We start from the raw sequence: 57671 nt of genomic DNA, 5'->3' as shown, positions 1-57671 counted from the left end.
CTCATAAAAAAGACAATCATTCCAACTGTACGGGTTGTTTGTGGGGTAACTGTACGCCTAATTGACCAAAGAGTTGTGATTCAATAACGGTAGACCAAATATTGGAGATACCGTTATGTTGAAAATGACTATGGGAAATGAAGTTAAGCTGATTATTGTCGCTATTGTGTGTGCGCTTCTGCTTATTCTCGGCCACGTACTGCTGGCAAAAGCATTCGCTGATATGGCGTGGGCGGAATACACCACTGCCGCGATCCCATTCGTTATGATGGCAATCTGCGGTCTTGCAATAAAATACGCTATCGACCAAGATGTGGATTAGCTTTTGAAATAATGAGTCTCAGATAGTGGTACGCAGAAACAGCCGTCGTCTCGTTTTATTCCGAACATAAAAAAACCTCCGCAAGTGCGGAGGTTTTTATTTGTTCTTAACTTTTAATATCGAATAGGTTTCGAATTAGAAGTTTGCAGAGCGTGGTGTACGTGGGAATGGAATCACGTCACGAACGTTGCCCATACCTGTTACGTAAGATACTAGACGCTCGAAACCAAGACCGAAACCAGCGTGTGGCACTGTGCCGTATTTACGTAGGTCGCGGTACCAGCTCATGTGCTCAGGGTCGATACCCATAGCAATCATACGCTCGTCTAGAATGTCTAGGCGCTCTTCACGTTGTGCACCACCGATGATTTCACCGATGCCTGGTGCAAGTACGTCCATTGCTGCAACTGTTTTGCCGTCGTCGTTTAAGCGCATGTAGAAAGCTTTGATGTCTTTCGGGTAGTTCTTAACGATAACAGGTGCTTTGAAGTGCTCTTCAGCTAGGTAACGCTCATGCTCAGAAGACATGTCGATGCCCCACTCAACGTCAAACTCAAATTTCTTACCAGAGTCTAGTAGGATTTGGATTGCGTCAGTGTAGTCAACTTGTGCGAAGTCAGCGTCAACGAATTGCTCTAGACGAGTAATTGCTTGCTTGTCGATGCGAGAAGCGAAGAATTCAAGGTCGTCGCGGCGCTCTTCAAGAACAGCAGCGAAAACGTACTTAAGCATGTCTTCAGCCAGTTTCGCTACATCGTTAAGGTCTGCAAACGCAACTTCAGGCTCAACCATCCAGAACTCAGCTAGGTGGCGGCTTGTGTTTGAGTTTTCAGCACGGAACGTAGGACCGAACGTGTAAACCTTACTTAGTGCACAAGCGTAAGCTTCAGCATTAAGTTGGCCAGATACTGTTAGGAACGTCTCTTTGCCGAAGAAATCTTCGTTGAAGTCTACGTCGCCTTTTTCAGTGCGTGGTAGGTTTTCCATGTCTAGCGTAGAAACACGGAACATTTCACCAGCGCCTTCTGCATCAGATGCAGTGATAAGCGGAGCAGAAGTCCAGAAGAAGCCTTGCTCGTGGTAGAAACGGTGAATCGCTTGAGATAGACAGTTACGTACACGTGCTACTGCGCCAATCACGTTTGTACGTGGACGTAGGTGAGCAACTTCACGAAGGTATTCGATAGAGTGACGCGTCTTAGCCATTGGGTAAGTGTCAGCGTCTTCAACCCAGCCTACAACTTTGACGTCAGTTGCTGCTAGTTCGAAGTCTTGACCTTTCGCAGGAGACTCAACAATCTTACCCGTTACTTCAACAGAGCAGCCAGTTGTTAGCTTTAATACTTCGTTTTCGTAATTATTAAGATTATTAGGAACCACGGCCTGAATCGGGTCGAAACAAGAGCCGTCATAAATGGCAAGGAAAGAGATTCCAGCTTTGGAATCACGACGTGAACGGATCCAGCCGCGAACAGTTACTTCACTGTCTACCGCTAGCTTGCCGCCAAGTACGTCTGTTACAGGCGCGTAAGTCATGTTGATTTCATTCTCCATTGAGGGACAAATTCAACTCAAAGTATCTGGCATTGCTGCAAATAAACATACATTTGCACAATAATTAGCCGAAACATTAAGTTGTATAAACTTTTTAAATCGATTGGACATATTACCTGTCATACCGACAGCTTCAACCTTTATTCTTGCTTGGTGAAAGAAATATTGTGTCTACTGACGATAAATAGGTTTGAGGGTGTGTTTTTTGTTCGATCTTAGCGTCAGCCTTACCTTTCACCCTATGTGAGCTGCTGAACGAGCATGGCGTAATCGAAACCTTTGTTTTCAATAATGGGAGTGTGATTGTGTTGAGACTCACTCTATATTGGCGCGGATTCAGTCATTTTGGACTTGATCACCTTCTTAATTTCCCACTAAAGTACAAGAGGAGTTTAATATCTACGTGTTAATTACGCTGCCTTAACCCCTGCATTCTCTCTACACCCGCACTTTTCGAGCGCTCGCTCATTCAAGAAAAACAGTCGATCAAATTATGTCTCAACAAGGCAGGACTGGCTGTACAAGTAAAAGAGAATTACATGCTTAATTATTTAAAAAAACACTGGTTATCAAACGTTAAAGGAGATTCATTATCTGGGATTGTGGTTGCACTCGCATTGATCCCTGAAGCCATCGCATTTTCAATTATTGCAGGCGTTGACCCTAAAGTAGGGCTCTATGCCTCGTTCTGTATTTGTGTCGTCACTGCTTTGGTTGGCAGTCGTCCGGGAATGATTTCCGGTGCAACAGGCGCTATGGCGCTACTAATGGTCACTTTAGTGAGAGAGCACGGACTAGAATATCTACTCGCCGCTTCATTTCTAGCTGGCGTCATTCAGATCGCAGCTGGTTATCTCAAGCTTGGTAACCTGATGAATTTCGTTTCCAAATCGGTGATTACTGGATTTGTTAACGCGCTCGCCATTCTAATTTTCATGGCCCAACTTCCTGAATTAATCAACGTCCCTTCAAGCGTTTACGTGTTAGTCGCTTTGGGTTTGGCGATCATTTATCTGCTTCCTTATTTCCCCAAGTTTGGTCGCGCAATACCTTCTCCACTGGTCGCGATTGTTACCCTGACAATCATTAGTTTGCTCTTCGGCTTAGATGTGAGAACGATTGGCGATATGGGCAAGCTTCCCGATTCACTGCCTGTGTTCTTGATTCCTAATATTCCATTCACGTTTGAGACGCTTGCAACCATCCTGCCATATTCGATTGCTCTGTCTCTGGTTGGCTTGTTGGAATCCTTGATGACAGCGACCATAGTCGATGACCTGACTGATACTGAAAGCAATAAAAACAATGAGTGTAAAGGGCAGGGCGTTGCGAACATCGTGGCTTCCCTTTTTGGTGGAATGGCGGGCTGCGCAATGATCGGTCAGTCGATCATTAACATCAAATCAGGTGGCTTAACCCGATTGTCCAGCATGATCGCTGGGGTGGTTTTGTTGCTAATGGTGGTGTTTGTTTCTGATTGGTTGAAGCTGATACCGATGGCCGCTTTAGTGTCTGTGATGATCATGGTTTCTATCGGCACATTCTCATGGCGTTCCATTGTTGAGCTTAAAGATCACACACTGCCAACCAATGTAACCATGCTAGCAACCGTGGCGGTGGTGGTGTTTACTCATAATTTAACAATAGGTGTTGCGGTTGGCGTGGTGCTGTCGGCTCTGTTTTATGCACATGCCAGCAAATCCATGGTGTTTATATCCGATGAAGTCGTGACAAACGAAATGCACACCATTCACCGAGTAAAAGGCCATGTCTTCTTTGCTTCGTCAGATGCGTTTGTCGACTTATTTGATTATGACAACGCGACCTCTTTAGTGACCATCGATATATCGGATGCGTCATTCTTAGATAATACCTCGGTCGAGGCGCTTGATAAGGTTGTGTTCAAGTTCCGTAAAAAAGGGGCTTACGTTGAAGTGTCAGGAATGGATAGCGTGAGTGCGAATCTGATAGTCAAACACGCGATGTATCACAAGCATAAAGACTTAACCGCGGTTTCCATTACGCACTAATCTTGGTTTAAGGTACTTTTAAAGCCTTAAAGCCTTAAAGCCTTAAAGCCTGAACTAGACATTGTTATGAAGTTAAAGCGCTCATTGTTGAGCGCTTTTTTGTTGGCGATCTATGACTTCTTCTTTGTACTCGACAAAGTAAACTGATTAATCAGTGACTCAAGGTGATCAGACAGCTCTTCTAAGTCATTGCTGATGTTGCGAGTTTCAGCCGCGGATTGCGACGTGTTGTTGGCGTGAGAGGTGATGGTTTCAACCTTTTGTTGAACATCTTGAGTCGCTTGTGTGGTGGATTGTGTTTGCTGCTGAATATTCTGTGCGTGAGCCAGCACCTGTTTCATCTCTTCGACCACACCATTCATTTCAATTGAAAGTGCGTCGATATCGGTTGAGCTTTGATGGGCTTGTTCGCAAACGCGATCGGCAGAAGTTAGCGACTCTTCACTGCCTTGCTGGAATTGATGAATGATTGACTCAATGCTGCCTGTTGCTTCTGCGGTTCGCGATGCAAGGTGGCGAACTTCATCTGCCACTACCGCAAACCCACGACCTTGTTCTCCCGCACGAGCTGCTTCAATCGCTGCATTCAAGGCCAGAAGATTGGTTTGGTCAGCAATGCCACGAATCACACTCAATATTGAAGAGACCTCTCCGGTTTGCTCATTGAGTGTCAGTATTTTGTGTTTCACTTCTTCTATGCTGCTAACGAGGTTTTTTATCTCACTGCTTGCGTCGTGTGCTTGGTTGGCACTCTTACATGCCACATCGGCGGTGTGATTAATAAGCTCTGAAGCCGTTAAAGTCGCTTGTTCTACATTGACTTGCTGTGCCTGTATTCCTTCGACATTATGTTGCACTTCGGCGGTTTCACTTTGCTGGTCACTGGCGGCTTGCTCGGTAATTTGCGCGACACTAGTCAGTTGGTTGGCAGACGCATTCAGTTTGTGCGAGGTGTTTTGTACCTTTTCTAAGCTGTCGGATACGGTTCCCATGAACGAGTTGATGGAGTTAGCCAGCGTGCCAATCTCATCCTTGCTTTGTTCCGGCAGGCGAGTGGATAGGTTTTTATCGTTGCTGACTTGGGTCATAAAGCGAGAAGTCTGTTGCAGCGGGCGCACGATAATCTTACGAATTAATCCCATCGTAAGGACAAATCCGGCAAACGAGATCACTGCCATAATGCCAATAGCAGCCATGGTTTGAGTGTTAATCAGCGAGTTAACATGGTTAAGGTTATATTCGAGACGAATCGCACCCAAGACTTCACCTTCTGGTGCCATATGACAGGCGACACAATTGGTTCCTCGGTAATCTTCACTCGACTTCATTGGCAGAGCAATAACCAAGCCTTTGCCCCAATCAGCAGAAAAAGGTTCGATAACGGTTTCGCCCGCTAGCGCTCGTTTATCAATATCGTCAACCGGTGTTTGGCTGTCATTACCTGGGCCATATAACTTGCTGACAGCGTCGGCGCGTAAAACACGAACGTCTTCAATGCCTTCTTGAGCCAGTGCTTTCTGACGAAGGGTCTCTTTTTGTGCCATGGTGCCGGTGAGCATCATCATATTGAGGCTATCGAAGTAGTTACTTGCTTTGTCGTGAAGCTGCTCACTTAACACTGAGTTTACAAGTTGCTTTTGTTGCGAATATTGGAAATAGGTCGATATTGCCAGCAAAAAGGTGAACACGATGGCGAGGGCCACTAGGATTTTAAAGGTGATTGTTGAGCGCATAAGGTGTTTGTTTTTATTAATTATAATGACGCAAATACTGTACTAGTAAGAATTCCTACCACCTATGGGGTATAACGAATTGTGTGACCACACTCCGGTTGTGGTTATGTTTCTGTGATGTAGCGAGTTTGTGTCGTGTCTGATGTTGAAATGGAACGCGCTTCAAGCTCCTCGCTGTTCTTAAAACAGACTGTTGTTTTGGGAAAGTTGAAGTGCAGCATCGAGTTTTGATTGTGCTGATAATTAGAAAAGCCTAGGTTGTTAATTAGCTCGATGTATTTGTCCGCTTGTCTTTTATCAATAAAGACTATTGTTTTAGACGACTTAGTGGTCAATTTATATCCAAATGGTTGTTTTGTTCAATTTAATAGCAAAAATTGTGGTTATAGCGTTGTGTTTCGAGGCTCATTCGATAAGATGAAAAGACCTCTATGATAGAGGTAGGGCAGCAACGGATACGCTGCTTCAAATACTATGGAATGTGACTTATTGGACACATACATGAAATTCAAGATTACATCACCGATTATTGAACCTACGGAAGGTTCACCACATCAGTTAATGCTTACTCATGCTTCTCGTTTTACCTCTTTTAAGACAAGCTCCCCTTTGAACGCCCTGTTCGACAACGTCTCTGCACGCTTCTTTACCGCTTATCGCTCCTATTGTTATTCGTTTTATAACTTTATTTCTATCTGAACTCCTTTGTCATCCGCTCGATGAACGAAGACTCACATCTATAAAAACTAAACAAATAAGTTAAAAACAATGAATATTAAAATGATGGGTAGCTCCCTAATTATCGCTGGTACCGCTCTCGGTGCTGGTATGCTTGCGATCCCAATGGTATTAGCTCAATTCGGATTGCTTTACGGCACACTGCTTATGGTACTGATCTGCTTCGGTACGACTTACGCAGCATTACTACTTCTAGAAGCGACCATCAAAGCGGGTGGCGGTCTAGGATTAAACTCTATTGCCCGAAAAACCTTGGGTAAACAAGGTCAGTTGCTTACCAACGGCTTGCTATACGCGTTGTTGATTTGCCTATTAATGGCTTACATTCTGGGCGCAGGTGACTTGCTGAGTAAGTTACTGTCTAACTTTGGCGTCGAAATTACCGCGACTACCAGCCAAACCGTGTTTACCTTGCTTGCTGGCGCAGTAGTCGCAAGTGGTACTGGTGTGATTGATAAGCTCAATCGAGCATTGTTCTTCGTGATGCTTGCTAGTTTGTTTGCAACCATGGCCTTCTTAGCGCCGAGCATGACTCAAGAAAACTTGATGCAGGTAACCAGCCATGACCACGTTGACCTAATCAAAACCAGTGCCATCCTGTTTACGAGCTTTGGCTTTATGGTGGTGATTCCAACCTTGGTTTCTTACAACCACGAAGCGACAGACAAACAGCTGCGTAACATGGTGATCATCGGTTCTCTGATCCCATTAGTGTGTTACTTGTGTTGGTTGTTTGCGGTAGTGGGTAACTTGAGTGAAGAGCAATTCCGTAGCTTTGAGAACGTATCAGATTTGATGGCGGCGTTTGAGGCTCAGTCTCCTTGGGTGGGTAACGTCTTGTCTACCTTCACTGGCTTGGCGTTGTTGACTTCTTTCTTTGGCGTAGCAATGGCGTTGTTCAACCAGAACAAAGACATGTTCAACCAAAATACAGCGGTAACGTACTGCATTAGCTTTATCTTGCCGTTGGCGGGTTCATTGCTTGCTGCAGACAAGTTCCTACAAGTGCTGAATTACGCAGGCATCATCTTGGTGTTCCTAGCGGTGTTTGTTCCTCTGGTTATGGTTCACAAGCAGCGCTTCATGAAAGTTGCTGATGACCGATACCGAGCAGAAGGTGGCAGCGCAATGATGTTGTTCTCACTGCTGTTTGGTTGTTTCCTGCTTATCTCGCAAGTGATTTAACAAAACAATTTGGTCGGTTGAATCAATCAGTCACCAAGCTTTAGCTCCAAAAGCTTCAGATACAAAAAAGGAACGCCGCGGCGTTCCTTTTTTATTATCGGTTTATTAATTCAGAATGATTAACAAACAACCTTAACAGCCAAACCACCTTGAGATGTCTCACGGTATTTAGCGTTCATGTCTTTACCTGTTTCTAGCATTGTTTCGATAACTTTATCTAGAGAAACAGTAGGAGCAGAAGAGCGACGAAGCGCCATACGAGTCGAGTTGATTGCTTTAACTGCAGCAATACCGTTACGCTCGATACATGGTACTTGTACTTGGCCAGCAACTGGGTCACATGTTAGACCTAGGTTGTGCTCCATGCCGATTTCTGCAGCCATACATACTTGCTCAGGGCTACCACCCATAAGCTCAGCAAGACCAGCAGCAGCCATAGAGCATGCCACACCAACTTCACCCTGACAGCCAACTTCAGCACCAGAGATTGAAGCGTTACGCTTGTAAAGACCACCGATCGCGCCAGAAGCTGCGAAGTAACGGATGTAATCTTTCTCTGTCACTGTTTGGATGAACTTATCGTAGTAAGCCAATACAGCAGGGATGATGCCACATGCGCCGTTTGTTGGTGCCGTTACTACACGGCCGCCAGCTGCATTTTCTTCGTTTACTGCGAAAGCAAACATGTTTACCCAGTCAACAACCGACATTGGATCATTGGTTGTTTTTTCTGAAGTCATTAGCTGTTGGCGAAGTGCTGCTGCACGGCGAGGAACACGTAGTGGACCAGGCAGGATACCTTCAGTATTCATACCGCGATCCATACACTCACGCATAGTTTTCCAGATGTTAGCGAAGTAAGTGCGAGACTCTTCGTCTGAGTGGAACGCTGCTTGGTTTTTCATAACCAGTGTACTGATAGAAAGACCGCTTTCTTTGCACTGATTAACCAGCTCTTCAGCTGTTGTGAATTCGTAAGGTGCTTTGATTGGGTTTTCTTCTTCTTTGCCGAAGTTCTCTTCGTCAACGATGAAACCGCCACCAATTGAGTAGTACGTTTTTGAGTATGCAACTTCGTCACCAACCCATGCATGAATGCTCATGCCGTTCTCGTGTAGAGAAAGGTTGCTAGTGTGGAAGTTCATACCGCCATCGCGTGGGAACGATACTGTATGACAGTGCATGCCAACAGGAAGGCGCTCAGTTTCTTCTACGCGAGCAATGAAGCCAGCAATAGAATCGATATCAACACGCTCAGGAGTATTGCCAGCAAGACCCATGATGATTGCGATATCTGTGTGGTGACCTTTCCCTGTCAGTGATAGTGATCCATATACGTCCACGGTGATTTTAGTGATGTCGCGCAATTTTCCCATTGAACGTAGGTCATCAATAAATTCTTTACCCGCTTTCATTGGTCCAACTGTGTGTGAGCTCGATGGACCAACACCGATTTTATAGATATCAAATACACTAATCATAGCGATTACCTCAAAAAGAGAGCCTCCCAAGGGGAGTAGGGAGGCTCATTTATTATCATTATATTTTTTGTCTAATCTCGTGATATAAGATGGATGCCATCTTATAAAAAGGGCTTGAGATTAAAGAGCGCCGTAGATTACAGAACTAATAGCCGCTAGACCACATAAAGCTGTAAAGATTTGTACAGGTGCTGAAGTTTTGTACTTAGCCATTGCTGGTACTTTTTGCATCGCGAATACAGGCATTAGGAACAGGATAGCTGCAATCATTGGAGCACCCATTGTTTCAATCATACCTAGGATACTTGGGTTAACTACCGCAACAATCCAAGTAGTAACAACGATGAACGCTAGAGATGCTTTTTCGATAGTGCTTACTGAAGAACCAGAGCGAGACTTGATTAGACCAACAAGACCTTCGTGAGCACCTAGGAAGTGACCGAAGTAGCTAGAAGTAATCGCTGCGAACGCTACTAGAGGACCCATGTAAGAGATAAGTGGAGACTCATGTACGTTTGCTAGGTAAGAAAGAACAGAGATGTTCTGTGCTTGTGCTGTTGCTAGTTGCTCTGGAGATAGAGAAAGCACTACAGAGAATACGAAGAACATTACAAAACCCATCAGCATCATTGCTGCGCCACCAGTGATCGCGTCAGTTTTCTTAACTGCGTCATCACCGTATACACGACGTTGCTCTTTAGAGAACTGTGAAATGATTGGGCTGTGGTTGAAAGAGAACACGATGATTGGAATAGCAAGCCAGATAATAGAAGGCATTGTTGACCATTCTGGGCTTACGTCCATCATTGAAGTGTTCCAATCAGGAACTAGGTAAAAAGATAGCGCTAGTAGGATGAATACTAGTGGGTAAACCATTGCTGAAGTTGCTTTAAGCATCAGCTCTTTACCGAATACAACACCTGCTGTCATAGCAAGGATAAGTGCACCAGAAAGAAGAGGACGAGGAATAGATTCCATACCCATTTGGTTTACTAGGAAAGAATCAACTGTGTTTGTGATACCAACACCGTAGATAAGAACGATCGGGTAGATAGCGAAGAAGTAAGCAAAAGTAATAATGTTTGCGCCAGTCTTACCGAAGTGCTCTTCAACTGTGTCTGTAATATCAGCTTCAGGGTTTTTAGCAGACAGTACGAAACGAGCTAGAGATTTGTGTGCGAACCAAGTCATTGGTGCTGCAATTAGAGCTAGGATAACTAATGGCCAAAAACCACCCGCACCAGCTTTGATTGGAAGGAATAGTACGCCAGCACCAACTGCTGTACCGAATAGTGATAAACACCAGGTAAAATCTTTATAGTTAAACTTGCTTGAATCTTTAACGGCATTTGCCGAAGAAGTTGTTGTGTTCATGTTAAATTACTCATTTTTTGGGAACAGGAAATAAGTCGGGGCTAATTCTGCAGAATTTTCTTCTGCAAAAAATAGATCTAAATCATGTAATGAAACGGCGTGTCACATGATATGCGAAAAACGAATTTTTGATCACGAAAATAGCGTGCTACATGTGATTTATGTTTATGCCTGGTATTAGTTTTATTTATGCGAAAGGCGGGGTTGTATAGATTTATACCAGGGAAACGTTTGCGTAAAATTGCATTAATAAATCTGTTCCATAGAAAGTCTGGATTTTGTTAACAGAGATTAAACAAAACGTAGTTGCTATGTGATTCGTTGCAGTACGTGTTGCTGCAGCGATTGGATAATTTGCGCCGTAACGCCCCAAATTAGGTGCTCTTGGAAAGGCATCGCAAAAACCCGATGCTTGATTTGTTTAAAGTTAACAGTGTGGCTGTGTAACTTGGCTTGGTCTAAAACATAGGTAGCGGGTACCTCAAAAATTGAGGCAACTTCGTTCTCATCAATGATGGCTTCATAGTCAGGATCGACCATGGCAATAATCGGCGTCACAGAAAATTTACTAATAGTACTCAATGCTGGTAATTGCCCAATAATTTTAACTTGATCCGATCGAATTCCCACCTCCTCATGGAGCTCTCTGAGTGCAGTGAATTGCATAGAAGGGTCAGAAAGTTCGTGTTTACCACCAGGAAAGCTGACTTGGCCGGGGTGATGCTTTAAATGAGCCGCTCTTTTAGTAAAAATGACATGTAAACCATCTTCTCTTTCAACTAAACCTACCACCACTGCCGCTTTACGTAATTGCTCGCCACTGATGTGCGAAACACGCTCTACTGACTCAGGATGATAGCCAACGGTAGGGTTAAGTTGGAATTGCTGAAGGAAGTTTTCTTTATTCATATCAAGCCAATATATTGATTATTATGATTTTAAGTATAGACATAACCGTGGGTTGATTACCAATATCGAGTTTTTCTTCATTCACTTTCCCTCTTTTAGTTATCAATTGGGCGTCATGAGAGGCTGTTTACCGATGAATCTCCTCAAAATGACGATTTTTGCTATATTCAATATGTGCATACAGGCGAGTAAGCGTTACCCATGTCATAAAATTGGGTGACGAAACGTAGATTTTTTGTTTAAGAATTTGATAACAATAACTTAGTGGACCATTCTAAAAAGAAATAGAAGAAAAGGTATGAGATGAAAGGAATCATATTCACCGAATTTTTAGAGCTTGTTGAAGACAAGTTTGGGCTAGAGCTTTTGGAAGAAGTTCTAGAAATGTCAGAAGATGAAGGGATCTATACGTCGGTCGGCAGTTACGACCACAAAGACCTTGTCAGGTTGATTATCAACTTGAGTAAGAAAACCGATATTGATGCGGCAAGCTTGCAACGCGTGTTTGGGCAGTCTGTATTTAAGAACTTACTGGCCTCATTACCGAATAAAGCGAGCCTTGCTCACAGCAATACCACCTTTCAATTTATTCAGCACGTAGAGCGTTACATTCATGTTGAAGTGAAGAAGCTCTATCCAGATGCTGAGCCACCTGAATTCAGTTTTATCACCACGAACGAAGCACAACTTGTTTTTGACTACAAAAGCGCAAGGTGTATGTCTCATGTTTGCTTAGGGCTTATTGAAGGATGTGCTGAATACCACGGTGAATCTATCGCGGTGGAGATGACGCCACAAAATGATGACCAAAGCGTGGTTAGGTTTAATCTCAAAGTAGAAAAGTAATATGGATCTGGCATCTGCCCTAGAGAAGAAGCTTAAGCGTCAAATCGCGGCAAGGAAAGCGGCTGAAGGATTGTTGGAACAGAAGAGCCTCGAACTGTTCGAGGCTAACCAACAGCTTGAGCTTGCTTTGCGTCAGTTAGAAAAGCGCTCCAACGCGAATATACGCCGCATTGAATTCCAAGAACAAATCGACAACCTGTTGATTGATTTTGGGCGCGCGTTTCTAAGAAATGATCTCGATGATGTCATGCTATCTGAACTAACGACCAACGTGACTAACAGTTACTTAATCGAAGCCAGTCGTTTGATTCTACCTCCCAAGCTCATCCCTCAGTTACAGACCTATGATTATGGCGATGAGACTGTCGAGGTGTTAGAGCAAGACATTCAAGAACCTCATTGGCAAGACAACCTACTGACCGTGCCCTTAGAGGTTGAAAAAGTCATAGTTGGTGCGTTAATCGTCAGAGTCAGGTTGTTAGACCAAGACTACGAGTTTATCCAAAGCCAACTGTTGTTGGTCACGGACCTTATCTGCAGTGCCTTAACCCATCAACTAGCAATCAACCGAAATATTGAATCACGTAAACGAGCGGAAGAGTCCGAAAGGGCAACGCGTGACTTTGTGGCCATGATTAATCATGAGTTAAGAACTCCACTTAATGGCTTACTAGGCAGTGCCGAGTTGATCAGTGATACCGAACTGAATAGCTCTCAGCGTGAGATAGTGAACAACCTGAGCCAATCTGGAGAGTTTCTCCGAACCATCATTAATGATCTATTGGATTACAGCAAAATTAACGCAGGGATGTTAGAGCTTATTCCAAAGAAATTTGCCCTGAATGACTTGCGAAACACGATTGATAGTATTTTCGTCAATCGAGCAATCGAGAAGCAGCTTGAATTTAATATCAGTGTTGCGTCAAATGTTCCCTCCCATTTCCAAGGTGATTTAGAGCGCATCACTCAGCTGTTTGTGAACTTAATCGGTAATGCGATTAAATTTACAGAAGAAGGACATGTGAATGTCGATATCGAATGGGACAAAAACCAATTTGTTTTCTCTGTAGAAGATACTGGAGTCGGAATTGCTGAATCAGCACATAAGACGCTGTTTGAACCTTTTACGCAGGCAGATAACTCAAGTAGTCGGAACTATGAGGGTACAGGACTTGGGTTAGCGATTTGTCGCAAACTGGTGGCTCTGATGAATGGTGATATTGGGGTGACCAGTGTCGTTGGTTCAGGCACGACCTTTACCATCTCGATTCCTCTTCAAGTTGTCGATGTTCCGGCAGAGAGTGATAGTGTCGCCAAGGGCTTTGAGTATGAGGCGGAATTGTCACTACTTAAAGTGCTGGTGGTTGATGATATTAAGATGAACCAGATCATCATCCAGCAAATGCTTCGTAAACATGAGATTGAACCTGCTATCGCAAGCAATGGTGTCGAAGGGTTTGAACTCGCGTCAGACAATGAATACGATATTGTATTCATGGATTGCAGAATGCCTGTTATGGACGGGTTTGAAGCAACAGAGAAGCTAAGAGAGAAGGGTTACGTTAAATCTATTGTGGCACTGACCGCCGGAACGACATTGGAAGAACGCGAACGTTGTATTCAGTGTGGGATGGATGACATTTTGAGTAAACCTTACACCGCCAACGATCTGAAAGAGATGCTTAAGAAGTGGGGTGTATCTGCGGTGAAGGTCGCTTAAACACGCGAATAAAGCGTTGTGAGTTATGTACTCTAACTTACAGACTAAAAAACCGAAGTGATCTTACGATCCTTCGGTTTCTTTTTATATCGAACTTTTGCTAGCCGTTAAGCTACGGAACTCGCAGTTAATGACACTAGGTTTAGCAATCTTCAAGTATCGGTAGAATTCGACTCAGCTTATCCAGTGTTTCTTGGTATTCAGAAGCACAATCACTATCAAATACCACACCACCGCCAGCCCAAGCATAAAGCGTGTTGTTCTCGGCGACTAATGTACGAATGGTAATACTGGTATCCATTCTGCCATTTCGGCTGATGTAGCCAATACTGCCGCAGTACGCTGAACGTCGATGCGGTTCTAACTCTTCAATGATCTGCATCGCGCGAACTTTTGGTGCGCCAGTAATCGATCCTCCAGGGAAACAGGCTCTCAGAAGGTCAGTTGCAGAGTATTGGTCATCAAGGTCCGCTCGTATCGTGCTCACTAAGTGGTGCACGGCAGGGAAGCTTTCAATATCGAAGAGCTTTGGTACATGCACTGTGCCCGGTTTTGCTACTCGGCCAATGTCATTACGAAGTAGGTCGACGATCATCAAGTTTTCCGCCTGATCTTTATCGGCGCTTGCTAGGTCTTGCGCGTTGGCATTATCAATCATCGGGTCCTCAGAACGAGGTCGTGTGCCTTTGATTGGCTTGGTTTCAATGACGTTGTCTTTGAGTTCTAAGAAACGCTCTGGCGAAACACTGATGATTGCGCAGTCGGCCAAACGGATAAAACCCGAAAAGGGCGCTGAGTTGTACTGTTCTAACTTGTCATAAGCCAGCCATTCACTACCTTGGTATTGGGCATTGAAGCGCTGAGCTAAGTTAATCTGATAGCAGTCCCCGGATAACAGGTACTCTTGAACACTATCGAACTTAGTGGCGTAGCTCTCTTCGCTCATATTGGATTGCCACGGTGTGGTTAACCCAAAGGGCGCATGTGATAGGTGTGATTGAGCCATCTGCTGCATTAGCCAATCATGATGTTCATCGATATTGCTACCGACAATACACGCCGTTTTCAATTGGTGGTCAACGATAACAGCCCATTCATACAAGCCAACTGCCATGTCAGGTGCTTCAATATCACGCTTTGCGAGTGATGGAAGTGTCTCGACTCTGCGCCCTAAATCATAGCTAAAATAGCCTAAAGCGCCGCCAACGAATGGCAACTGAGTGTGCTCTTTAGTCGCAGGCAATAATTGTTGCTGATATTGGTCGAGTAGTTCGAAAGGATCAGAGTCTGAAACCTCGCACGTCTCATTAACATTAACGGTCGTTTCTGCACCGATTGTCTCGAAGGTGGCGATGGGTTGAGCAACTAAAATATCGTATCGACTATCAACGTGGCTTTCTGAAGCGGAGCGTAATAGCATTGCCCACGGCAGGTTTTCAATATGGGAAAACAGCTGTTTAGCTAAAGTTGATTGATATTCAAGCGGCTTGATTTGGATAGAGCGAAATTCGTTGTTATTCATTTGTTTAATTTGTGACAAAGAGTTCGATCACTGCATGGCGTGTGAGAGGAAGCAAGAGTATCATAAATTGAAAATAAAATGGGTTCTTGATTAGAACGGAGTAATCCAAGTGGTTTAGTTTAAAGCTATGCAAGTGATTGCTAAAGCAACTAAATACAGCTCAACACAATAAAAAGCTAAACCACCTAATTCGATTTGGCACATATAGTCAAACTGTGAACCCACATGGAACCAGAACAATAAAGAGGCATGCAATGACGGTTATTCGTAAGCAAGATGTGATCAGCAGTGTCGCTGACGCACTTCAGTACATTTCTTATTATCACCCTTTAGACTTTGTCCAAGCCCTAGAAAAAGCGTACGAGAAAGAAGAGAGCCAAGCAGCTAAAGATGCGATCGCTCAGATTCTTATCAACTCGCGCATGTCTGCGGAAGGCCATCGTCCAATTTGTCAGGATACGGGTATTGTTACTTGTTTCGTGAACATCGGTATGGATGTTAGGTGGGAAACGGATCAAACAGTACAACAGATGGTTGATGAAGGCGTTCGTCAAGCTTACAACAACCCAGATAACCCATTGCGTGCATCTGTCCTAATGGACCCTGCAGGTAAGCGTATTAATACCAAAGACAACACACCAGCGGTTGTCCACATTAATATGATTCCAGGCAACAAAGTTGAAATTCAAATCGCGGCTAAGGGCGGCGGTTCTGAGAACAAAACCAAGATGGTTATGTTGAACCCTTCTGATGATATTGCAGAATGGGTAGAGAAGACGCTGCCAACAATGGGTGCAGGCTGGTGTCCACCGGGTATGCTAGGTATAGGCATTGGCGGTACGGCTGAGAAAGCAGCGGTACTAGCGAAAGAATCTTTGATGGAACACATCGATATTCAAGAGCTTATCGAAAAAGGCCCTGAGAACGCAGAAGAAGAGCTTCGCCTAGACATCTTCAACCGTGTAAACAAGCTAGGTATTGGTGCACAAGGTCTTGGCGGTCTAACGACTGTGGTTGACGTAAAAATCAAAACAGCACCAACACACGCAGCATCTAAGCCAGTTTGCTTAATCCCGAACTGTGCAGCAACGCGTCACGTTCACTTCACACTAGATGGCAGCGGCCCAGCAGAGCTAACGCCACCTAAGTTAGAAGAGTGGCCAGACATCACTTGGGAAGCGGGCGCAAATACACGTCGTGTTAACCTTGATGAAGTGACTAAAGAAGACGTACAAGAGTGGAAGACCGGCGAAACGGTTCTTCTGTCAGGTAAGATCTTAACCGGTCGTGATGCTGCTCATAAACGTATTCAAGGCATGCTAGAAAGCGGCGAAGGCTTACCAGCCGGCGTTGATTTCAAAGGCAAGTTCATTTACTACGTGGGTCCTGTTGATGCTGTAGGTGATGAAGCGGTAGGTCCTGCGGGCCCAACAACTTCAACACGTATGGATAAGTTCACTGACATGATGCTGAACGAAACTGGCATTATGGGCATGATCGGTAAAGCGGAACGTGGCCCTGCAACGGTTGAATCAATCAAAGAGCACAAAGCGGTTTACCTAATGGCGGTTGGTGGTGCAGCTTATTTAGTCGCAAAAGCAATTAAAAAAGCACGCGTTGTTGCGTTTGAAGATCTCGGTATGGAAGCGATTTACGAGTTTGAAGTTGAAGATATGCCTGTAACGGTAGCGGTTGACTCTAACGGCGTGAACGCACACCAGATCGGCCCTGACACGTGGAAAGTGAAGATTGCTGAAGCTGAGAAAGCGTAATTAATCGACGCCAAAAAATCGTAATTGTCGCTAACTTCAGCGTTTGAATTGCAATTTTTGACAGAAAGTTAAAGACAAAAGTGCAGCATTATCTGCACTTTTGTCTTATTATCAATGATATAGTGATAAACACATAGTTTGATATAAGAACATAGGAGAGAGGAATGCCTCGTTTTATTCAGATCCTACAGATTATCTTGGCAGTGGTGATTGGTGCTTTTGTTGGCTACGACCTGATCTTGAAAGGGATCAGTATCTTTGATAATAAATACGTGACGATTACATGTGCGCTTTGGCTAATTGCAGAGATTGCACTGTTTGTTATCTACAAGTTGATTGAAGACGATTAGACGTCGGATATCGTGCAAAAATTCTAAAGCCCCTGATTATGAATGTAGTCAGGGGCTTTTATTCATCTAGCATTAAGAATGTGTATTGCATACTCATCAACATAAGCAAAAGCATACAAACTATCCCAACGGGGAAAGAACATAGGCTTGCCTTTCTATTATCATAACCAGCTAGCCTAACTATCACGGAGTCGTTCAAATGAAACACCTAACTCAAGAAATGAGTGACTTTATAAGCAGAGGAACGGATTCTCATATTCGAGTAGCGGTCACGGGGCTCTCTCGTGCGGGTAAGACAGCATTCATTACTTCGCTGGTTAATCAGCTTCTTCATACGTCTACCCACAAAAACTTGCCACTGCTTGCATCTGCGAGAGATGGAAGAATTATTGGCGCAAAGCGCATCCCGCAACACAACATGATGATTCCACGCTTCTCTTATGATGAAGCGATGGAGTCGTTGAATGCACAGCCACCAGAATGGCCGGTACCAACGCGTGATGTCAGTGAGATTCGTTTAGCCATCAAATATAAGCCTGCGAAGGGCGCAAAAAAGCTACTGAGTAAAAACAGCACCCTTTATCTCGATATTGTCGATTATCCAGGTGAATGGTTGCTTGATTTGCCGTTACTGGATATGGACTTCGATACCTGGAGCCAATCTCAGTTTGCCGCATTGAAAGGCGACAGAGAAACTTACTCGCAACAGTGGAACGTAATGCGTGGTGATATCGATTTGCTAGCAGAAGCGGACGAAAAGAAACTGGTCGCGATTGCCGATAGCTACACCCAGTACCTTCATACTTGTAAAAGTAACGGACTGCATTGGGTACAACCGGGTCGATTCGTATTACCGGGTGAGCTTGAAGGCGCGCCTGTGTTGCAATTCTTCCCGTGTCTCGCACCTGAGGGTAAGTTCTCAAAAACAAGTAACTATGCGGTACTGAAAGCGCGTTATGAAGAGTATCAACAGAAGGTAGTGAAAGCGTTCTACAAGAATCACTTCGCGACGTTCGACAGACAAATCGTGTTGGTGGATTGCTTACAGCCACTTAATGCGGGCTATGACTCTTTCATGGATATGCGTGGCGCGTTAGAACAGTTACTTAAGAGCTTTAAGTACGGTCGAAGCAATATCTTAAGACGTTTATTTGCGCCGAAGATCGACAAGATCTTGTTTGCAGCCACCAAGGCTGACCACGTGACACCGGATCAACATCCGAACTTGGTGTCACTGTTACAACAGATGGTACATCCGGCTTGGCAGCAGGCGGCGTTTGAACACATCGACATGAGTTGTATGAGTATCGCGTCTATTCAAGCGACCAGCGCGGGTTATATCTCGTCTGGCTCAGACAATGTTCCGGCGTTGCAAGGTGTGACTTTGGATAATGTCCCTCAAACCATGTATCCGGGAGAGGTGCCGCGTAAGTTGCCCAACAAACAGTATTGGGAAACCAACCAGTTTGATTTCACGAGCTTTAGACCGATGGAGCAACATTCCGATGAGCCTTGCCAACATCTAAGAGTCGACAAGGTTTTAGAGTATCTCATTGGCGACAAGTTGAAGTAATTGAGGCAATCAAAATGAGTGAATTAAAAACAAAGCAGGTCTTTAATGAACCGTTGAAGACCTCTTTTGATGAGCAAGACAAGAGTGACGTTGGCCCGGATTTAGGTGCTCAACAACTGTTCACAGAGCAAGAGAAATTTGTCCCTGTCGCACCGCAAGTGGAAGCCGAACTTGATGGTGAAGCTGAGCAGCAATTGGAACAAGTGATTCGACCGAGCAAAAAGAAGAAGTGGTTTGGAACGGGTTTATTGGTCGCTTTTTCTGGCCTAGTTGGATGGCAAGCAATTGAATCGGTCATTACCGCAATTCAAACTGCTGATTGGCTTGCGTTAGGTTGGGCAGGCTTTATTGCTGCCATTGCTTCATTGGGTTTAGGCGCAATAGGCAAAGAGCTGTGGAAACTGCGTTCACTTAAAGATCACTTTAGTGTCCAAGAGCAGAGTGAAGAGCTACTCCAAAGTCAAAGTGTCGGCAAGGGCAAAGCGTTCTGTGAAAACATCGCCAAGCAAGGTGGCATTATCGCTGAGTCTCCTTCGTACGATAAGTGGCGAAACAGCATTAACCCAGCACACAGTGATGCAGAAGTGTTGGATATGTACGATGCGTTAGTCGTGAGTCAACAAGACAAAGTAGCGACTCAAATCGTCACTAAGTTTTCGACCGAATCGGCGGCTTTGGTTGCAGTGAGTCCATTGGCGGCGGCTGATATGTTGCTGGTGGCTTGGCGAAATTTCACCATGATCGACAAGCTTGCTGATGTGTATGGCATTGAGCTTGGCTACTGGTCTAGGATTAAGCTATTTAAATTGGTGTTAATCAACATGGCAGCAGCGGGAGCCAGTGAACTCGCAATTGATGCAAGTATGGATCTCGTCTCGATGGATCTTGCAGGCAAAGTCTCAGCTCGAGCAGGGCAGGGGCTAGGTGTTGGTATTCTTACTGCAAGACTGGGTCTAAAAGCCATGACATTGCTTCGACCTATGCCTTGGCATAACGAGAGAAAAGTAAAACTGGCAGACCTCCGCAAAGCCGTCCTTTCAGAAATAAAGCGTATCACTCTCAAATAAAGCATTTAAAGCTCAATAGTTTGAGAAGAAGAGTAAACATATGTTTACTCTTCTTCTTGACTGAACTCAGAGCTTAATCCACACTACTGTCAACTTATCCTGACACCTATAATAGGACTATTTGTGCGTCTTGAAGTATTGTGTGAAGACAGACTCGGCTTAACACGTGAGTTGCTCGATATCTTGGCCTCAAAAAGCATTGATTTAAGAGGAATCGAAATTGATGTTAAAGGTATTATTTACCTAAACTGCCCTGATATCGATTTTGATGCTTTTAGTGAACTTATGGCTGAAATTCGCCGAATTTCAGGTGTGAAGGATGTACGTAAAATCCAATTTATGCCAAGCGAAAGGCATAACACAGAGCTGATTGCTCTGCTGGCAAACCTACCTGATCCTGTTATTGCGATTGACCTTAAAGGCTCAGTCGATATGGCTAACCACGCTGCATTGAACCTTTTTAATAAGCAAGAAGACGCAGTCATCGGTGAACCGCTAGCGACGTTTGTTCCTAGCTTTAACTTTGCTCGCTGGATCGAAGGCGATGTAACGCGTCATCGTGAAGTTGTCGTGTTGGATGGTTTAGATTTCTCTATTGAGATCCTGCCGATTTACCTTGGTGGTGATGTCAACGAAGCGGTACTGGCAAGCGCAGTAATGACGATTCGTTCTTGTAATCAAGAGATGAACTCGCCAGATTCAATCCCAGAACAGAACAACCTAGGTTTCGAACACTTTGTTGGTGTCTCTAATCGCCATAAAGCCTTGATCAGCCAAGCTAAGAAATTGGCTATGCTGGATCAGCCTCTATTAATTGAAGGCGATACAGGGACAGGCAAAGAGATGTTGGCAAAAGCGTGTCATAACCGTTCAAATCGATCGTCTTTCCCATTCTTGATTCTAAGCTGTGCATCGATGCCTGATGACGTAGCGGAAACGGAATTGTTTGGTCATGCGCCGGGTTCATTCAACCATGAGCAAGGTCATAAAGGTATTTTCGAACAAGCGAATGGCGGTACCGTATTTTTAGATGAAATTGGCGAGATGAGCCCGCATCTTCAAATCAAGCTGCTGCGTTTCCTACAAGATGGTTCATTCCGTCGTGTTGGTGAAGAAGAAGAGATGCACGCGGATGTTCGTATTATTGCATCAACGCGCCACCGTCTTTCTGAATTAGCCGACTCGGGTTCGTTCCGTGAAGATTTGTTCTACCGCTTGAATGTACTGACTCTGTCTATTCCAGCATTGCGTGAACGCTCAAACGACGTAGCACCACTGTTGGAACTGTTCGTTGCAAAGTACGCGCAGCAGTTAGGTATGTTAAAACCAAAACTGACTCAAGAGTTAGTCGACCAGCTTGGTAATTACCAATGGCCGGGCAACATTCGTCAGTTAGACAACATGGTTCTACGCGCACTAACAGAGTTGGATTCAGACACGCTAACGGTTGAGCAATTCCACTTGCCACAGCTTGAAACAATGACGGCTGGAATGGCGAACCTGAGCTTAGACGGCTCGCTCGATGAGATCATGAAAGACTATGAATCTCAGATTCTAGAGAAGCTTTATCAGTCTTTCCCATCAAGCCGTAAGCTAGCAAAACGTTTGAATGTTTCTCATACCTCAATTGCGAATAAGCTTCGTGATTACGGTATCAGAAAGAACTGATCGAATAAGAACAAGATTATGGAAGATTTGAGTACACCAGAGCGCATTTATAAGCATGATGGTAATCTGATTCTACGCACGGCTGAAATCGATGATGCTGGCATGATCAGCGAGTACTTTCAGGTTAACAGAGAGCATCTGAAACCTTGGGAACCGATTCGCGAAGACGCGTTCTTTGATAGAGCGAGTTGGGCGCAGCGACTGATCAAGTTAAACGAGCTTCATAAAATGGGGCTAGGCTATTACTGTTTACTGATTAACGCTGACTCTAATGAAATGTTAGGCACCATATCGTTCAGTAATTTGTCTCGTTTCCCGTTCTACGCTTGTAATGTCGGTTACTCATTGGCGCAAAGTGCACAGGGCCACGGTTACATGCGTAGAGGTTTGAACATGGCCAAAGACTACATGTTTGATGTGCAGAACATGCACCGCTTAATGGCGGGCTACATGCCTCACAACGAACGCAGTGCTGGCGTATTAGAACATCTTGGTTTTGTCCGAGAAGGTTTTGCTAAAGACTACCTACAGATTAACGGTAAATGGGAAGACCATATACTGACAGCATTAGTTAACCCAAATTGGGAAGATAGACGCGCTGTATAGAGATCAATAGTCATTAGGCGTAAGTACCAATTAAGCGTAAATACAGATTTAGAGGCAGTGACGACATAGATAAAATGAAACCGTCACTGCATCAAAAAGAACAGATAGGCATGGTAAATCCATCAGCCTGAGAAGATATTTGAGGAATTTTGATGTCATACACAACTTTGGACGAATACCAAAGAAAATGGATTTTCACACACCAGTCAATGCCGCTGCCGGCAGAGGACTTGGAAAAGATTAAGCCAATGACACAGGCGAGAGCTTCTCAGTTCTGGAAAGAGAACGTGAGCCCTCAAAGCCCAGACGCAGAACGACTGAGCTCGCAAGACTGGCCAAGCAAAGCATCGAACTGGAATGAAGAGATCAGTTGGATGGCGCATTGGGAAGCGGATGAGCCTGAAATGCCAGAAGAGATTCTTAACTTTATTGATTGGCAAGATGACGTAACTGTTTATTTTTGTTACGAAAAGTACAATGTTCTTGAAACCAAATGGGCGATTTTCAAGAAGCATTGGAAGAACTTCTTGTTCTACGATGATGGCCCGATTCTAATCGGTCGTCGTCGTTCAGAAGCCCTTTGGTTTGCTACCAATGGCAAGGTGAAAATTGGTAACCGTGCTTAACCTCGGTGTGATTTAATCGAGCTAGTGCTGGTAATCCGAGCAACAGATAGATAAACAAAAAGCGAGCATCGAGCTCGCTTTTTTTGTGCCTAATGATCTTCGAAGATCATGGGGAAAGACCCACTATTTGAGCCCAACTAAAGGTGACCATATCCACTCATTTAAAGCGAGTGAATTACGAAATTGAGATCGCTATCTCATTGGGTTAGTTGAAGTTTCATGGGGTTGAGCTATCTTTATATTACTGCCTTAGTGGAGGTGAAGTATTATGATTTGGGATACTCTCGAACGTGTAAATAAACTTCGCAAGGAAGCAATGGAGGATCCAGAGTTTTTGGATTCAGCAAAAATGCATGAGGAATGGCTTTTAAGCGAAACTCATAATCAATCGAACAAAGGAGCAAAAGAGAATAAACCGAAAAAACTATCTGACATTTATGAAAATACGGATTTTCCTATCAACCCAACTGGAACCAAACATTAACAATGATGAACTGCAACACGGCTAAGGCTCTTAACCAAAAAGCTATAAGTCGATTACACATACCAGCCTTAAGCCACCAATAAAAAAGCCACTTTCAACGAATCGAAAGTGGCTTTTTCTTTTCTTGCTAGCTTCTTTACCATTAGCAACGAAAGCTAATCGTTTTCAAACCTAGTTATTGATTAGGCTTAATCCGCTTGGTAACGCATCACCAAACACACGCTTAGATTCACTCTCAGAAAGCTCAGTCACTTCACTCACTAGTGTTAACCATGAGTCAGGTACCTTGCTTTGCTTAAGCTTCTCAATCACTTGATTGCGATAGTCGTCAGAGATATCAAACTGACGGTCACCGGTTTTTCGACAAATCATCACCGCTGCGAAGGCGATCATCTGCTCTTTCTGCCAGTTCTGCTCAAGTAGTTTCGGCAACCACTGTTCAGCTTGTTCTCTAGGAATCACGCTGTGTTGGCTACCATACAAAGGTGTTCTTGAAGCCAATCGACCCAGAGCCCACCAGTGCGCTTGTTCAAATTGGTTATGGTTGATCGCTTTGCTTAAGAACCAACTTGCCAGCAGCACTTTGTCTTCAACCTCAAGTTGCTCAAGTGACGCCGCTAAACGGACCATGGCTTCATAACCATTATCTTGCGCATCTTTGGCTGTCTTAGGGTTCTTCATTGCACCTGGGTGAAGGTATTTAGCGATGTCAGCCAAGATACTCTCTTGCTGCTCTTGGTTTAGCCCACCAGCGACACGACGCCAGAATACCCACCAGTCTGTCCAGCCTTGGTGGTTCTTGAACTGAATGTTCTGTTGGTAAAGGCCCCAAATCTGTTCGATACGCCATGAGTCAGTCGGATCGCCAAAGCCAGGACGTAGCGAGTATCCCGCCAAACGTAGCCAGTTCTTCTCGTGTGCTTCTGAGCGGCGACGACGTTTACGACCTAATGAGAAGGTATCAAATAGATGACGAAGGGTCGTGAAGTCCCATTCATCGCGTTTACCTAGTCGCTTCTCAAGATCTTTCGATAGTGTTTTGATCTCTTTCGATTCAGCACTCTTCTTGTTGCCGCTGTACAGGCGAGAAATCAACTCCTTACACTCTTCCAATCTTGGGTGAAGCGCGGAGGTATCAGATTCATCGCCTTGCTTGTTTCTTACTTCAAACTCAAGCAACCAACGCTTAGAGTCATCTTCTATACTCACACACTCCATTTTCAATGTGCCGACTTCGGTTAACTGACAAGCGAGCAGTACTTCAACACGCTCTTTTTGGTTGGCTTGAAGTTCTGCAGTACCTGAGCCTTCCAGCGTAGAAATATACGGTGGGAGAGGGGAGAACAAGTCGGCATCCACATTGACCATCACACCGTTTTGAATGGCGGTGTCATGAGCAATTTGATCGTGTGTTGAAGTCAGAAGATTAAATCGTACTGGCTCACCTAAAGTCAGCGAGAAACGACGGCTGTTCAAGCGTATCTCTTGGCCTTCTTCGGTTCCTTTGGCAAGCAGACAAAGCGCTTTACCCATCTTGTTTTTCTCTTGCAGATGCAAGAAGTAAGAACGGGCAGCACCGCCACCGATTTTCAGCTGTGCACCGCGGCGTGCTTTACCAAAGGCAACCGCGCCAAGGGCAACAGACCAATCTGGATGAGGGTTATCAAGCACTGTGATAGGAGAACCGTTCCAGTTGCCCAGTAGCTGAGTAATTCGCTCTGTTACCAGTTCACTGTTAAACACACCACCATTGAGCAGCACGCCAACTGGAATTGCAGGTTTGGTGTCATCGAACTCAATAGAGTCTGAGTTTTCCAATGCGGCTTTAGACACTTGTTGGTGCGTTGCTAGGAATTCTGCAACGTGCTTACTCACCGCAGGGTCAGCCACGTAAGGCAGACCAAACTCAACCACAGCACTGCGGCGTTTGTCGGGTGTTTCAGTAAACTCAGAAAGCGGGAAGAAACCTTCCAATGCGATTTGATGGACTTCTTGTTTAGTTAAACCAATACTCTTAGTACCGCCAAGCAGTTTTGAACCGCTGCCCAGCATGGTGATCTTTACATCATCGGGCGCATTGGCAGAAAGCAGGCTCTCTTTTGCGGCGCGAGTCTGTTGAATCAGTTTGGTTAGGCTAGAGGCATTGAGCTTTTTGTTTTGATTGAAGCGTTGCTCAGCGAGGTGAGCAAGCGCTAAATCGAGGTTGTCACCACCGAGCATCAAGTGTTCACCAACACCAATACGGTCGAGTGCGAGCTCGTTATTACCGTCGGTGTTCGCATCGAATTTGGCTTCAATTAAGCTTAAATCGGTGGTACCACCGCCAACATCACACACTAGAATCAGCGGAATTTGTTGAAGTTCATCTGCTGCGGTTTGTTGGTGACGGGCATACCAGTCATAACAAACGGCTTGCGGCTCTTCGAGTAATAGAATCTTACCTAAGCCCGCAAGTTCTGCCGCTTCGAGTGTCAGCTTACGTGCTGTCTCATCGAAGGAAGCCGGAACGGTAACCACAACATCTTGATTTTCCAGCTTGTTGCTCGGGTTACGGTAGTTCCATGCTTGGCGAATGTGGTTGAGGTAGCTTGCACTCGCCACAACTGGCGAGACTTTATCGACATCAGCTGCGCCAGCCCAAGGCAGAATGTCGGAGTTACGATCAACCGCTTGGTGTGATAGCCAACTCTTAGCACTCGATACTTGGCGGCCTTCAACCTTAGCGCCTAATTCACGAGCCCATTCACCGACGATAACGTTCTTAATATCGCCTTCAACGGGGCTTGGTTCCCACGGCATCGTCAGGTCAGAAGGGGAGATTTGACCTTGTGCTGGGTGGTAACGAAAGGATGGAAGTAGGGGCTTGCGAACCACTTCACCGGGGCCGATGAGTTGGTCAATATCGAAAAGAGAAACGGGAGCATGTTGTAGGTCGTCGTTGATTTCACAGTAAGCGACAACCGTATTGGTTGTACCTAAGTCAATGCCGACTAAAAAACGAGGAGTTGCCATACAAAACCTTATTCTTCCAGAGTGATGACCAGTTTTTTGATAGCTTTGGTCTTATTGTTGTTATTCGTAAACGTCATTCCTGAGAAACAGGCAGGACTAGATTGAGAAATGCATTGATAAAGTAACGGCACCCGCTAAGGTGCCGTTGATTCATTATGCTTGTTCGTTTGAGTCGTTATTCGAGTCTTCACGAACATCGAACTCAACGTGCCACTTCTGACCGTTGTCAGTAGCAATCGCTTCTAGGTGTAAGGTGCCTAGCTCAGTAACGCGAGAAGCCAAAGTCACTGGAACCACTTCACCTTCGCGACGGCCTTCAGAAACCGGCAATGTCACTTGGATTTCAGGAAGCTCATCAAGCTCTTCAGGCGCCCAGTGATCAAGGTGCGTACCCGCTTCATCTTCACGACGAATGGTTGAACCGAAGAACTGGAAGTGTACTGGCTGACCAATCACTAGACCGAATTCTTGGCTAGGTACTTGTACGCTTGAACCTTCTTCCATACCAAATGGTGCAACACACAAAGCTTCCATCGGAGGAGCCATACCTGGGATAGCTGGCATCGCGCTTTCAATTCCTACGTAGTAAGAAGAAGCGATACCACCGCGGATACGAACGCCTTGGCCACGACGAACTGCGCCGTAGTATGAAGCGCCACTTGCAACCGCTAGGTCTAAATCTAAACCTGAAAGCTGTTTTGCGAACTCTTCGTCAGCATTGATCAACCATTCGTTGATCGTATCTGAAAGACGATCAGCAAGTAGGTTCGATTTTAGAACACCACCATTGAACAGGATTGCTGTTGGCTTGATGAAGTCTGCCGCTGGCGCTTCTGACCCTTGCGTACCGGGCATACCGGGCATGTTTGCAAACGGGTTGAAATCTTGCTGAGCCGTTTCGCTATTTCCAGAAAGCGCATTCGCTTGCTTAGAAAGGAATGCGGCAATGTGACGAGTAATACCTGCGTCTTGAGCGTAAGGCAGACCCATTTGAGTCAGTGCGCCACGCGTCTTTTGTACAGGGTGCTCAGTTACAGCAACTTTAGGGAAGAAGCCGTCCACTAATGTTTGTTGAACTTCTTGCTGAGTCAGTTCTGTTTTCAGTGTTGCGCCAAGCAGTTTAGAACCACGGCTTGGAACAACGATAGGAACAGATTGCAGTTCAGCATCGTTAAGCAGTGCTTCTTTCGCATCACGACATGCGTGAGTCATTGCTTGAACCTGCCAAGGAGCCAGTTCTTTGCCTTCTTGCGCCAGTTTCATCTTCAAGCGGTAAGCCAGTGCTAAGTCCATGTTGTCGCCGCCAAGTAGGATATGTTCACCTACTGCGATACGGTTCAGGCTTAGGTTGCCGTCATCTTGTGTTACTTCAACTAACGAAAGGTCGGTTGTACCACCACCGATATCGACAACAAGAACGATGTCACCAACGTTTACTTCATCACGCCATGTGTCGTTGCTGTTATCAATCCAGCTGTACAGAGCCGCTTGTGGCTCTTCAAGAAGCGTTAGGTGAGTGAAACCAACATTACGTGCAGCTTCTGCTGTTAGGTCACGAGCCGCAGGATCAAACGAAGCTGGAACCGTGATCGTTACATCTTGGTCTGCCAGTTTGTGTTCTGGGTTTGCGTGGTTCCATGCGTCTTTAAGATGCTCAAGGTACAATTCAGTTGTCTTAAGCGGAGATACTTTTTCAACTTCTTCAGGGCTGCCTGCAGGAAGGAAAGCATCGCGACGGTTAACACCACCGTGGCATAACCAAGATTTTGCACTTGCTACCAAACGGATAGGGGTTTTAGAACCAAGGTTACGAGCAATTGCACCCACTAGCGCTTTTGGCTCTGAAGACCAAGGAAGAACGCGAGAGCCCGCATTCATTTCATGTTCGTGCGGTTGGTATAGGAACGAGCCAAGTTGGCTGCGAGTTTCTACTGTACCTGGCGCCGTCAGTTGAGGGATTTGCATCACCTCAACGCGAGCGTCTTCATTGCTTGTGTCGATGTAAGACAAAACGCAATGTGTAGTACCTAAATCGATACCAACACTGAACTTGGGTGCCTGGTTTTGCTCTTGAGAAGATGGCTCTTGAGCTGAATGACTTTGGTGTTCCATTATAGCTCCACCTCTGCCGGTGCAATTACAGATGCATCGTAGTTTTCAGCAAGCTTAGGCAGGTTCATGTCAGTTGCTTTCCAACCTTTGTGAACTAGTGTGCCGTTGAATGGTGCATTGCCCGTTACGTTGCCAGTTAGGCGAATTTCTTGAGGGTTGAAACCTTCAGCGATAGTGATACGTGTTTCTTCATCTTCAGTGCGGATGTGAGACAGCGTTACGTAATCAGCCAATACTTTTTGACCGCCAGTGTGAATAACACGAGCTGCTGCGCCAACTTCTTCATCAGAGAATGACGTTAGGTCTTCTTTTAAGAAGTCGATAAGGCGCGCTTCTTGCTGCATGATAGACAGTAGCTGCATTGCTGAATCAGTAGGTGCTGTAGCAAGCTTAGATTCAACTTCTACTACTTTTTCGATCACACGTTCAACTTCTACTACTTTCTCTACTTCGACAATTTTCTCAACTGGCTTTTCAACTTCAACGACCTTTTCTACTGGTTTTTCTACGACTTTCTCAACCACTTTGGTTTTACGAGAAACGGCAATTAACAGTAGTAAAACGCTTGATGCAGTTAGGCCTGCGTGAAGCATATCAAACGTTTGTGGGATTAGGTTCAAATCAACGATCATAGTGATTTCTCTTTAAAATTGATTTAACGGTATATTCGTCGGTTCAAAGGAATATACAGGTTGGAAAGAAACTCATTGGCACTAAGCCGAAACGGTCACTTTCAAGCTATAAATATGGATGGATACTAGCATATTCAAGGCTTAAGAGTGGTATTTAATGTTTTTAATCAAGTGGGTTTTTGGTGTGTTAGCTTGAAATTTAGTCGAGATTCGGTCGAATATTGGTCGTCGATGTGAGGGCAAGGTAAACAATGCCCGTTTTATGTCAGTTTTAAGACTAAACAGAAATGGAGCATGATTCCCTTCCGTTATATACTTTTAACTCATTAGAGACTATTTGGAAGCCACATGCCGCACACTACCGACCCCATAACAGGGTTGAAGAAACGAACTTTGCCGTTAGTTGTCTTTTTTGCCACATTTTTGATGACGGTGTTGTGTTTTGTTTTGGTTGCGGCGAATCAAAATAGGTCTTTGAATGAGAATCTGGATAGCTTTGCTCAGCATCAAACGCTCAGTTTAAAAGCGTTTATTGATAACGATGTTGCTTATATCGGTTCCGGTGCGAATTTTTTCTATTCTAATGATGTCGATAGTCGGGACCGATTTGATCGTTTTGCTCAGCAAACGATTAACGGCTCGAAAAGCCTGATCGGATTGCAGTGGATGCAAAAAGTAGCGGTAGAAGATCTTGCCGAGCACACCGCCAAAATGAAAGCTCAATACCCATCCTATAGAATGTTTACTATCCCTAAACATGGGCTAAAAACTTATGGTTATGTCTTGGATGGCGAGCCCGTATTTATCGCGACAGATATTTATCCGAATGATCCAGTGAACAACGGTGTTTTGGGTTTTTACTCTTCTCGTGAGCGGTTTAATCTGGTCATTGATAACATTAAAAAAACACGTGAAGCGAATATTTCAGACAAAGTTCGTCTGTTGCAAGACGGTTTAGACAGCAACACACCTAAGAGCGGAATGTTGGTGTATCACCCTGTCTTTGAGGGAGAGAGTGACAACTTACTCGGCGTTGTAATTGGTGTTGTTCGTACCACATATTATTTTGAGAAACTTCTGGCATCTACTGTCGGCGATATGGACGTTTATGTGCGTGTTACCGATAGCGGTTTTGAAGCTGAAGATGCCCCGATAATGTTCGAAACCAATGGTTATGAAGCGGTAACTGGGCAGCACATTACAAAGACGATTACATTAACTAACCGTGAATGGATTATCGACTTCAAGATAGATGCATGTATTTCATTTAATGGTTACTTAGTGTTGGCGGGAATCGGCATAGTTGGTACCACTATCTCATTGCTGCTTGCTTATATTGTGAACCTGCAAATTAGAGAGAAAGAGCGCTTATATCGAATGATTGATGAAAGAACAGAAGAACTTCGTTTTCTTGCCAATCATGACAGTTTAACGGAAATTTATAATCGCCGAGCTTTTAATAAGATGCTTGGTCAATCGATACAAAGCGATAAGCCGTTTAGCTTAATAGTGTTTGATGTTGATAAGTTTAAAGAGATCAATGATAAGTTTGGGCACCCAGCCGGTGATGCGTTACTTATCCATGTGATTAAGGTTATCTCAGTGAGCTTGAAGTCTGGAGATAACCTATTCCGGATGGGAGGGGATGAGTTCGGTATCATTTCGAGCATCACTGAACATGACTCATTGTCTCGCTATTTAGAATGTATTTTAGATACGGTGAGTGAGTCTCATTGCGAGCATTCTGGCCAGCTATTGAGTTGCACTCTAAGCATCGGGGCAACCATCCGCACTAATGAAGACATTGAAGCGCTCCTTCAAAAAACTGACAGTATGCTCTATCAAAGTAAGTCGAATGGCCGAAATCGAGTGACAATTGCAGGCTAAATGAGCACTTGATACAACTAGGGTCGAGTTCTGTATTGGGCTCATGTACAATTTCACAAAATTTTTGACGAGAGAATTAGGCGACGTATGAATCACAATCGAGTTGTGTGTTTCGATTTGGAAATGTGCTGTTGGAGCGAAGACGGTGTGGGAACAACAGGAGAGATCATTGAAGTTGGTCTTGCTGAGATTGATCTAGCATCCGGTACTATCGTGAAGCGAGCACAATACTACGTTAAGCCAGAGAAAGACGAAGTCTCTCTATTCTGTGCCGAGTTAACGGGCATTACACCTCGTAAAATCGAAAAGCAGGGTCGCCCATTAGAGTCTGTCATCAAGTCGATGATTAAGAACTTTGGTGGTCCCAAAAAAATCTACGCAGCGTGGGGACGTGACGACCTTATCTTACACAAAGAGTGTATTGAAAAAGGCATCGAGCCTCCGTTTAGCGAGTTCTTAAACATCGCAACGCTTTACCGTGTTCAGAATCGCTTGAAAGACAAACGCATTGGTCACCGCGCTGCTCAAGAAGCCAAAAATATTGAGTGGGAAGGTCGTCAGCACTCGGGTTATGTCGATGCTTACAATCTTGCGAAACTCACATTAACTATGTTGTAGCTAAATTTTTAGCTCCTCTCAGCCCTGTTTAGTCAGCTTTCAGTTTACCGATTCAAAAAAGCGACCGGTTTCTTAACCCGTCGCTTTTATTTATTTCAGTTTCCAATTCATTATTTCAGGCACTAATTTTCGCCTAAAACACTTAACTTACTCTTGATGAAGTCACAGTGGTCGACGTAGAGCAGTTCTGCTGTTTTACGGATCACAGAATCTTCGATAGGGTCAATTTCCCCGTCGGCATGCGCTACTTCCCACATCGCTTTGATTAAGTCGATTCGCACTGGCTGAGATAGGTCTCTGAGTTGCGATGTAAAGTCATACAGCGATACTGATTGCTCTACTTTCGGCTCTGCTTGCGCGAGCAGTACCTTTGCTTGTTCTTCATCTAAATCCAGCAAACGCTGCAGAAGCTGTAGCTTAGCGACTCTTTCTGATTCATTGATCTGATGGTCGGCACCCGCGACTTCACACAACAAACTCGCGATGGCGATATTAGGTGATGTGCCTTGGTTTTTGCTTAGGTCCTGGCCTTCAATCAATTGTTTAAACATTGATGTGAGAGAATTGAACATAACGAGCTCCAGTTAAAATTTGTATCGAGTTCCGTAACGCTGATAGCTATCAACTATAACCATAAGCATAACTATTGGGTCTACAGAGTGTGATCGCAAGCGTCTTTACTAAAAACTGACATTACGGATACGCGAGCGATAAGGAGCATTTTATCAATCGGGCTCTGGGAAACGGGTAATTTTACCGTCGCCACTGAGTGTCGTGATCGATTGCGGTTTCCCATCAGTGTCTAGCCTCAATTCTCCAATCGCACTGCGGTTTGAAAGGCGATAGAAGGTCTGATTGTCAGGGCTTCGCTTTTCGATCTTCAAGCGTTTACGCTTAGTGAAGTAGTTCAAAACTGAGCGAGGGCTGTATAACAGGCGGTCCCATACATCGCAGAATTTAAGCAGCGGAGCAGGGAACTGATTTTTAATACCACTGCAGGTGATTTGATAGATGTTCGGGCTGTTGCGACGATACCTAAGCTTGATGTCATAAGCGAAGGAGTAGTGAACATCGCCAGAAAGTACCACGAAGTTGGTCGGTGTTTTGGTATGGGTAAAGATGCTAATCAGCGTATTAGCACTGCCCGGATGTGCCATCCAGTTTTCAGCGTCAATCACTAATGGCTTGCCGATTGTGGTCGCCATCTTTTGCAGTGTTTCAATAAACTTCACGCCAAACATCGGTGCAGCAGAAACGATCACCACTTTATCTTGATTCATTAACTGATGTTGAAACTCAATCAAGGCTTCCCAGTCCATTAAACCTGAAGGCTTGTTCATGCGTGACTCTGAACGCCAACGACGCGTACGAGTATCCAACACAATGACTTTGGGTGAGGTATCTATTGTGTAATGCCACTCTTCAAAGCGACTCAGCATCTCAATAAAGGCTTGATGCTTGTCTGGCTCGATGTTGCCAATAGAGTGAGTAGTCGCTGCATTGCCGGCTTCATTATGAGTTTGTTTACTAATGCGCGGTTGTTTAGTAATGAGCGGTTGAGCGACAAAAAGCTGTTTTGCTTGCTCGATAAACGTTTCATCGAAGCTCTCCGGTTTGTTACCCCAACCTTGACACATCCAGTAAGCCGCAAGGCCGTTACCAATGACTTGGGTCGCGAACTGGTTTTGGTCGACGGCATGCTCCCAACCCACGGTAAGGTTCCAATCATCCGTCACATCGTGATCATCGAAGATCATGTACGTTGGAATATGCGCGAACAGACGTTGCACTTGCGGTAAGCCAGCAATGAAATCATCCATGATGACGCTTTCATCACGCCATTGTTGCTGCTCAGTCGGTGTTAATTGGCGTCCACCTTGAGTGAAGTTATTCTCAATTAAACGCTCTCGATTGACGCATTGCCACAGTGTCGGAGACCAAACCAATAAGTACATCGCGATAAACTCAGACAGCGTGACCAAGTGGTTTTCACAATCGGTAGAGCTAAAAATCGGCACGCCACGGTTCGGGAATAACTTATCGATCATCGATTCTGAAGCTGTGTGGTGCGGCAAATAGTGATGACGCTGGTATAAGTGGTATTCACTGTTATACAGAGCGTCACTGTTGTTGATTTGTTTAATTTGCGAGTCAGTCGGTAAGCTTTCGCCTACAAGGCCAAGCAGGTGAATCACTTGTTGAATAGCATCAAGTGTTGGGCCTGCCACATGGTCGGCGTAGATCTGATCGCCGCTCATCATCAGCATGTCGGGTCTTTCAGCGACGGTTTGATCGGCCATCTTGTTATCGGCTGCAACTAGGCTGTCTTTGCTTGGATGATGCGGGTTGCGGCAAGAGCCATGAAGAATGTAATCCGCTGAGGTCGATATCTTAAACTCAACGCGAGATTTACCGTTGTAAACAAGGTGAGGGGCGAGCTCTTTTAGTGAACCTGACTCTGTGTGAATGTCATATTCAAGCAGCGTATTAGTCGGAAACTCACCTTGTAAGCGAATTAGCGTTATCCACGCATGTGTACCGATTTGAATCGAATCATGTTCTTCAAGCGATGAGGTATAAAACGGCTGGTCTTGTGCTGCTTCAGAATCGTCTATTTCTTGAGTATGAAGCTCGGCTCTGCCTGTAAGAGGCGAGCTGGTGGCTAACCAAAGTACTACTTCAGTCGCGGTGGTTTTTCTTAAAATGGGTCCGGCGAGTAACAGGGGAAGAGATGATGTCGTAGAGGGTTTCAATACGGTACCTAAAATCGTTGGTGGCTAGTCGTCGTGGTGTTCTTTTGTTTCGAGCTTGTTCGTGTCTGGCTTTGTGGTTCCAAGCGTTGATGCTTCAAATTCTACTGAGTCAGATTCTGTTGATTATGCTCTGCAATCTCAGGCTCTGTCGTTTCAGATTCTGTTGATTCAAGAACTTCGATAACTTCTGAGCTAGAAAGTTCATGGCCCATTAGAAATATTGCCAATAGGGCATCGGCTTTGGTCTTGGTATCGGAAGGCTCGTCTAATAACAGTTCGAGCTTTTCTCGAATCATAGCAATCTCGTGCTCAACAAAGCCACGGCCTTCTTCATCCCCTTGATTGTCTTCAGGGGCATTATCGAATTCAAGAAATAGCATGTCACCGTCTAGGTTGGTATCCACCAAACGCTCAGGCAACCACGCCTCACCCATAACAATATCTGGATCGGAATCTTTGGGTAAGTGATCTATAATGTTTTGTAATTCGGAGACTTTCACAATACTTTCATTTAACCGAGAATATTCTACATTGTAACGGTCAATGCCGAGCAAACCTAAAAATAGTTAGCCGTCATGGTTAATAAATGTCTAATCAGTAAAACAATATTTTTTTCAAAGAGTAATTACACAAGAATGAAGCTCAAATATTTACCGACTCTTCCTTCATCTGGATTGGTTTTACTAGGTAGCGCTTTCCTAAGTGGCATTTTTGTAAGTGCTAATGCGTGGGCCGCTGAAGAGCAAGAGTGGGGCATCGCTGCAATGTTCCGTACAGCAAGCATCCCTTATGACACGTCTGGTGGCGACCAATCGGTTAGCTCATTCGTACCGATGCTGTTTTTCAAGAACGATTATGTGTTTATTGACGGTACTGAGATGGGGGCATACCTCTATCAAACTGACGATGAGAAGTGGTCTTTCAATGCTATCTCTCGCATGCGCTTTATTGATATTCCTGCATCTGAGCAGAACGCGATTGAAGGCGATACGGCGGACTTTGGTGCTCAACTGACCTACCAACTTGATGATTCTTGGTCTGTCGAGACGGAGTTAATGAGCGACAGTGAATACAACTTCCACGGTAACTTACGAGCTAAAGCCAAGTATGAAACTGGAGATTGGGAGTTTTACCCGAGCGCGACGCTGCGTTATAAAAGTGCTGATTTCAACAGTGAGTATTACTCCGCATCTAATGAAACCATTGGTGCTGGTGTTGACTTAAATGTTGGTGTTGAAACGCGTTACCATGTGGTTTCTAACTTGTACTTATTGGGTTCAACCAGTGTGACTCGATTGGACGATAACGCTTACGATTCTTCGATTGTTGAAGACCGTTATCAGGGGGAATTGTACCTTGGCTTTGGTTTCTTTAACGACAAAGAGAAAGCGCCAAAACCTAAACTGAGCAATGCGCCGTACTTACGTGTCGCACACGGCTGGGGAACGCCATCCAATATTGGCGACATCATGAAGTTCAATCGAGAGAAAGACGAATACAACAACCAGTTGACCTCGTTCTTCTATGGACACCCGTTAACCGATGAGATCTTCGGTTTGCCACTGGATATCTATTTAACCCCAGGTATTGCGCACCACTGGAGTTCAGACGTTCAATCGAGCAGCACCGAATACATTATCGCAATCAAGGCGTACTACACCTTTGATTGGCCAACTCAGTGGCGTGTTGGTGTGGCAGAAGGTATGTCTTACATCGATTCGATTACCTATATCGAAGGCTCTGAGATGGACCGTAAAGGTTACACCGCAAGCCATCTATTGAACTACTTAGACTTCTCATTCGATGTCAACGTTGGCGACTTGATTGGTAAGAATGACTTGAACAACTTATGGTTCGGTTATTCATTGCATCACCGTTCTGCAATCTTTGAAAAATCCTCTCAGTATGGTCGTATCAAAGGCGGTAGTAACTACAACACGGTTTACTTCCAATATGAGTTTTAAGCGCAGTTTTTAACGTTAGCTTTAAACCAGAGTTGACTAAGTACGAATTACATTTGACCGCGCTTTCATAGCTCCTGCGAGTGTTAGCGAGATTAATCAGCCTGATAGCTAAAGGTTTTCCCTTTGCTGTCAGGCTTTTTTGTTTGAGACTTGTGATATAATCGCGCGAGTTTAATAAGTACAAGAATAGGACACGCTTTGACTTCGTCTCCGGAAAAAGCAGATAACAACAAGAATGCAGCACAGCCAAGTTCTTCACAGAGCAAAGCCAAGCCAAACCAAGCGGCATCGAAAAAGTCTGCTGAACAATCAAATACCAAAAAAGCTGATCAATCAGCGACAAACAACAAATCATCTCAGAATAGCCCAGCCTCTCTTCGTAAAGCGCTCAACGAATGTATGATGCGCGATCGCTTCCGTTTGAATAAGCGAATTGCTGGTGCGAGCAAAATTAAGAACGAACAAGCTAAGCACGCTGTCTTTGATGAGATTGCGTTAGACATTGCTAAGTCGATGATGACGGCAACTCAGCGTGCGGCACAGAAACCAACGATTGAATACCCAGAAATTCTCCCGGTTAGCCAAAAGCGCGAAGACATCGCGAAAGCCATCGCTGAAAACCAAGTGGTTATCGTGGCGGGTGAAACGGGTTCGGGTAAAACCACTCAGTTACCGAAAATCTGTTCTGAGCTTGGCCGCGGCCGCTTTGGCTTAATTGGTCACACTCAGCCTCGTCGTCTTGCGGCGCGTTCGGTTGCGAACCGTATTGCTGAAGAGATGGAAACACAGCTGGGTGAGTTCGTTGGTTATAAGGTTCGATTCAACGACCAGATTTCTGACAATACCCAAATCAAACTGATGACCGACGGTATTCTACTGGCGGAGATTCAACACGACCGTTTCTTAAATCAGTACGACACCATCATTATCGATGAAGCGCACGAACGTAGCCTGAACATCGATTTCATCATGGGTTACCTGAAAGAGTTACTGCCAAAGCGTCCTGATCTGAAAGTGATCATCACGTCGGCAACCATCGATCCAGAGCGTTTCTCTAAGCACTTTAACAATGCACCGATCATTGAAGTGTCTGGTCGTACTTACCCAGTTGATACGCGTTACCGCCCATTAGGTGGTGATGAAAGTGATTCAGACCGCGACCAAATCGAAGGCATCTTTGAAGCCGTTGATGAGCTGTGTGATGAAGGCCTTGGCGATATCTTGATCTTCATGAACGGTGAGCGAGAAATTCGTGATACCGCAGATGCATTAAGTAAACGCAACCTTCGTGATACCGAAATTGTCCCGCTTTACGCGCGTCTATCGGCGGGTGAGCAGAACCGTATCTTCCAGTCTCATACTGGTCGACGCATCGTGCTGGCAACTAACGTGGCAGAAACCTCGTTAACCGTACCGGGCATCAAGTATGTTATCGACCCGGGTACGGCGCGTATCAGCCGCTACAGCTACCGTACTAAAGTACAACGTCTACCGATTGAGCCAGTGTCTCAAGCGAGTGCAAACCAGCGTAAAGGTCGTTGTGGTCGTGTTGCAGAAGGTATCTGTATTCGTTTGTACTCTGAGGAAGATTTCGAGTCACGCCCAGAGTTTACTGACCCAGAGATTCTTCGTACTAACCTAGCATCGGTTATCCTTCAGATGACAGCGCTAGGCCTAGGCGATATTCAAGCGTTCCCATTTGTTGAAGCGCCCGATAAGCGCAACATTCAAGACGGTGTAAGGCTGCTTGAAGAGCTTGGTGCGATCGCCACCGTTGAACCGTCAGCGAACAAAAACAAGAACCACGGCGACGACAAGAAGAAGCTAACCGCGATTGGTCGTAAGCTGGCAAAACTGCCTATCGATCCACGTTTAGCGCGTATGGTAATTGAAGCGCCACGTAACCGATGCCTACACGAAGTGATGGTGATCGCGTCTGCGTTGTCGATTCAAGATCCGCGTGAGCGTCCATCAGATAAGCAACAATCGTCTGATGACAAGCACAAGCGTTTCTTCGATAAAGAGTCTGACTTCATCACGTTTGTGAACTTATGGGATTACATCAAGCAGCAGCAAAAAGCATTGTCGAGTAACCAGTTCCGCAAACAGTGTAAGCAAGATTACCTCAACTATTTACGTATCCGTGAATGGCAAGATGTGTACTTCCAAATTCACCAAGCAATGCGTGAGCTAGATACTAAGTTGAATACAGAACCGGGCAGCTACGATGGCATTCACATGTCACTGCTATCAGGTCTGCTTTCGCACATCGGTATGAAAGACCAAGAGAAGAATGAGTATCAAGGTGCACGTAATGCACGCTTCCACATCTTCCCTGCGTCTGGCCTATTTAAGAAACAGCCTAAGTGGATCATGTCTGCGGAGCTGGTAGAAACCTCAAAACTTTGGGGCCGTGTTATCGCGAAGATTCAACCTGAATGGATTGAACCGCTAGCGAAACACCTGATTAAACGCAGTTACAGCGAACCACATTGGTCGAAGAAACAAGCGGCGGTAATGGCACACGAAAAAGTGATGCTTTACGGAATCCCAATCGTACCTAAGCGCCTTGTGAACTACGGCGCGATTGATGCCACCGTCAGCCGTGAGTTGTTTGTACGTAGTGCATTAGTAGAAGGTGAGTGGGAAACCAAACACGCTTTCTTCAAGCAGAACCGTAAGCTTCTACAAGAAGTCGAAGAGCTAGAGCATAAATCGCGTCGTCGTGACATCTTGATCGATGATGATGAACTGTTCGACTTCTATGATCAACGTGTTGGCGAAGAGGCAGTGTCAGGCCGTCATTTTGATACGTGGTGGAAGAAGACCAGTCAGAAAACTCCTGAGCTGCTTAACTTTGAAAAGTCGATGCTGTTCCGAGGCGATGCTAGCCACGTTACTGATTTGGATTACCCGAACTTCTGGCACCAAAACGGTATCAAGCTCAAGCTGAGTTACCAATTTGAGCCGGGCGACGATAACGATGGTGTAACGGTACACATTCCGCTGCCTATCTTGAACCAGATCGACCAGAACGGTTTTGATTGGCAGATCCCGGGTCTACGTCAAGAGCTAGTAATTAGCTTGATTAAGTCGTTACCTAAAACGCTACGCCGTAACTTTGTACCTGCGCCAAACTACGCAGATGCATTCTTGGCACGTGTGACACCGCTTGAAGCACCGTTACTGGATTCTCTTGAGAAAGAGCTACGCCGCATGACGGGTGTGGAAGTGGTACGTGATGACTGGAAGTTAGACCAGATTCCAGAGCACTTAAAGGTAACATTCCGCGCTGTAGATCATCGCAAGCGTAAGCTGAAAGAACAGAAAGATCTGCATGAGTTGAAAGAGAGCCTGAAAGACAAGGTTCAAGAAACGCTTTCTAAAGTGGCAGACGACGATATCGAGCAGCAGAACCTGCACACGTGGAGCTTTGGTGAATTACCAAAAGTCTACCAACAGAAACGTGGTGGCTACGATGTTAAAGCCTTCCCTGCGCTGGTGGATACCAAAGACAGCGTAGAGATCAAACTGTTCGAAACCGAGCAAGAGCAAATCTCGGCAATGAAATCGGGTCAGCGTCGTTTAATCTTGTTGAACGTGCCATCACCGATCAAATACTTGCACTCGAACCTGCCGAACAAATCGAAACTTGGCTTGTACTTCAACCCATACGGACAGGTACTCGATCTTATCGATGACTGTATCGCTTGTGGTATTGATAAGCTGATTGAAGAGAAGGGCGGTTTGGTTTGGGAACCAGAGCAGTTTGAAGCTCTGAAAGAACACGTACGTGCAGAGCTGGGTGATACCGTAGTAGAGATTGCTCAACAGGTTGAAACCATCCTAACCACGGCATTCAGCATCAGTAAAAAGCTGAAAGGACGCGTGGATCTTTCTATGGCATTCGCACTTTCTGACATAAAAGCTCAAGTAGAAGGTTTGATTTTTAAGGGTTTTGCCACAGAATGTGGGTGGAAACGCTTGCCGGATATTCTACGCTATATGAGAGCGATTGAACGCCGCATGGAAAAACTGCCAATTGACCCGAACAAAGATCGTCTTCACATGATCAAAGTTGAGTCAGTAATGAATGATTACAAAGAACTGCTGAATAAAATTCCAAAAGGGATCGCGGTTCCAGAAAATGTAAAAGAGGTGCGTTGGATGATAGAAGAGCTTCGTGTAAGCTTCTTCGCACAGCAGCTCGGTACGCCTTACCCAGTATCAGATAAGCGTGTTAAAAACGCGATTGATGCTTGCTAAAGGAATAAAGCTAGACGCAATGGCAAGGTTTGGGTATAAATCTTGCTTATTGCATTACTAATTGAATAGTTATTACATACAGGGCGACTTGGTGGCAATTTATTACCACTCAAGGCCTGCCACTAGGACGAAAAAGGTCGAATATGAAAAAAACGTTATTGGCACTAGCACTACTAGGTGCATCTTCAACAGCAATGGCTGATTCTTGGTTGTACGGCGGTGTAATGGGTGGTCAAAACTCATTCGCTGGTGAAGATGAAAACGCGGTGGGCATCCACGTAGGTACAGGTATCCTTCCACTAATCGGTGTTGAAGCGGGTTACTGGGATCTAGGTTCTTTCGACAACGTTAGCTACGGCAACCGTGCTAAACAAGGTGTTGACGTAAGCACTGCTTACCTAGCGATCAAACCAAGCATCGACTTCGGTCCTCTTCACGTATACGCGAAGGGTGGTCTTCACTCATACGAAGTGAAAGGCGATAACTTCAAGCAAGACGATGTAGACGTAATGTACGCTGTAGGCGCTGAATACTTCATCTTCGGTCCACTATCTGTAGGCGCTAGCTACCAAAACTTCAAAATGAAAGATGACGACGCAGGCGTTTTCTCTCTAAACGCAACTATTCACCTACTGTAATCAATCAGTAAAACGATCGTAAATAACGGTCGGATAGTCGTTAAAGAGTTCGTTAGAATTCATAAAAAATGCCAGCTTGATAGCTGGCATTTTTGTATCTGTTAACCGGGTAATTGCAACTCTGTTTTCTTCTAACAGGCAGCGGGTAGACGGTTACTTTTTACTGTTCAGAATACGCTGGATTCTTGGGTTAATCGCTTTGCCGTGCTGGCTTTCGTACTCTTCACGTTTTAAATCGTTTAGGTTCTTTACTGAGTTAGCGGCAAGCAGGAATTGCGGCAACTCCGTTTCCAGCATGCCTTTCTCATCTAAACGTTTTGCTTCCAAGTAGTACTTCTTAAACAGACCATCCAGCTTGTTTTCAGCCGTACGCTTCAAGTCATACAGTTTGTTCTGAATCAGCCATTTTTCAATTTTGTTGGCAGCGGTGCGAGACAACACACGGATACGGCTATCCAGCAACTCTTCTTCAGTTAAAGAATCTTTCAAGATCCACAGCTCACCCATTTGCGGCGGCCAGCTGTTGCCAAGCTGAATACGTTCGTGGCAGTGCATTAAAACGCGGTTAAGGCCGTCTGAATCAACAGAGTTGGCAAACTCAATGAACTTACCGCTTGGCTCACTACCGTACTGATATTCCCACTGCGTTTCGTACACGCTCAAGAAAGAGCCGAACACGTGAATACACCAATCGGTTAGTTCCAGCTCTGCAGGATCTTGATCAACAACAGGTACTTGTTGAGACGCACCAGAATCCGCAGCTTGTGCAGCCGCTACTTTCACTTCGGTACTTTGCGCTTCAATCACTTCAGGTACTAATGGACCTGTAGCGTCAGGTACAACAGGTTGAGCTGGCTCAGAAGGTTGGCTTTTTGCCTTTTTGAATGAGCTGCTGCCTGAAGCGTTCAGATGGGCTAAGCTTTTGTCTATACCCATTTCCTTGAGCTTGTCCTGCATTTCCTGAATATTGAGAGGTCTTCTGCTGTTGTTGTCTTTCATTTTGCTTCTCGTTAACTAGCCAGTACTGCAGCTTGGATTCAATCCGAGATAATGGCATTAATTCATTGGCTTTGGCTTTATACCAGAGGACAAATTTCTTCCATACTAAACTATGGTCACCGGTCAAACCGGAGAATTTAAACGCACGTTCTGCCCATGATGGTATCTCTTCTTCGTTGAGATCATGAGTAGAGACGGTGTTGCTGTTCATTGAGCCTCGACCTTGTGGGCGAGGGGCCTGCTGCATATGTTGCATTGGTACCGGAGCAGGCTGAAACTTAGGTGCAGGTGCAGGTGCAGGTGCAGGTGCAGGTGCAGGTGCCGTAGAGTAGACCGGAATACTATTGGTCGGTTGAACCTCAACGTGCGCCGCAGTTTGCTCTTGCTCAATGAGCATTTTGAAAACGTGAATCTCTTTTTTATCCCGATAATCTACTTTTACCTTATCGAGAAAACCTTGGTCGACTAAACACTTAAGACAGTCGGCTAAACCAAACGTAGAGAGAGCACAAAGTTGACCTGCTGTTTGTAGGCACACATTGGTGTAGCCGAATTCGTCAGCACCGTCTGCAAGCATCAATAAAACCAGCTTTTCTGCAGGGCTAGAAGTATTCACTTGCCAAGCTAAATAAGAATATTTGGCGCTCAATATCGTGTTCTCAAAAAAGGTAAGTCGTTGTCACTATTGTAAGTCACCCCTTACCGAATTTATAGCAACTTAACAGAAAACGGCATTAGTAAGCCAAATATTGACCATAAGGAGACGTCTGCCCCATAAAGTAAGCCTACAGTCATTCATTCTTGTGGTTTAAGCTAGGAATCATTGGGCATGAATACGCATAGCAGCTTAAAGTGCCTACATTCTTTGTTAGGTTAAGAATGCCCAATTCGCGTCCACATTCTGTTGGTCACAATACAGGTCTTCTTTTAAAGTCTTCTCTTTAGGTTAACTATTGATGATTTTCTTAGCTATATCCCATTTATTCTCTTTCCATTCACAAAATGTATTTAATTTATAAAACCCCTTGATATGATCAATACTTGCGCTATTATGACGATAAGTCAGAAATGACGAAGCGTCACAAAATGGTTAACTACATGAATTTACTATTCGTGTTAATATATTGGATAGGAGTGTTTTAAATACTGGCGAAGCTTAGATAACGGCTAAGCTCATATACGGACTAAAAAATTATGTTTGGCTTTGGTTGTAAAGGCGATAAACAAGGTATCTTTGGTTGCAAAGGCGTGTTGTCTAAAAAGCAGCAGTCTATTGCAGACCGAGAAGTAGAGTTGATGTTGTTAGCAAAAGATCTGGTTCGAGAACAAGGGTTCGGAAACCTCACGATGGACAAGCTAACGGCAGCGAGCTCTTATTCTAAAGGTACGATATACAATCACTTTTGCAGCAAAGAAGACGTCGTTTTAGCGTTATGTATTCACTCTCTCAAGACAGAAGCAATGATGTTTGCTCGCTCTGGAGAGTTTGAAGGCAACACACGTGAAAAGATCGTCGCATTGCACGTTGCTTACCGAATCTATGCTCGCATGGAACCGGTACTATCAACCTGTGCGATCATGGCTAAAAGCCCGTGGGTACTAGAGAAAGCGTCTAGTGCACGCGTCGCCGAGATGAATGAACTGGAAGAGTTGGTGATTGAACAATGCGACTCTATGGTTAACCAAGCGGTAGAAGCGGGTGACCTAAAGTTCTCTTCTGGCGTTGGCTCAGATGCCATCGTTTTTGCTAACTGGTCAATCGCATTTGGTTCAAATGCTTTGTCACAGAATGCATCAAACAGTCATTGTATTAAGCGGTTACAAGACCCGTATTCAGTATTACACAACGCGAACATGATTCTAGACGGCCTCAATTGGCAGCCCCTTTCTAGTGACTGGGATTACCGCAAAACTTGGCGTCGTGTAGAACAAGAACTGTTCAGTGAAGAGATCGCTTACTTAGAGTCTGTAGGTCGATAGCTTCCGTTAAGCCCACACATGTGGGTTTATTAATAACCATTTTTGACGATTCGTCACAAACTTGAGACTGACCGACTGTGGTTGCTGTTTTCTTGAGTGTTTGACTAAGCATTGTGTCTTTTGTCAGCTTCGGCTGGCTTTTTATGACACAAATATGACGAATCGTCACAAATGGAGACTGTGATGAAACATGACAGCCAGAAGCCCACGTTCGATCAGCAAAACCGAGATAACCCTAATGCTGATAGCGCAAACACAGATCTAAACAGTTGGCACTCAATACCTACCAAGCGTTCGTTTATCGTTCTGCTGGTGGTGTTTTCAATCATCATTCTCTCTGCATTAGGGGCTAAGAACCTCTACTTTAGAGGGGACTACAACATCTTCTTCGAAGGCACCAACAAGCAGTTGATGGCGTTCGATGAAATCCAAACCACCTTTGCAAAAACCGACAACCTTGCGATTGTTGTCGCACCTGAAGATGGCAATGTCTTCACCCCTGAAACTCTCACCCTGATTCAAAATCTCACGGTTGATGCGTGGCAGATCCCGTATTCAAGCCGTGTCGATTCCCTTGCTAATTATCAGCACACCGAAGCCATTGAAGATGATCTTTTGGTAGAAGACTTGCTGTATGAAGAGTACGAACACACACCAGAACGCATCGCCAAAGTAAAACAGATCGCCCTTAACGAGCCGTTGCTTAAGAATGCCTTGGTGTCGGCCTCTGGCGATGTGACGATTGTGAACGTCACCGTGCAACTGCCAGAAGTGGACAAAACCGCAGAAGTGCAAGAGGTGATTGCGGCAATCAATACCATGATCGGCAAGTACCAAGCTCAGTATCCTAATGTCGAATTCCATAAAGCGGGCATCATAGCCATGAACAACGCATTTATGACTTCGGCTCAAGAAGACAGCTCAACGCTCGTTCCCTTAATGCTGTTGGTGGTACTGGTGTTCCTGACCTTTATGCTGCGCTCGTTCTTTAGTGTGGTGGCGACGCTCATTGTGATCATCTCTTCGATTGTTGCCACCATGGGATTGTCTGGTTGGGCAGGGATGTTCTTGAGTACCGCAACCGTGAATGTGCCAACCTTGGTTTTAACTTTGGCGGTGGCCGATTGTGTTCACGTGATTGTGACCATGAGACAAGCGATGCAGCGCGGTATGGAGAAAGCACAAGCCATTCAATACAGCATCAAGCTCAATGCGATGCCGATTCTGATCACCTCGGTGACCACTGCGATTGGTTTCCTGATGATGAACATGTCGGACTCACCAGTGCTGCGTGATTTCGGTAACTTATCGGCACTGGGTGTACTTATTGCGTGCTTCTTGTCTGTGACTATGTTGCCAGCGTTGCTAAAACTGCTGCCAGTCAAACGTCTACCTGCCAACCCTAAGGCGGCAGACAAAGTCACCTTCATGGATAAGCTGGGCGATTTTGTCGTAACTAACCGTAAAGCACTGCTGCCGATTTCTACGCTAGTGATTGTTGGCGCTGCCGCGTTAATTCCGCTCAACAAAGTCAACGATGAATCGGTGAAGTATTTCGATACCTCAAGTGAATTCAGACAAGCGGCCGACTTCATGGAAGAGACCGTCAGCGGCATGACAACCCTCAGTATCGCAGTGAAAACTAACGAGTCTCAAGCGATTGCTGATCCTGTGTTCTTGCAAGCGATTGGTGACTTTACTGAGTGGCTACGTGTTCAACCAGAAACCGACCATGTCGCCACGCTTTCTGATGTTTACATGCGTTTGAACAAGAATATGCATGCCGACGACGACAGCTACTACAAGCTACCGCTGAACCGTGAACTTGCCGCGCAATATCTGCTGCTTTACGAAATGTCTCTGCCGTACGGCTTGGACTTGAACAACCAGATCAACGTCGATAAATCATCGATCAAAATGGTACTCACCGTCGATAACCTTGGCAGCGTTGAGCTAGTCGAACTCGAAGAGCGCATTTACTCATGGTTTGCAGCCAATGCACCGCAATATGAAGTGGTGGCTTCGAGCCCGTCACTGATGTTTGCTCATATTGGCGAAACCAACATGGCGAGCATGCTATCAACTTTGCCTATCACCCTAGTGCTTATCTCTGGCTTGATGATCTTTGCATTGCGCTCGGTTCGCTTAGGCATGATCAGCCTAGTGCCCAACATTGCGCCTGCGATCATTGGCTTTGGTTTATGGGCGCTTATCTCAGGTGAAATCAACCTCGGTTTGTCAGTCGTGGTCACGCTCACGTTGGGTATCGTGGTTGATGATGCGGTGCACTTCTTGAGTAAATACCAGCGCGCAAGAATCGAAGGGAAATCAGCAGAAGAAGCGGTTCGATACGCTTTCCACACCGTAGGTCGCGCTTTGTGGATCACCACTGTTGTGCTAGTGGCCGGTTTCTCTGTACTGGCGATGTCGAGCTTCAGACTCAACTCCGACATGGGCTTACTCAGTGCGATTGTGATTTTCATTGCGCTGGTGGTCGATTTCATCTTGCTACCAAGCTTACTGATGATCTTCGACAAACAGACCCACTATTCAGCTAAAACTCAGCACGAATCAAAGCCAGATACCAAGTCGCAGCCTAGATCGACAGCCGAACTGACTACTTCGACCAAATAAGGAAACGTCGGCCTGCTGCGGTGGGCTGACTCAAGGAGATATTTATGAAAAGCGTTAAACAAACATTCGCTACTACATTACTTACTGTTAGCTCGTTGGCACTGAGCACATTCGCCGCTTTCCCAGCATTAGCAGACCCAGCGAAAGGCTTAGAAATTGCCGAACAACGCAAAGCCGCCGATGTCGGGTGGGGCGATTCTGTCGCAACCATGGAAATGCTACTTCGCAACAAGCAGGGCGAAAGCAGTACACGTCTGATGCGATTGAAATCTTTGGAAGTCGATGACGATGGCGACAAAGGCTTAACCATTTTTGATGAACCACGCGACGTAAAAGGCACGGCTTTCCTAAACCATTCGCTAATCACCAAATCCGATGACCAGTGGTTGTATCTTCCTGCACTCAAGCGTGTAAAACGCATCTCTTCACGCAACAAATCTGGCCCGTTTATGGGCAGTGAATTTGCGTATGAGGACTTAAGCTCGTTTGAACTTGAAAAGTACACCTTCAACTACATTGAAGACGCGAAACTGGAAGGCGTAGACACCTTTGTTTTAGAGCAAGTACCGACCGATAAAAACTCAGGCTACACCATGCAAAAGGTATGGCTAGACCAACAGCACTACCGCCCAATGAAAGTCGAGTTTTACGACCGCAAAGGCGCACTGCTTAAAACTCTATCGTTCCAAGACTACAAACAGTACCTAAACCAATACTGGCGCGCACACACCATGGCGATGCAAAACCATCAAACAGGCAAAAGCACCGTATTAACCACGACAGATTTAGTGTTCCAGACCGGTCTTAAAGACAAGGATTTCCAAAAGAACACACTAAAACGTGCGAAATAAGGCAGGAATATGAAAAGGATTGTGGCAACAGGAACCCAATTATCCTTAACCTTGGCGGCGACCGTCGGGCTTATGCAGGTGTCGTTGCCTTGTGTGGCGGCAGGCTTTAGCTTTGAGTTCGTAGAACAGGTCACCCCGGAGCTAGCAGGGCAGGTTAACCTTGAACATAGGCAGTTCTTTAGCGACGGCTTACAAGGGCAAGACAAAGGACAAAGCTCACTGGTGTTGCAGCCAGAGTTTTACTGGGAGCAACAAGAGGGCAACGGCAGCATTACCTTCACCCCGTTTTATCGCCTAGACAGTGAAGACGATGAACGAACTCATGGTGATATTCGCGAAGCCTTGTATTTAACCTATTGGGATGATTACGAACTGCGAGCGGGTGTTGGAAAGGTATTTTGGGGCGTAACCGAATCGGCGCATTTAGTGGATGTGGTAAACCAGACCGATGCCATTGAATCGGTCGATGGCGAATCCAAGTTAGGTCAGCCTATGGTGCACTTCACCTCGATAAAAGAGTGGGGCACCATAGACGCCATGTTACTGCCGTATTTTCGTGAGCGTACCTTCGCAGGCGAAGACGGTCGATTAAGGCCAACCGTGCTAGTATCGGACGATGCGCTTTACGAATCTTCACGAGAAGAAAAACACGTTGATGTGGCATTGCGTTACAGCCAAATGTACGGTGATTGGGATGTCGGTTTAAGTTATTTAGGTGGCACAAACCGCGACCCTTATTACCGTGTGGAAGGCAATCAACTCAAGCCATACTACGCCCAAATGCAACACTTCGGATTGGATGTGCAAGGCATTATCGGAGACTGGTTATGGAAGCTAGAAAGCATTTATCGCGACAGCTACGACAACCACACAGGCGTAGTCACAGGCTTTGAATACACTTGGGTTGGAGCGCTTGAATCGTATTGGGACATCGGCTTCATTGCGGAATACTTGTATGACAGCCGAGGCAACAATGCCCAAACAATCGGCCAAAACGATGTGTTCCTTGGCGCCCGTTTCGCCTTGAATGATGAAGACGGAACCGAAGTGCTTACAGGCATCACACAAGACTTAGATAACAGCGATGTCTACAGTGCAAAGCTGGAAGCCTCAAGCCGCATCAACAACAATCTCAAGTGGCGATTAAACGCATGGCTGTTTGAGAACGAAACCCCAGAGGACTTGTTGTTCTTCGCACGCAAGGATGACTTTGTTGAGATGGCGTTGGAATATTATTTCTAGTGTTAGCTTCGTGGGGCGTTCCTGTTGGGGGGGACGTCTCAAATTTAAGATGAGCCATATTTAGAATGTTCAAAGTCGTCTTTTTATAAAGTGGATCAAACAATCGAATAAACCTACAGGTAAAATGGTTATATTTTTTCAGTATCTATAACCTCCGAATATGCATGTAAATCGTGCTGGTGGTATCGGCCTTAAGGGATTTATGAATTCATTTAATTGGGATAAAAACTTTGAAACAGGCATTGGTGTTGTAGATGAACAGCATCAATATCTTGTTGGTATTATCAACCACTACGGAAATCTGTTGTCAGAGAACACTATCTCTATCGACGACATAAACGTCGCTTTACTCGATCTCACATGCTATGCCGAATTTCACTTTAAAGAAGAAGAATCTTTGATGAGAGATTGCGGTGTGTATGAGCGACACATTGAAGAGCATATCAAAGTGCATCGTGTATTTATGCAAGATATCTACAGTATGCAAGCTTTCATCATGGAAGAAGATCAGTCGTCAGCACGGCAGTTACTTGATTTATTGATCCACTGGCTTGCTTACCACATCCTCGGCATCGACCAAAACATGGCGCGACAAATGACCGCGATAGAAGAGGGCGCGACACCTCTGCAAGCCTTTGAAGCGGAAGAAAAGCAGCAAGATTCTGCGACTGTCCCGCTGTTGGCTGCGCTTAACGGCCTGTTTGAACAAGTCTCTGAACGAAACAAACAGTTGTTACGCTTCAACCAGTTACTCGAAGATAAAGTTGAGGAACGTACGGCAGAATTAAAACGAGCGAATAAGAGACTTGAAGAACTGTCATTAACCGACTCTCTTACTAATTTGCATAACCGTCGTAGTGCTTTTAAACAGTTAGCGCTGCATTGGCAAGACTCCAAAGAACTGGGCATGCCTTTAGTGTGTATTATGATTGATGCCGACCACTTCAAGCGCATTAATGACACCAGCGGCCATGATGCAGGCGACTTGGTGCTACAAACCCTCTCGCGTGAACTGAAAAACACGTTCCGTAATGATGATATTGTTTGCCGGTTAGGTGGCGATGAGTTCTTGGTTATTTGCCCAAACACCGACCTTAAAGGTGGGATGTACATCGCGGAAACCGCTCGACAGAAAGTGTCTGAATTAGAGGTTGAAACCAGTCATCAAGTTTGGATTGGCAGTATTAGTGTCGGTGTCGCTGAAATGACCCAAGAATTCGAAACCATGAATGAGTTGGTTAAAGCCGCTGATGAGTCCGTCTATTTAGCAAAAAACGCAGGGAAGAACAGCGTTTGTTCTATTCAGATCTAGCCTTCAGGTCATTTCCAAATTAAGAAGTGGAACCTGTAATTGTTCCACTTCTTCCTACTCCTCATTAATATCCTGTTAAATTTGCCGTGTTTTTAGGCAATAACTTGTTCTTTTAGCGATTCAATTTGGCATTGGTTGCGTGTTTGATTACTATGTGTAGCTATCTAAAAAACTAATCATCCGATACGGACACTACCAACTGGTAGATGAGGAAATGATGCAACATCTAGAAGAGATCATTGCTAATGCAACGACTGCTATTGATACAGCAGATTCGTTAGTCGCACTTGATGAAGTGCGAGTTCAGTATTTAGGTAAGAAGGGTGAACTAACTCTTCAACTACAAAGCCTAGGTAAACTTCCACCTGAAGAGCGTCGCACTGCTGGTCAAGAGATCAACAAAGCGAAAGGTGCTGTTCAACAAGCGATCGCAGCTCGCAAAGACGCACTACAACGTGCAGAGCTTGAAGCGAAACTAGCTGAAGAAACTATCGATGTGAGCCTACCAGGTCGTCGCATTGAGAACGGTGGTCTTCACCCAGTTACTCGCACTGTTGAGCGTATCGAACAGTTCTTTGGTGAGCTTGGCTTTAGCACTGAGTCTGGCCCTGAGATCGAAGATGCATTCCACAACTTTGATGCACTAAACATCGCAGACGATCACCCAGCTCGTACTGATCACGATACTTTCTTCTTCAACCCTGATCTAATGCTACGTACGCACACTTCTGGTGTTCAAATCCGTACGATGGAAAACGGCAAACCGCCATTCCGCTTCATTGCTCCGGGTCGTGTTTACCGTAACGACTACGATCAAACTCACACGCCAATGTTCCACCAAGTGGAAGGTATGTTAGTTGATGAGAACGTAAACTTCGCACAACTTAAAGGCATTCTTAACGATTTCCTTTGTAACTTCTTTGAAGAAGAAGTTGAAGTGCGTTTCCGTCCTTCATTCTTCCCGTTCACAGAGCCTTCAGCTGAAGTTGACGTGAAACGTAAAGATGGCAAATGGCTAGAAGTTCTAGGCTGTGGCATGGTTCACCCTAACGTACTTCGCTCTGTTGGCATCGACCCTGAGAAATACTCTGGTTTTGCATTCGGTATGGGTGTAGAGCGTCTAACGATGCTTCGTTACGGCGTAAATGACCTTCGTGCGTTCTTCGAGAACGACCTTCGTTTCCTTAAACAATTCAAGTAATCCGGGGCAGTCGAAACTATGAAATTCAGTGAATCTTGGCTACGCGAGTGGGTTAAACCTGCAATTAACAGCGAAGAGCTAGCTCACCAAATCACTATGGCTGGTTTGGAAGTTGACGATGTAGAACCTGTTGCTGGTGAATTCACCGGCGTTAAAGTAGGTAAAGTGGTTGAGTGCGGTCAGCACCCAGACGCAGACAAACTACAAGTAACTAAAATTGATATCGGCGAAGAAGAGCTGTTAGACATCGTATGTGGTGCATCTAACTGTCGTCTTGGCCTAACTGTAGCAGTAGCAACAGTTGGCGCAGTACTGCCTGGTAACTTCAAAATCAAGAAAGCAAAACTACGTGGCGTTCCATCGCACGGCATGCTTTGTTCTTTCTCTGAGCTAGGTATCGACGTAGAGTCTGACGGCATCCTTGAGCTACCAGAAGGCACAACGCTAGGCATGGACGTACGTGAGCTTCTTGAGCTTAACGACGTAACTATCGACGTAGACCTAACAGCAAACCGCGCAGACTGCTTCAGCATCCGTGGCCTTGCTCGTGAAGTTGGCGTACTAAACCGCGCAGACGTTACAGAGCCAGCAGTTGAAACTGTTGCAACAAGCATTGAAGACACAGTATCTGTTGAAATCAAAGCAACTGATGCTTGTCCACGTTACCTTGGCCGTGTGGTTAAGAACGTAAACGTGAAAGCGGAATCTCCAATCTGGATGCAAGAAAAACTGCGCCGTTGTGGTATCCGTTCAATCGACCCAGTTGTAGACATCACAAACTACGTGATGCTAGAGCAAGGCCAACCAATGCACGCATTTGATCTAGCTAAGATCGAAGGCGGTATCGTGGTTCGTCTAGCAGAGCAGGGCGAAAAGCTAACACTTCTAGATGGCAACGAAGCTGAACTAAACAGCAACACACTTGTTATCGCTGACCACAACAAAGCACTAGCAATCGCTGGTATCTTTGGTGGTGAAGAGTCGGGTGTAACAACTGAAACAACAGACGTACTTCTTGAAGCTGCATTTTTCGCACCGGATCACATCCGTGGTCGCGCGCGTGCTTACGGCCTTCACACTGATTCTTCTCTACGTTTCGAACGTGGTGTTGATTCAACGCTACAAGCAGCAGCTATGGAGCGTGCAACACAGCTTCTAGTTGAAATCTGTGGTGGTGAAGTTGCGCCAGTAAACGGCAGCGAATCTGAAGCTGATCTTCCTAAAGCAAACGTAGTTGCTCTACGTCGCGCTAAGCTAGATAGCCTACTAGGTCACGAAATCCCATCTACAGACGTAGTGGAAATTCTTACTCGCCTAGGTTGTAACGTTGAAACGACAGACGCTGGCTGGACGGCAACGTCTCCATCTTGGCGTTTTGATATCGCAATCGAGCAAGACCTAATTGAAGAAGTAGGTCGTATCTACGGTTACGATAACATTCCAAACCAAGCGCCTAAAGCGGCACTTAAAATGAATGACCACAAAGAAGCTGACCAACCGCTTAAGCGCGTTCGTGACCTTCTTGTAGACCGTGGCTACCACGAAGCAATCACATACAGCTTCGTAGAACCAGAGCAGCAAAAACTTGTTGTACCTGGTGTTGAGCCGCTAATCCTGCCATTCCCAATCTCTGCGGATATGTCAGCAATGCGTCTTGGCCTAATCCAAGGTCTACTAAACACAGTTGTTCACAACCAGAAGCGTCAACAGTCTCGCGTTCGTCTATTCGAATCAGGCCTACGTTTCATCCCTGAAGCAACGGCTGAAAACGGCATGCGCCAAGAAATGATGCTTGCGGGCGTTATCTCTGGTACTCGTGGCGAAGAGCACTGGGACATTGCAACTAACACTGTAGATTTCTTCGATCTTAAAGGTGACCTAGAAGCCGTTCTTGAGCTTTCTGCAAACGAAATCGCATACAGCTTCAAAGCAGCTAAGCACCCAGCACTTCACCCAGGTCAAACTGCGGCTATCGTAGTAGATGGTAAAGAAGTGGGTATCATTGGTACTGTTCACCCAGAACTAGAGCGTAAGTTTGGTCTTAACGGCCGTACTATCGTATTCGAAATCGAATGGGCAGCTATCAACACTCGCGTGCTTCCAGAAGCAGTAGCCGTATCTAAGTTCCCTGCAAACCGTCGTGATATCGCAGTAGTTGTTGACGAAGCAGTCGCTTCTGGCGACATCGTAGAAGCGTGTATCGCTGCTGGTGGCGAATTCCTAACAGGCGCTAAACTGTTCGACGTATACGTTGGTCAAGGCGTTGAAGAAGGTAAGAAGAGCCTAGCAATCGCACTTAGCCTACAGTCTGTAGAGCGCACACTTGAAGATGCAGACATCGCTGGTTCAGTAGATGCTATCGTAGCTTCAATCTCAGAGAAATTCGGCGCTGCACTTCGCGACTAATCTCTTCTGATAGATAGAAAAATCAAAGGCCTCGCATTGCGAGGCCTTTTTGTTTTGGGACGGTAATGAGAAGGGTGTCATTACTGAGGGAACGTGACGGGGTAAGTACCAACCGATTCTGTCATGCCTTTATATTCTAGTAGTCATATCGTTCGACTGCCTCACACATCGATATTCATCGATTGGGATTGTTTGATTCTCATCTCTCGAGTATTGAGCTTCTCTCTTTTCCAGATAGTCTGGATGGTACTGATACTCACGGTAATGTTCTCTTGTTTGAGTAGCTTCATCACTTGTATCGACGTATTGTGCGGGTTGAGCAACGTCAACTCGATAATCCTGTCTTCGGTACTCTCTGGGATTGCGTTTTTACTGCGTTTCAGTGGCTTATTGATTCGCTTAAGACCGAGAGGCCCTTCCTCTTCCATTATTTGCTGATAGGTATATAAGGTTTGGCGTGAACAACCTAAGATCCGAGCGGCTTTAGAGACACTACCAAGCTCCGCGACCAACTCCAGAGCTTCTATTTTGCGCTGCACCTCTTTACCATACTCATGACATTTACGCGGTTCAACTAACTCAGTGATATCTAACCGTCGATGACCGAAGTAAGCTGAGAAGGTGCCATCGAACTGACATCGGATTTCTACTTTTTGGTTCTCTATGGAGTAACGTACTGGCGAATCGATAACGTACATTTTGCTATCAAAGCTAAACGTGTGGTCACGTCGTATCGTTCGATATTCTTTCTGTACGCAGATGCTGTTAAGGTCTAGGTCTGGTGGCAACGACTTGAAAGCAGAGCTCGAGTTAGTCGCCTGAACCATCACATTATTCATCCAGTATTTTGGGATAAACTCCTCTTGTAAGTATCGATTCGCACTCTCCATATCGGTGATGTTGTGCAATCGAAGTTCAGGCACCAACCTATCTTGGAAGGTATCGAAGGAGCGCTCTATACGCCCCTTACCTTGAGGTGAGTTGGCGAAGATAATTTCAATACCGAGTTCCTCACAAGCTCGCTGCATTTGCGAGAAGTTGCTGCGTTTCGGCCCACCAAAGATCCCCGCTCTATCCACGTAAAGGGTTTTGAATATGCCTCGCTTTTCAATATAAGCTCGCATCACCTTCATGCAGCCCTCAGTGGTCTCTGACGGGAAGAACTGCGCATGAATATCACTGGTAGCATCATCAATAATGGCAATCAAACAAGACTTTTCATCACCAAACCAACGATGAGGGCTACCATCCATTTGCAGCATAAGCCCAGGCGACGGCATACGCTCTCGATACTTTCTCACTCGACTTCTACGTCGTTTAGAGCGCTTCACGTGGTGAATATCATGCGCCCAAGAACGTAACGTTTCACGCTTAATCGACAGCCCTTCATTTTTACTCAAAAGCTCTGATAGATGTTGAAGATTAAAGTCGTAGTACTTGGTTTGAATGAGGGCTTGGACCTCTTTCTTGAGTGCCTCAGGGATTTTATTGATGGGAGCACGACCAGTATTACCGTGAATCACGAACCGAATGCCTTCCTTGCGATAGCGGCTCAAGTAACGTTCAACGGTTCTCCGTGATTTTTGCAGTAATTGGGCTGCACTATTGATAGTCATTTTACCATCAATGACCTTGCTAATGATATCGACAGTAAACTGTGATTTTGAATCCATGTAGAACATCCTTAGCACCCTTTAAAGCTTATTTGATTACTTTAAAAAGTACGCTAATTCAGTCCCGTCAAAATCCCTCGGTAGTTATTGTAATGACAAAGTCGCTTGGTAATTAAGGTACGACAGAATCGCTTGGTGATCACAGACGGTAATGAGAAGGGGATAACTCGCAATTGGACACTTATGAGTTATCACGCACGCTTTAAGCAATAGATTAAGAAAATAATCCAGTGGACTCATTTTGTTCTTTAATGGTCTGAGTTTAAATTTATGAGCTAGTTCAACAAGATAGAATGATATCGAAAGTATACTGTATGCTGGCATACTTTTAAAAAGTACAAATCATTTTTTAGTTGGTAATAGGTCATATGGTAGATAATCCACTTGCAGAAGCTCAAAGAGAATCAGCAGGGGCAAGTACGTCTGGAAAATATGGTTTTCAAGTTCATTGGGCATTATGTGCAATTATTGATAAACATAAGCAGAAAGAAGAATACGCTGTTTTCGTCGAGCACCACGAAGATGTTGTAATAGCGAACTCATTAGAAGCTGAAGCAGCTCGATTTGAGTTTTATCAAGTGAAAAATGTAGGAAAGCCATACACATCAGGATCATTAACTAGCAGAGCTAGAGGAGCGAACAACACACTAAAGAGTTCTGTTTTGGCTAAGCTTCTCAGCTCTTGTATTGATACTCAGTATGAAGACCGAATCACGACTATAGGATTAGTGTCATCAAGTGGTTTTAGCTTGGGAATAGATAAAGGCCTTAAGCTAGACATTATTAAGACTGGTGATATTGATAGTGTAGAACTAGCACATTTAACGCAAGCAATTCATAAAGAGCTCAATATTCTTTTGATGCCCGAGCACCTACATTTTATTGTCCCTGAAATTCAACTGAAAAATCAAGAAGACTACGTAGTGTCACGCTTTGCTTATTTGGTGAACAATTTATTCCCTGGAGCGTATAGCAACCCAGTGGAAATCTACCGAGCTGTTATTGATGAGATGGGGCGATTGAGTCGATTAGAATATGACTACAAAGACTGGGAACGGCTGATAGAAAAGAAATCATTAACTTCTACCAATGTCCATAAAGTAATCACGATGCACTCCAGTTATTCAGGTATCGATGATCTGAAAAATGAATTTAATGACCTAGCAGGTGAATTGGATTTCGATTCTAGACAAAAACGGACTTTAAAACGTGATTTTGCAAGAATTGCTCTAAGCCGCGCCGGTTTTATGAGCGCGTTGGATATAGAGCTCACAGAGTCATTTAGAACTTCCAACAACAAAGTAGATGCAAGTCAATTTAGCGATGACGCGAGTCATATAAATGCCCTCGTTCAACAAGCAACAATTGATGGCTTGCTCAGAAAGGTGACCGATCAAGACCGGCTATTGCTTGAAGTCATCTACTGCTTATTAAAGGCTTAATAATGCAAAAAAATTACAAATTATTGATTAGAAACCTTAGGAAACACAAAAATGAAAGGCTTGCAATTTCAACGTCTAGTTCTACTGTCCGATTCGAAAAAACTGGCGAATCAGTTCATGTTTCCGAAGAGACTCAATCTCGTTACCGGAAACGACAATAGTATTGGTAAATCAACACTAGTAAAGAACCTTTTCTGGGCTTTAGGCTGTGACCCTCACTTTGACAAAGACTGGAAGTCAAATGACGTTAAAGCCATCTTGTATTTTAAAATTAACCAAACAGAGTACATCTGTAGCCGCTATGTCGATGGAATATATTTTGGTCGCAAAGACGAAGCGTTGCAGAAATATTCGAAAATAACAGGTCAATTTGCACAAGATTTTGCAGAAGAAGTCGGTTTTGATCTTATGCTGTCAAACAGACAGGGAGGACTAGAATGCCCACCTCCAGCTTTTTATTTCCTACCATTCTACATTGACCAAAAGAAG

General features: G+C 45.0%; 43 protein-coding genes (1 of these 43 cut by a window edge). 28 read left to right on the top strand and 15 right to left on the bottom strand.

The genetic code is table 11. From position 1 onward, the window contains the following. The first annotated feature begins 115 nt into the window (after positions 1 to 115). A complete protein-coding gene (locus tag AB4138_RS11760; protein WP_004734707.1) occupies positions 116 to 322 on the top strand; it encodes a hypothetical protein in 207 nt (68 codons plus the stop codon). Between the two features lie 135 nt (positions 323 to 457). Here AB4138_RS11760 and asnS read toward each other — a convergent pair whose 3' ends face one another. Continuing rightward, positions 458 to 1858, bottom strand: a complete 1401-nt coding sequence (gene asnS, locus AB4138_RS11755; protein ID WP_017060416.1) for an asparagine--tRNA ligase — start codon at positions 1856 to 1858, stop codon at positions 458 to 460. Between the two features lie 557 nt (positions 1859 to 2415). Between asnS and AB4138_RS11750 the strand changes: the two genes are divergently transcribed. Then, the gene (locus AB4138_RS11750; protein ID WP_372306157.1) at positions 2416 to 3906 is read left to right on the top strand and encodes a SulP family inorganic anion transporter; all 1491 of its coding nucleotides are present in this window, start codon (positions 2416 to 2418) and stop codon (positions 3904 to 3906) included. 110 nt (positions 3907 to 4016) lie between these two features. On the opposite strand, the gene AB4138_RS11745 is transcribed toward AB4138_RS11750, so the two are convergent. After that, the gene (locus AB4138_RS11745) at positions 4017 to 5639 is read right to left on the bottom strand and encodes a methyl-accepting chemotaxis protein (RefSeq protein ID WP_372306155.1); all 1623 of its coding nucleotides are present in this window, start codon (positions 5637 to 5639) and stop codon (positions 4017 to 4019) included. A gap of 501 nt (positions 5640 to 6140) precedes the next feature. Here AB4138_RS11745 and AB4138_RS11740 point away from each other — a divergent pair. Continuing rightward, a complete protein-coding gene (locus tag AB4138_RS11740; protein WP_048611631.1) occupies positions 6141 to 6338 on the top strand; it encodes a hypothetical protein in 198 nt (65 codons plus the stop codon). A gap of 81 nt (positions 6339 to 6419) precedes the next feature. After that, on the top strand, positions 6420 to 7562 hold the full coding sequence (locus tag AB4138_RS11735) for an amino acid permease (RefSeq protein ID WP_017060419.1): 1143 nt from the start codon (positions 6420 to 6422) through the stop codon (positions 7560 to 7562). A gap of 119 nt (positions 7563 to 7681) precedes the next feature. Here the strand turns inward: AB4138_RS11735 and AB4138_RS11730 are convergent, their stop codons facing one another. The 3 genes from AB4138_RS11730 to AB4138_RS11720 all read right to left on the bottom strand — a co-directional run bounded on the left by AB4138_RS11730 (position 7682) and on the right by AB4138_RS11720 (position 11326). Next, positions 7682 to 9043, bottom strand: a complete 1362-nt coding sequence (locus AB4138_RS11730) for an L-serine ammonia-lyase (RefSeq protein WP_017060420.1) — start codon at positions 9041 to 9043, stop codon at positions 7682 to 7684. 120 nt (positions 9044 to 9163) lie between these two features. Further along, positions 9164 to 10417 carry an aromatic amino acid transport family protein gene (locus AB4138_RS11725; protein WP_102320452.1) on the bottom strand — a complete coding sequence of 418 codons (1254 nt, stop codon included), beginning with the start codon at positions 10415 to 10417 and terminating at the stop codon, positions 9164 to 9166. A gap of 309 nt (positions 10418 to 10726) precedes the next feature. Further along, positions 10727 to 11326, bottom strand: a complete 600-nt coding sequence (locus AB4138_RS11720) for a CoA pyrophosphatase (RefSeq protein WP_102320451.1) — start codon at positions 11324 to 11326, stop codon at positions 10727 to 10729. Positions 11327 to 11629: 303 nt separating this feature from the next. Between AB4138_RS11720 and AB4138_RS11715 the strand changes: the two genes are divergently transcribed. Together AB4138_RS11715 and AB4138_RS11710 are read left to right on the top strand one after the other, a co-directional pair. Then, entirely contained in the window at positions 11630 to 12172 is a 543-nt protein-coding gene (locus AB4138_RS11715; RefSeq protein ID WP_065584176.1) for a heme NO-binding domain-containing protein, read from the top strand. A gap of 1 nt (position 12173) precedes the next feature. Further along, positions 12174 to 13892, top strand: coding sequence for an ATP-binding protein (locus AB4138_RS11710; RefSeq protein WP_102320450.1), 1719 nt, complete (start codon positions 12174 to 12176; stop codon positions 13890 to 13892). A 142-nt stretch (positions 13893 to 14034) separates the two neighbouring features. Here AB4138_RS11710 and pabB read toward each other — a convergent pair whose 3' ends face one another. Further along, positions 14035 to 15414, bottom strand: coding sequence for an aminodeoxychorismate synthase component I (gene pabB / locus AB4138_RS11705; protein WP_102320449.1), 1380 nt, complete (start codon positions 15412 to 15414; stop codon positions 14035 to 14037). Between the two features lie 254 nt (positions 15415 to 15668). Between pabB and AB4138_RS11700 the strand changes: the two genes are divergently transcribed. The 8 genes from AB4138_RS11700 (at position 15669) to AB4138_RS11665 (ending at position 23560) form a co-directional block, all read left to right on the top strand. Further along, on the top strand, positions 15669 to 17186 hold the full coding sequence (locus tag AB4138_RS11700) for a fumarate hydratase (protein WP_102320448.1): 1518 nt from the start codon (positions 15669 to 15671) through the stop codon (positions 17184 to 17186). A gap of 164 nt (positions 17187 to 17350) precedes the next feature. Then, positions 17351 to 17536 carry a hypothetical protein gene (locus AB4138_RS11695; protein WP_004734731.1) on the top strand — a complete coding sequence of 62 codons (186 nt, stop codon included), beginning with the start codon at positions 17351 to 17353 and terminating at the stop codon, positions 17534 to 17536. A 199-nt stretch (positions 17537 to 17735) separates the two neighbouring features. Continuing rightward, complete coding sequence (locus AB4138_RS11690) at positions 17736 to 19109, top strand: YcjX family protein (RefSeq protein ID WP_372051713.1); 1374 nt, start codon at positions 17736 to 17738, stop codon at positions 19107 to 19109. Positions 19110 to 19123: 14 nt separating this feature from the next. Further along, on the top strand, positions 19124 to 20176 hold the full coding sequence (locus AB4138_RS11685; protein ID WP_372113018.1) for a YcjF family protein: 1053 nt from the start codon (positions 19124 to 19126) through the stop codon (positions 20174 to 20176). 123 nt (positions 20177 to 20299) lie between these two features. Further along, positions 20300 to 21844, top strand: a complete 1545-nt coding sequence (tyrR, locus tag AB4138_RS11680; protein ID WP_017067720.1) for a transcriptional regulator TyrR — start codon at positions 20300 to 20302, stop codon at positions 21842 to 21844. Positions 21845 to 21862: 18 nt separating this feature from the next. Further along, positions 21863 to 22450, top strand: a complete 588-nt coding sequence (gene rimJ, locus AB4138_RS11675) for a ribosomal protein S5-alanine N-acetyltransferase (protein WP_372306152.1) — start codon at positions 21863 to 21865, stop codon at positions 22448 to 22450. A 152-nt stretch (positions 22451 to 22602) separates the two neighbouring features. Then, positions 22603 to 23076 (top strand): DUF2947 domain-containing protein, encoded by a 474-nt coding sequence (locus tag AB4138_RS11670; protein WP_017060433.1) that lies wholly within the window; start codon positions 22603 to 22605, stop codon positions 23074 to 23076. Between the two features lie 268 nt (positions 23077 to 23344). Beyond that, positions 23345 to 23560 carry a hypothetical protein gene (locus AB4138_RS11665; protein ID WP_017065431.1) on the top strand — a complete coding sequence of 72 codons (216 nt, stop codon included), beginning with the start codon at positions 23345 to 23347 and terminating at the stop codon, positions 23558 to 23560. Positions 23561 to 23731: 171 nt separating this feature from the next. Here the strand turns inward: AB4138_RS11665 and AB4138_RS11660 are convergent, their stop codons facing one another. From AB4138_RS11660 to AB4138_RS11650, 3 genes are all read right to left on the bottom strand, one after another. Then, on the bottom strand, positions 23732 to 26572 hold the full coding sequence (locus AB4138_RS11660; protein WP_372306149.1) for an Hsp70 family protein: 2841 nt from the start codon (positions 26570 to 26572) through the stop codon (positions 23732 to 23734). Between the two features lie 153 nt (positions 26573 to 26725). Beyond that, on the bottom strand, positions 26726 to 28684 hold the full coding sequence (locus AB4138_RS11655) for an Hsp70 family protein (RefSeq protein WP_017065433.1): 1959 nt from the start codon (positions 28682 to 28684) through the stop codon (positions 26726 to 26728). Next, on the bottom strand, positions 28684 to 29316 hold the full coding sequence (locus tag AB4138_RS11650; RefSeq protein WP_017060436.1) for a DUF2760 domain-containing protein: 633 nt from the start codon (positions 29314 to 29316) through the stop codon (positions 28684 to 28686). Before AB4138_RS11650 ends, AB4138_RS11655 begins: the two co-directional genes overlap by 1 nt. Before the next feature lie 348 nt (positions 29317 to 29664). On the opposite strand from AB4138_RS11650, the gene AB4138_RS11645 reads away from it, so the two are divergent. Together AB4138_RS11645 and AB4138_RS11640 are read left to right on the top strand one after the other, a co-directional pair. Continuing rightward, a complete protein-coding gene (locus AB4138_RS11645) occupies positions 29665 to 31203 on the top strand; it encodes a diguanylate cyclase domain-containing protein (RefSeq protein WP_372306147.1) in 1539 nt (512 codons plus the stop codon). An 87-nt stretch (positions 31204 to 31290) separates the two neighbouring features. Continuing rightward, on the top strand, positions 31291 to 31821 hold the full coding sequence (locus tag AB4138_RS11640; protein ID WP_017068784.1) for a 3'-5' exonuclease: 531 nt from the start codon (positions 31291 to 31293) through the stop codon (positions 31819 to 31821). A gap of 122 nt (positions 31822 to 31943) precedes the next feature. On the opposite strand, the gene AB4138_RS11635 is transcribed toward AB4138_RS11640, so the two are convergent. From AB4138_RS11635 to AB4138_RS11625, 3 genes are all read right to left on the bottom strand, one after another. Next, complete coding sequence (locus tag AB4138_RS11635; RefSeq protein ID WP_017060439.1) at positions 31944 to 32393, bottom strand: TerB family tellurite resistance protein; 450 nt, start codon at positions 32391 to 32393, stop codon at positions 31944 to 31946. A gap of 153 nt (positions 32394 to 32546) precedes the next feature. After that, positions 32547 to 34574 carry an alkaline phosphatase family protein gene (locus AB4138_RS11630; RefSeq protein ID WP_372051705.1) on the bottom strand — a complete coding sequence of 676 codons (2028 nt, stop codon included), beginning with the start codon at positions 34572 to 34574 and terminating at the stop codon, positions 32547 to 32549. Between the two features lie 101 nt (positions 34575 to 34675). Then, positions 34676 to 35128, bottom strand: coding sequence for a hypothetical protein (locus tag AB4138_RS11625; RefSeq protein ID WP_102428589.1), 453 nt, complete (start codon positions 35126 to 35128; stop codon positions 34676 to 34678). A gap of 81 nt (positions 35129 to 35209) precedes the next feature. Between AB4138_RS11625 and AB4138_RS11620 the strand changes: the two genes are divergently transcribed. From AB4138_RS11620 to AB4138_RS11610, 3 genes are all read left to right on the top strand, one after another. Beyond that, positions 35210 to 36538: a MipA/OmpV family protein gene (locus AB4138_RS11620; RefSeq protein WP_017070881.1), complete on the top strand. Its 1329-nt coding sequence runs from the start codon at positions 35210 to 35212 to the stop codon at positions 36536 to 36538. A gap of 198 nt (positions 36539 to 36736) precedes the next feature. Next, positions 36737 to 40804: an ATP-dependent RNA helicase HrpA gene (gene hrpA / locus AB4138_RS11615; protein WP_372306144.1), complete on the top strand. Its 4068-nt coding sequence runs from the start codon at positions 36737 to 36739 to the stop codon at positions 40802 to 40804. Between the two features lie 143 nt (positions 40805 to 40947). Further along, positions 40948 to 41442 carry an outer membrane beta-barrel protein gene (locus tag AB4138_RS11610; protein ID WP_274134781.1) on the top strand — a complete coding sequence of 165 codons (495 nt, stop codon included), beginning with the start codon at positions 40948 to 40950 and terminating at the stop codon, positions 41440 to 41442. A 153-nt stretch (positions 41443 to 41595) separates the two neighbouring features. Here AB4138_RS11610 and AB4138_RS11605 read toward each other — a convergent pair whose 3' ends face one another. Both AB4138_RS11605 and AB4138_RS11600 read right to left on the bottom strand, forming a co-directional pair. Beyond that, complete coding sequence (locus tag AB4138_RS11605) at positions 41596 to 42378, bottom strand: hypothetical protein (RefSeq protein ID WP_136974838.1); 783 nt, start codon at positions 42376 to 42378, stop codon at positions 41596 to 41598. Continuing rightward, complete coding sequence (locus tag AB4138_RS11600) at positions 42299 to 43090, bottom strand: hypothetical protein (protein WP_372306141.1); 792 nt, start codon at positions 43088 to 43090, stop codon at positions 42299 to 42301. Before AB4138_RS11600 ends, AB4138_RS11605 begins: the two co-directional genes overlap by 80 nt. A 545-nt stretch (positions 43091 to 43635) precedes the next feature. Between AB4138_RS11600 and AB4138_RS11595 the strand changes: the two genes are divergently transcribed. The 7 genes from AB4138_RS11595 (at position 43636) to pheT (ending at position 54067) form a co-directional block, all read left to right on the top strand. Continuing rightward, complete coding sequence (locus AB4138_RS11595; RefSeq protein ID WP_004741595.1) at positions 43636 to 44421, top strand: TetR/AcrR family transcriptional regulator; 786 nt, start codon at positions 43636 to 43638, stop codon at positions 44419 to 44421. 171 nt (positions 44422 to 44592) lie between these two features. Then, entirely contained in the window at positions 44593 to 47055 is a 2463-nt protein-coding gene (locus AB4138_RS11590) for an RND family transporter (RefSeq protein WP_240700408.1), read from the top strand. 44 nt (positions 47056 to 47099) lie between these two features. Further along, on the top strand, positions 47100 to 47906 hold the full coding sequence (locus tag AB4138_RS11585; protein WP_372306138.1) for an outer membrane lipoprotein-sorting protein: 807 nt from the start codon (positions 47100 to 47102) through the stop codon (positions 47904 to 47906). A 9-nt stretch (positions 47907 to 47915) separates the two neighbouring features. Next, on the top strand, positions 47916 to 49148 hold the full coding sequence (locus AB4138_RS11580; protein WP_372306135.1) for a hypothetical protein: 1233 nt from the start codon (positions 47916 to 47918) through the stop codon (positions 49146 to 49148). 202 nt (positions 49149 to 49350) lie between these two features. Then, positions 49351 to 50460, top strand: a complete 1110-nt coding sequence (locus AB4138_RS11575) for a GGDEF domain-containing protein (protein ID WP_372112966.1) — start codon at positions 49351 to 49353, stop codon at positions 50458 to 50460. Between the two features lie 217 nt (positions 50461 to 50677). Beyond that, entirely contained in the window at positions 50678 to 51661 is a 984-nt protein-coding gene (pheS, locus tag AB4138_RS11570) for a phenylalanine--tRNA ligase subunit alpha (RefSeq protein ID WP_004734764.1), read from the top strand. Between the two features lie 18 nt (positions 51662 to 51679). After that, a complete protein-coding gene (pheT, locus tag AB4138_RS11565; RefSeq protein ID WP_372306133.1) occupies positions 51680 to 54067 on the top strand; it encodes a phenylalanine--tRNA ligase subunit beta in 2388 nt (795 codons plus the stop codon). Positions 54068 to 54228: 161 nt separating this feature from the next. Here pheT and AB4138_RS11560 read toward each other — a convergent pair whose 3' ends face one another. Further along, positions 54229 to 55749: an ISNCY family transposase gene (locus tag AB4138_RS11560; protein ID WP_108167488.1), complete on the bottom strand. Its 1521-nt coding sequence runs from the start codon at positions 55747 to 55749 to the stop codon at positions 54229 to 54231. A 359-nt stretch (positions 55750 to 56108) separates the two neighbouring features. On the opposite strand from AB4138_RS11560, the gene AB4138_RS11555 reads away from it, so the two are divergent. Then, positions 56109 to 57182 carry a DUF4297 domain-containing protein gene (locus AB4138_RS11555; protein ID WP_017077907.1) on the top strand — a complete coding sequence of 358 codons (1074 nt, stop codon included), beginning with the start codon at positions 56109 to 56111 and terminating at the stop codon, positions 57180 to 57182. Between the two features lie 51 nt (positions 57183 to 57233). Further along, a protein-coding gene (locus AB4138_RS11550) for a hypothetical protein (RefSeq protein ID WP_017077908.1) crosses the window boundary here: on the top strand, positions 57234 to 57671 show its start. It continues 1287 nt past the right edge of the window; the window shows 438 of its 1725 coding nt (coding positions 1-438); its start codon is at positions 57234 to 57236; the stop codon falls past the right edge of the window.

Origin of the sequence: Vibrio sp. 10N.286.52.C3 (assembly GCF_041468865.1) — a bacterium.
GTDB lineage: Bacteria > Pseudomonadota > Gammaproteobacteria > Enterobacterales > Vibrionaceae > Vibrio > Vibrio crassostreae_C.
Note: the sequence above shows the minus strand (reverse complement) of the source record. Positions and strands in the feature narration are given on the sequence as shown.

What these genes read in the sequence shown, in the direction of transcription:
- AB4138_RS11760 (WP_004734707.1), top strand. Translation starts at nt 116, where the DNA reads ATGTTGAAAATGACTATGGGAAATGAAGTTAAGCTGATTATTGTCGCT.
- asnS (WP_017060416.1), bottom strand. Translation starts at nt 1,858, where the DNA reads ATGACTTACGCGCCTGTAACAGACGTACTTGGCGGCAAGCTAGCGGTA.
- AB4138_RS11750 (WP_372306157.1), top strand. Translation starts at nt 2,416, where the DNA reads ATGCTTAATTATTTAAAAAAACACTGGTTATCAAACGTTAAAGGAGAT.
- AB4138_RS11745 (WP_372306155.1), bottom strand. Translation starts at nt 5,639, where the DNA reads ATGCGCTCAACAATCACCTTTAAAATCCTAGTGGCCCTCGCCATCGTG.
- AB4138_RS11740 (WP_048611631.1), top strand. Translation starts at nt 6,141, where the DNA reads ATGAAATTCAAGATTACATCACCGATTATTGAACCTACGGAAGGTTCA.
- AB4138_RS11735 (WP_017060419.1), top strand. Translation starts at nt 6,420, where the DNA reads ATGATGGGTAGCTCCCTAATTATCGCTGGTACCGCTCTCGGTGCTGGT.
- AB4138_RS11730 (WP_017060420.1), bottom strand. Translation starts at nt 9,043, where the DNA reads ATGATTAGTGTATTTGATATCTATAAAATCGGTGTTGGTCCATCGAGC.
- AB4138_RS11725 (WP_102320452.1), bottom strand. Translation starts at nt 10,417, where the DNA reads ATGAACACAACAACTTCTTCGGCAAATGCCGTTAAAGATTCAAGCAAG.
- AB4138_RS11720 (WP_102320451.1), bottom strand. Translation starts at nt 11,326, where the DNA reads ATGAATAAAGAAAACTTCCTTCAGCAATTCCAACTTAACCCTACCGTT.
- AB4138_RS11715 (WP_065584176.1), top strand. Translation starts at nt 11,630, where the DNA reads ATGAAAGGAATCATATTCACCGAATTTTTAGAGCTTGTTGAAGACAAG.
- AB4138_RS11710 (WP_102320450.1), top strand. Translation starts at nt 12,174, where the DNA reads ATGGATCTGGCATCTGCCCTAGAGAAGAAGCTTAAGCGTCAAATCGCG.
- pabB (WP_102320449.1), bottom strand. Translation starts at nt 15,414, where the DNA reads ATGAATAACAACGAATTTCGCTCTATCCAAATCAAGCCGCTTGAATAT.
- AB4138_RS11700 (WP_102320448.1), top strand. Translation starts at nt 15,669, where the DNA reads ATGACGGTTATTCGTAAGCAAGATGTGATCAGCAGTGTCGCTGACGCA.
- AB4138_RS11695 (WP_004734731.1), top strand. Translation starts at nt 17,351, where the DNA reads ATGCCTCGTTTTATTCAGATCCTACAGATTATCTTGGCAGTGGTGATT.
- AB4138_RS11690 (WP_372051713.1), top strand. Translation starts at nt 17,736, where the DNA reads ATGAAACACCTAACTCAAGAAATGAGTGACTTTATAAGCAGAGGAACG.
- AB4138_RS11685 (WP_372113018.1), top strand. Translation starts at nt 19,124, where the DNA reads ATGAGTGAATTAAAAACAAAGCAGGTCTTTAATGAACCGTTGAAGACC.
- rimJ (WP_372306152.1), top strand. Translation starts at nt 21,863, where the DNA reads ATGGAAGATTTGAGTACACCAGAGCGCATTTATAAGCATGATGGTAAT.
- AB4138_RS11670 (WP_017060433.1), top strand. Translation starts at nt 22,603, where the DNA reads ATGTCATACACAACTTTGGACGAATACCAAAGAAAATGGATTTTCACA.
- AB4138_RS11665 (WP_017065431.1), top strand. Translation starts at nt 23,345, where the DNA reads ATGATTTGGGATACTCTCGAACGTGTAAATAAACTTCGCAAGGAAGCA.
- AB4138_RS11660 (WP_372306149.1), bottom strand. Translation starts at nt 26,572, where the DNA reads ATGGCAACTCCTCGTTTTTTAGTCGGCATTGACTTAGGTACAACCAAT.
- AB4138_RS11655 (WP_017065433.1), bottom strand. Translation starts at nt 28,684, where the DNA reads ATGGAACACCAAAGTCATTCAGCTCAAGAGCCATCTTCTCAAGAGCAA.
- AB4138_RS11650 (WP_017060436.1), bottom strand. Translation starts at nt 29,316, where the DNA reads ATGATCGTTGATTTGAACCTAATCCCACAAACGTTTGATATGCTTCAC.
- AB4138_RS11645 (WP_372306147.1), top strand. Translation starts at nt 29,665, where the DNA reads ATGCCGCACACTACCGACCCCATAACAGGGTTGAAGAAACGAACTTTG.
- AB4138_RS11640 (WP_017068784.1), top strand. Translation starts at nt 31,291, where the DNA reads ATGAATCACAATCGAGTTGTGTGTTTCGATTTGGAAATGTGCTGTTGG.
- AB4138_RS11635 (WP_017060439.1), bottom strand. Translation starts at nt 32,393, where the DNA reads ATGTTCAATTCTCTCACATCAATGTTTAAACAATTGATTGAAGGCCAG.
- AB4138_RS11620 (WP_017070881.1), top strand. Translation starts at nt 35,210, where the DNA reads ATGAAGCTCAAATATTTACCGACTCTTCCTTCATCTGGATTGGTTTTA.
- AB4138_RS11610 (WP_274134781.1), top strand. Translation starts at nt 40,948, where the DNA reads ATGAAAAAAACGTTATTGGCACTAGCACTACTAGGTGCATCTTCAACA.
- AB4138_RS11605 (WP_136974838.1), bottom strand. Translation starts at nt 42,378, where the DNA reads ATGGGTATAGACAAAAGCTTAGCCCATCTGAACGCTTCAGGCAGCAGC.
- AB4138_RS11595 (WP_004741595.1), top strand. Translation starts at nt 43,636, where the DNA reads ATGTTTGGCTTTGGTTGTAAAGGCGATAAACAAGGTATCTTTGGTTGC.
- AB4138_RS11590 (WP_240700408.1), top strand. Translation starts at nt 44,593, where the DNA reads ATGGAGACTGTGATGAAACATGACAGCCAGAAGCCCACGTTCGATCAG.
- AB4138_RS11585 (WP_372306138.1), top strand. Translation starts at nt 47,100, where the DNA reads ATGAAAAGCGTTAAACAAACATTCGCTACTACATTACTTACTGTTAGC.
- AB4138_RS11580 (WP_372306135.1), top strand. Translation starts at nt 47,916, where the DNA reads ATGAAAAGGATTGTGGCAACAGGAACCCAATTATCCTTAACCTTGGCG.
- AB4138_RS11575 (WP_372112966.1), top strand. Translation starts at nt 49,351, where the DNA reads ATGAATTCATTTAATTGGGATAAAAACTTTGAAACAGGCATTGGTGTT.
- pheS (WP_004734764.1), top strand. Translation starts at nt 50,678, where the DNA reads ATGCAACATCTAGAAGAGATCATTGCTAATGCAACGACTGCTATTGAT.
- pheT (WP_372306133.1), top strand. Translation starts at nt 51,680, where the DNA reads ATGAAATTCAGTGAATCTTGGCTACGCGAGTGGGTTAAACCTGCAATT.
- AB4138_RS11560 (WP_108167488.1), bottom strand. Translation starts at nt 55,749, where the DNA reads ATGTTCTACATGGATTCAAAATCACAGTTTACTGTCGATATCATTAGC.
- AB4138_RS11555 (WP_017077907.1), top strand. Translation starts at nt 56,109, where the DNA reads ATGGTAGATAATCCACTTGCAGAAGCTCAAAGAGAATCAGCAGGGGCA.